At 50.6% G+C, this 57,671-nt stretch carries 56 protein-coding genes and 1 rRNA gene; 19 read left to right on the forward strand and 38 right to left on the reverse strand.

Annotated features, from left to right (window positions below):
- The 19 genes from CLV36_RS10365 to CLV36_RS17875 form a co-directional block, all read right to left on the reverse strand.
- Window positions 1–73: ribosomal RNA gene (locus tag CLV36_RS10365) — 23S ribosomal RNA — on the reverse strand; the annotation flags it as partial.
- A gap of 1,038 nt (window positions 74–1,111) precedes the next feature.
- Complete coding sequence (locus CLV36_RS10370; protein WP_106342637.1) at window positions 1,112–2,824, reverse strand: proline--tRNA ligase; 1,713 nt, start codon at window positions 2,822–2,824, stop codon at window positions 1,112–1,114.
- A gap of 238 nt (window positions 2,825–3,062) precedes the next feature.
- Window positions 3,063–4,322, reverse strand: a complete 1,260-nt coding sequence (gene rseP, locus CLV36_RS10375) for an RIP metalloprotease RseP (protein ID WP_102992706.1) — start codon at window positions 4,320–4,322, stop codon at window positions 3,063–3,065.
- Between the two features lie 41 nt (window positions 4,323–4,363).
- Window positions 4,364–5,521 carry a 1-deoxy-D-xylulose-5-phosphate reductoisomerase gene (locus CLV36_RS10380; protein ID WP_106342638.1) on the reverse strand — a complete coding sequence of 386 codons (1,158 nt, stop codon included), beginning with the start codon at window positions 5,519–5,521 and terminating at the stop codon, window positions 4,364–4,366.
- 15 nt (window positions 5,522–5,536) lie between these two features.
- Window positions 5,537–6,334, reverse strand: a complete 798-nt coding sequence (locus CLV36_RS10385) for a phosphatidate cytidylyltransferase (protein ID WP_102992708.1) — start codon at window positions 6,332–6,334, stop codon at window positions 5,537–5,539.
- An 18-nt stretch (window positions 6,335–6,352) separates the two neighbouring features.
- Window positions 6,353–7,144, reverse strand: coding sequence for an undecaprenyl pyrophosphate synthase (locus CLV36_RS10390; protein ID WP_022736260.1), 792 nt, complete (start codon window positions 7,142–7,144; stop codon window positions 6,353–6,355).
- A 168-nt stretch (window positions 7,145–7,312) separates the two neighbouring features.
- Window positions 7,313–7,867, reverse strand: a complete 555-nt coding sequence (gene frr, locus CLV36_RS10395; RefSeq protein WP_022736261.1) for a ribosome recycling factor — start codon at window positions 7,865–7,867, stop codon at window positions 7,313–7,315.
- 2 nt (window positions 7,868–7,869) lie between these two features.
- Window positions 7,870–8,595 (reverse strand): UMP kinase, encoded by a 726-nt coding sequence (gene pyrH, locus CLV36_RS10400; protein WP_102992709.1) that lies wholly within the window; start codon window positions 8,593–8,595, stop codon window positions 7,870–7,872.
- Window positions 8,596–8,676: 81 nt separating this feature from the next.
- Window positions 8,677–9,330, reverse strand: coding sequence for a translation elongation factor Ts (gene tsf, locus CLV36_RS10405; RefSeq protein WP_022736263.1), 654 nt, complete (start codon window positions 9,328–9,330; stop codon window positions 8,677–8,679).
- An 81-nt stretch (window positions 9,331–9,411) separates the two neighbouring features.
- Window positions 9,412–10,119, reverse strand: a complete 708-nt coding sequence (gene rpsB / locus CLV36_RS10410) for a 30S ribosomal protein S2 (protein WP_022736264.1) — start codon at window positions 10,117–10,119, stop codon at window positions 9,412–9,414.
- Window positions 10,120–10,286: 167 nt separating this feature from the next.
- Entirely contained in the window at window positions 10,287–11,054 is a 768-nt protein-coding gene (gene codY, locus CLV36_RS10415; protein WP_106342639.1) for a GTP-sensing pleiotropic transcriptional regulator CodY, read from the reverse strand.
- A 17-nt stretch (window positions 11,055–11,071) separates the two neighbouring features.
- Window positions 11,072–12,478, reverse strand: a complete 1,407-nt coding sequence (hslU, locus tag CLV36_RS10420; protein WP_181352978.1) for an ATP-dependent protease ATPase subunit HslU — start codon at window positions 12,476–12,478, stop codon at window positions 11,072–11,074.
- Window position 12,479: 1 nt separating this feature from the next.
- On the reverse strand, window positions 12,480–13,019 hold the full coding sequence (gene hslV, locus CLV36_RS10425) for an ATP-dependent protease subunit HslV (RefSeq protein ID WP_102992712.1): 540 nt from the start codon (window positions 13,017–13,019) through the stop codon (window positions 12,480–12,482).
- 345 nt (window positions 13,020–13,364) lie between these two features.
- A complete protein-coding gene (gene trmFO, locus CLV36_RS10430; RefSeq protein WP_106342641.1) occupies window positions 13,365–14,681 on the reverse strand; it encodes an FADH(2)-oxidizing methylenetetrahydrofolate--tRNA-(uracil(54)-C(5))-methyltransferase TrmFO in 1,317 nt (438 codons plus the stop codon).
- 15 nt (window positions 14,682–14,696) lie between these two features.
- The gene (topA, locus tag CLV36_RS10435; RefSeq protein ID WP_106342642.1) at window positions 14,697–16,772 is read right to left on the reverse strand and encodes a type I DNA topoisomerase; all 2,076 of its coding nucleotides are present in this window, start codon (window positions 16,770–16,772) and stop codon (window positions 14,697–14,699) included.
- A 125-nt stretch (window positions 16,773–16,897) separates the two neighbouring features.
- Window positions 16,898–17,989, reverse strand: coding sequence for a DNA-processing protein DprA (gene dprA / locus CLV36_RS10440; protein WP_106342643.1), 1,092 nt, complete (start codon window positions 17,987–17,989; stop codon window positions 16,898–16,900).
- Between the two features lie 65 nt (window positions 17,990–18,054).
- Window positions 18,055–18,960, reverse strand: coding sequence for a succinate--CoA ligase subunit alpha (gene sucD, locus CLV36_RS10445; RefSeq protein WP_102992716.1), 906 nt, complete (start codon window positions 18,958–18,960; stop codon window positions 18,055–18,057).
- Between the two features lie 38 nt (window positions 18,961–18,998).
- Window positions 18,999–20,159: an ADP-forming succinate--CoA ligase subunit beta gene (gene sucC, locus CLV36_RS10450; RefSeq protein WP_106342714.1), complete on the reverse strand. Its 1,161-nt coding sequence runs from the start codon at window positions 20,157–20,159 to the stop codon at window positions 18,999–19,001.
- Between the two features lie 252 nt (window positions 20,160–20,411).
- Entirely contained in the window at window positions 20,412–20,543 is a 132-nt protein-coding gene (locus CLV36_RS17875; RefSeq protein ID WP_022736273.1) for a hypothetical protein, read from the reverse strand.
- 241 nt (window positions 20,544–20,784) lie between these two features.
- Between CLV36_RS17875 and CLV36_RS10455 the strand changes: the two genes are divergently transcribed.
- Complete coding sequence (locus CLV36_RS10455) at window positions 20,785–21,252, forward strand: cupredoxin domain-containing protein (RefSeq protein WP_181352979.1); 468 nt, start codon at window positions 20,785–20,787, stop codon at window positions 21,250–21,252.
- A 57-nt stretch (window positions 21,253–21,309) separates the two neighbouring features.
- On the opposite strand, the gene CLV36_RS10460 is transcribed toward CLV36_RS10455, so the two are convergent.
- Window positions 21,310–22,254, reverse strand: a complete 945-nt coding sequence (locus tag CLV36_RS10460; protein WP_106342645.1) for a tyrosinase family protein — start codon at window positions 22,252–22,254, stop codon at window positions 21,310–21,312.
- 306 nt (window positions 22,255–22,560) lie between these two features.
- Between CLV36_RS10460 and CLV36_RS10465 the strand changes: the two genes are divergently transcribed.
- Window positions 22,561–22,977 (forward strand): hypothetical protein, encoded by a 417-nt coding sequence (locus tag CLV36_RS10465; protein ID WP_102992719.1) that lies wholly within the window; start codon window positions 22,561–22,563, stop codon window positions 22,975–22,977.
- 209 nt (window positions 22,978–23,186) lie between these two features.
- Here the strand turns inward: CLV36_RS10465 and CLV36_RS10470 are convergent, their stop codons facing one another.
- The gene (locus CLV36_RS10470; protein WP_106342646.1) at window positions 23,187–24,734 is read right to left on the reverse strand and encodes a long-chain-fatty-acid--CoA ligase; all 1,548 of its coding nucleotides are present in this window, start codon (window positions 24,732–24,734) and stop codon (window positions 23,187–23,189) included.
- 222 nt (window positions 24,735–24,956) lie between these two features.
- On the opposite strand from CLV36_RS10470, the gene CLV36_RS10475 reads away from it, so the two are divergent.
- The 6 genes from CLV36_RS10475 to CLV36_RS10495 all read left to right on the forward strand — a co-directional run bounded on the left by CLV36_RS10475 (window position 24,957) and on the right by CLV36_RS10495 (window position 30,579).
- The gene (locus CLV36_RS10475) at window positions 24,957–25,181 is read left to right on the forward strand and encodes a hypothetical protein (RefSeq protein ID WP_102992721.1); all 225 of its coding nucleotides are present in this window, start codon (window positions 24,957–24,959) and stop codon (window positions 25,179–25,181) included.
- 7 nt (window positions 25,182–25,188) lie between these two features.
- The gene (locus CLV36_RS10480) at window positions 25,189–25,497 is read left to right on the forward strand and encodes a hypothetical protein (protein WP_106342647.1); all 309 of its coding nucleotides are present in this window, start codon (window positions 25,189–25,191) and stop codon (window positions 25,495–25,497) included.
- Window positions 25,498–25,543: 46 nt separating this feature from the next.
- Window positions 25,544–25,927, forward strand: a complete 384-nt coding sequence (locus CLV36_RS10485) for a hypothetical protein (RefSeq protein ID WP_146130628.1) — start codon at window positions 25,544–25,546, stop codon at window positions 25,925–25,927.
- A 104-nt stretch (window positions 25,928–26,031) separates the two neighbouring features.
- Window positions 26,032–26,163 (forward strand): hypothetical protein, encoded by a 132-nt coding sequence (locus CLV36_RS17880; RefSeq protein WP_022736281.1) that lies wholly within the window; start codon window positions 26,032–26,034, stop codon window positions 26,161–26,163.
- 78 nt (window positions 26,164–26,241) lie between these two features.
- Window positions 26,242–26,454, forward strand: coding sequence for a hypothetical protein (locus tag CLV36_RS10490; RefSeq protein ID WP_022736282.1), 213 nt, complete (start codon window positions 26,242–26,244; stop codon window positions 26,452–26,454).
- A 159-nt stretch (window positions 26,455–26,613) separates the two neighbouring features.
- Window positions 26,614–30,579, forward strand: coding sequence for a WIAG-tail domain (locus CLV36_RS10495; protein ID WP_106342648.1), 3,966 nt, complete (start codon window positions 26,614–26,616; stop codon window positions 30,577–30,579).
- Window positions 30,580–30,633: 54 nt separating this feature from the next.
- Here CLV36_RS10495 and CLV36_RS10500 read toward each other — a convergent pair whose 3' ends face one another.
- Window positions 30,634–32,145: a coproporphyrinogen III oxidase gene (locus tag CLV36_RS10500; RefSeq protein ID WP_102993851.1), complete on the reverse strand. Its 1,512-nt coding sequence runs from the start codon at window positions 32,143–32,145 to the stop codon at window positions 30,634–30,636.
- 259 nt (window positions 32,146–32,404) lie between these two features.
- Between CLV36_RS10500 and CLV36_RS10505 the strand changes: the two genes are divergently transcribed.
- Window positions 32,405–33,343: a TolB family protein gene (locus CLV36_RS10505; protein ID WP_106342649.1), complete on the forward strand. Its 939-nt coding sequence runs from the start codon at window positions 32,405–32,407 to the stop codon at window positions 33,341–33,343.
- A 133-nt stretch (window positions 33,344–33,476) separates the two neighbouring features.
- On the opposite strand, the gene CLV36_RS10510 is transcribed toward CLV36_RS10505, so the two are convergent.
- Both CLV36_RS10510 and CLV36_RS10515 read right to left on the reverse strand, forming a co-directional pair.
- Entirely contained in the window at window positions 33,477–34,487 is a 1,011-nt protein-coding gene (locus CLV36_RS10510; RefSeq protein ID WP_106342650.1) for a hypothetical protein, read from the reverse strand.
- A 348-nt stretch (window positions 34,488–34,835) separates the two neighbouring features.
- The gene (locus CLV36_RS10515) at window positions 34,836–35,444 is read right to left on the reverse strand and encodes a trimeric intracellular cation channel family protein (protein WP_102993852.1); all 609 of its coding nucleotides are present in this window, start codon (window positions 35,442–35,444) and stop codon (window positions 34,836–34,838) included.
- 324 nt (window positions 35,445–35,768) lie between these two features.
- On the opposite strand from CLV36_RS10515, the gene CLV36_RS10520 reads away from it, so the two are divergent.
- Both CLV36_RS10520 and CLV36_RS17330 read left to right on the forward strand, forming a co-directional pair.
- Window positions 35,769–36,332, forward strand: a complete 564-nt coding sequence (locus tag CLV36_RS10520) for a YkoP family protein (protein ID WP_123827451.1) — start codon at window positions 35,769–35,771, stop codon at window positions 36,330–36,332.
- 247 nt (window positions 36,333–36,579) lie between these two features.
- Window positions 36,580–36,729 (forward strand): hypothetical protein, encoded by a 150-nt coding sequence (locus CLV36_RS17330; RefSeq protein WP_181352980.1) that lies wholly within the window; start codon window positions 36,580–36,582, stop codon window positions 36,727–36,729.
- 841 nt (window positions 36,730–37,570) lie between these two features.
- On the opposite strand, the gene CLV36_RS17885 is transcribed toward CLV36_RS17330, so the two are convergent.
- Window positions 37,571–37,696 carry a hypothetical protein gene (locus CLV36_RS17885; RefSeq protein ID WP_259435595.1) on the reverse strand — a complete coding sequence of 42 codons (126 nt, stop codon included), beginning with the start codon at window positions 37,694–37,696 and terminating at the stop codon, window positions 37,571–37,573.
- A gap of 391 nt (window positions 37,697–38,087) precedes the next feature.
- On the opposite strand from CLV36_RS17885, the gene CLV36_RS10530 reads away from it, so the two are divergent.
- Window positions 38,088–38,555 (forward strand): MarR family winged helix-turn-helix transcriptional regulator, encoded by a 468-nt coding sequence (locus CLV36_RS10530; protein WP_106342652.1) that lies wholly within the window; start codon window positions 38,088–38,090, stop codon window positions 38,553–38,555.
- On the opposite strand, the gene CLV36_RS10535 is transcribed toward CLV36_RS10530, so the two are convergent.
- Window positions 38,552–38,740 (reverse strand): hypothetical protein, encoded by a 189-nt coding sequence (locus CLV36_RS10535; protein ID WP_146130629.1) that lies wholly within the window; start codon window positions 38,738–38,740, stop codon window positions 38,552–38,554. The genes CLV36_RS10530 and CLV36_RS10535 overlap by 4 nt on opposite strands.
- A 333-nt stretch (window positions 38,741–39,073) precedes the next feature.
- Here CLV36_RS10535 and CLV36_RS10540 point away from each other — a divergent pair, with 333 nt between their 5' ends.
- From CLV36_RS10540 to treR, 3 genes are read left to right on the forward strand one after another with little or no spacing between them, the layout of a single operon-like run.
- Complete coding sequence (locus CLV36_RS10540) at window positions 39,074–40,660, forward strand: PTS transporter subunit EIIC (protein WP_106342653.1); 1,587 nt, start codon at window positions 39,074–39,076, stop codon at window positions 40,658–40,660.
- A gap of 13 nt (window positions 40,661–40,673) precedes the next feature.
- Window positions 40,674–42,347, forward strand: a complete 1,674-nt coding sequence (treC, locus tag CLV36_RS10545; protein WP_106342654.1) for an alpha,alpha-phosphotrehalase — start codon at window positions 40,674–40,676, stop codon at window positions 42,345–42,347.
- Between the two features lie 12 nt (window positions 42,348–42,359).
- Window positions 42,360–43,070 carry a trehalose operon repressor gene (gene treR / locus CLV36_RS10550; RefSeq protein ID WP_219904904.1) on the forward strand — a complete coding sequence of 237 codons (711 nt, stop codon included), beginning with the start codon at window positions 42,360–42,362 and terminating at the stop codon, window positions 43,068–43,070.
- Window positions 43,071–43,257: 187 nt separating this feature from the next.
- On the opposite strand, the gene hemY is transcribed toward treR, so the two are convergent.
- Genes hemY through hemE form a run of 3 tightly spaced genes read right to left on the reverse strand, consistent with a single transcriptional unit; the run spans window position 43,258 to window position 46,700 of the window.
- A complete protein-coding gene (hemY, locus tag CLV36_RS10555) occupies window positions 43,258–44,703 on the reverse strand; it encodes a protoporphyrinogen oxidase (RefSeq protein ID WP_106342655.1) in 1,446 nt (481 codons plus the stop codon).
- Between the two features lie 6 nt (window positions 44,704–44,709).
- Window positions 44,710–45,651 carry a ferrochelatase gene (hemH, locus tag CLV36_RS10560; RefSeq protein ID WP_022736297.1) on the reverse strand — a complete coding sequence of 314 codons (942 nt, stop codon included), beginning with the start codon at window positions 45,649–45,651 and terminating at the stop codon, window positions 44,710–44,712.
- Window positions 45,648–46,700: a uroporphyrinogen decarboxylase gene (hemE, locus tag CLV36_RS10565; protein WP_022736298.1), complete on the reverse strand. Its 1,053-nt coding sequence runs from the start codon at window positions 46,698–46,700 to the stop codon at window positions 45,648–45,650. The genes hemH and hemE overlap by 4 nt, the downstream gene beginning before the upstream one ends.
- Before the next feature lie 509 nt (window positions 46,701–47,209).
- Between hemE and CLV36_RS10570 the strand changes: the two genes are divergently transcribed.
- Entirely contained in the window at window positions 47,210–47,878 is a 669-nt protein-coding gene (locus CLV36_RS10570; RefSeq protein ID WP_219904905.1) for a creatininase family protein, read from the forward strand.
- 13 nt (window positions 47,879–47,891) lie between these two features.
- Here CLV36_RS10570 and CLV36_RS10575 read toward each other — a convergent pair whose 3' ends face one another.
- From CLV36_RS10575 to CLV36_RS10605, 8 genes are all read right to left on the reverse strand, one after another.
- Complete coding sequence (locus CLV36_RS10575; protein WP_022736300.1) at window positions 47,892–48,077, reverse strand: hypothetical protein; 186 nt, start codon at window positions 48,075–48,077, stop codon at window positions 47,892–47,894.
- Between the two features lie 17 nt (window positions 48,078–48,094).
- Window positions 48,095–49,453 carry an amino acid permease gene (locus CLV36_RS10580; RefSeq protein ID WP_022736301.1) on the reverse strand — a complete coding sequence of 453 codons (1,359 nt, stop codon included), beginning with the start codon at window positions 49,451–49,453 and terminating at the stop codon, window positions 48,095–48,097.
- 116 nt (window positions 49,454–49,569) lie between these two features.
- Window positions 49,570–50,259 carry a protein kinase domain-containing protein gene (locus CLV36_RS10585; protein ID WP_022736302.1) on the reverse strand — a complete coding sequence of 230 codons (690 nt, stop codon included), beginning with the start codon at window positions 50,257–50,259 and terminating at the stop codon, window positions 49,570–49,572.
- 162 nt (window positions 50,260–50,421) lie between these two features.
- On the reverse strand, window positions 50,422–51,288 hold the full coding sequence (locus CLV36_RS10590; protein WP_022736303.1) for a patatin-like phospholipase family protein: 867 nt from the start codon (window positions 51,286–51,288) through the stop codon (window positions 50,422–50,424).
- A 136-nt stretch (window positions 51,289–51,424) separates the two neighbouring features.
- Entirely contained in the window at window positions 51,425–51,580 is a 156-nt protein-coding gene (locus CLV36_RS17335; protein WP_154986331.1) for a hypothetical protein, read from the reverse strand.
- Between the two features lie 170 nt (window positions 51,581–51,750).
- Window positions 51,751–52,179 (reverse strand): DUF2243 domain-containing protein, encoded by a 429-nt coding sequence (locus tag CLV36_RS10595; protein WP_106342656.1) that lies wholly within the window; start codon window positions 52,177–52,179, stop codon window positions 51,751–51,753.
- Between the two features lie 248 nt (window positions 52,180–52,427).
- The gene (locus CLV36_RS10600) at window positions 52,428–53,348 is read right to left on the reverse strand and encodes a pseudouridine-5'-phosphate glycosidase (RefSeq protein WP_245888344.1); all 921 of its coding nucleotides are present in this window, start codon (window positions 53,346–53,348) and stop codon (window positions 52,428–52,430) included.
- Window positions 53,345–54,292 carry a carbohydrate kinase family protein gene (locus CLV36_RS10605; RefSeq protein WP_146130630.1) on the reverse strand — a complete coding sequence of 316 codons (948 nt, stop codon included), beginning with the start codon at window positions 54,290–54,292 and terminating at the stop codon, window positions 53,345–53,347. The genes CLV36_RS10600 and CLV36_RS10605 overlap by 4 nt, the downstream gene beginning before the upstream one ends.
- Before the next feature lie 374 nt (window positions 54,293–54,666).
- Here CLV36_RS10605 and CLV36_RS17340 point away from each other — a divergent pair, with 374 nt between their 5' ends.
- A complete protein-coding gene (locus CLV36_RS17340; protein ID WP_154987791.1) occupies window positions 54,667–54,819 on the forward strand; it encodes a hypothetical protein in 153 nt (50 codons plus the stop codon).
- A 238-nt stretch (window positions 54,820–55,057) separates the two neighbouring features.
- Entirely contained in the window at window positions 55,058–56,563 is a 1,506-nt protein-coding gene (locus CLV36_RS10610) for a golvesin C-terminal-like domain-containing protein (RefSeq protein ID WP_219904906.1), read from the forward strand.
- A gap of 68 nt (window positions 56,564–56,631) precedes the next feature.
- Here the strand turns inward: CLV36_RS10610 and CLV36_RS10615 are convergent, their stop codons facing one another.
- Window positions 56,632–56,835 (reverse strand): hypothetical protein, encoded by a 204-nt coding sequence (locus CLV36_RS10615; RefSeq protein WP_106342658.1) that lies wholly within the window; start codon window positions 56,833–56,835, stop codon window positions 56,632–56,634.
- 144 nt (window positions 56,836–56,979) lie between these two features.
- Between CLV36_RS10615 and CLV36_RS10620 the strand changes: the two genes are divergently transcribed.
- Window positions 56,980–57,426 carry an EVE domain-containing protein gene (locus CLV36_RS10620; protein WP_181352981.1) on the forward strand — a complete coding sequence of 149 codons (447 nt, stop codon included), beginning with the start codon at window positions 56,980–56,982 and terminating at the stop codon, window positions 57,424–57,426.
- The last annotated feature ends 245 nt before the right edge of the window (window positions 57,427–57,671 follow it).

A 57,671-nucleotide genomic window follows, 5' to 3' on the forward strand; every position in this document is an offset into this window, starting at 1 on the left:
TATCGGAGTTCGTCCCGTCCTTCATCGGCTCCTAGCGCCAAGGCATCCACCGTGTGCCCTTAGTAGCTTAACCTACTAGGTTTATTCGGCATATCGCTATGCCGCTCGGTATCTCCTCGGTGATTGCAACATCGACGATCAAAGAAGGATTTTCCTTCTTAACCTCGTTGCTTTATTCCATATCTAATTTTCAAGGTGCGTTTCGTTGTGATCACCGCATCGCGGCGACAAGAAATAATATATCACGCCTATAAAATCATTGCAAGTAGTTTTTTAGAAAAAATATAGCTTTCTTTTCACAGCGACCTCACATCTCCTCAGAAGCCAGTGTTATCAAGTACTTTGCTGTTGTCAAGCCTATCACGCACATAAATAAAATCTCTTACTAATATAAAAAACTCATTAGACGAAGAAGCTAACGAATAACCAAAAGGCCGCTTTCACGGAACCAGATACAAGCTAATTAAATAGGCTACAACTTACGAGATCACAAGTATCCAACTTTTCGTATTGGCCTGCCACAATCCAATCTTCCCCAATAAATGCGTAGTGCTGATGCCCGCTCCTCAGGCTAAATCTTTGTGATAAATGAACATGTCACATTCATACAGAGGGGAACGATTTTGATAGGAATCCCTCGGTAGAAACTTGGAGCAATGAATGCACACTCCTATTTGCTCCGCATGATCCATCATTTCTTGGCCAACACCATACGTCAGACATCAAAGCAGGTAATTACCTCATTGGACATCATCAACGCCTATGAAATGCGTGCAAAATTTTCGCAAAAAAACACAACATCCGCCCAAGCTATTGATATGGCACCCAAAGGAATGCAATGGAACGGAATAAAAAATGTATGTAATCATTTGAGTTAGTTATGAACAACACTTGGAAGTATTATTTGATGGACAAGTCTTACTTTGTAGCGATAATTGGTTTTAAAACGGCTCTTGATCTAAAGCATCAAGCAAAATAGTCAGCAACATGTCTTTGAACATGGTTTTTCCGTTTATCTTTGAACCCTATTTAATGTTTAACACACGATCACACACACAACAAAACCCCCTTTCTCCAAATTGATTTGGGAAAGGGGGTTCGTTCATATAACTTATTGGTCAGCCCGCTTAATCCAAGCTGGCAATTCATTCAGCAGATCGGCAACCGCCACTTCCTTACTCTCGCCCGAGCGGCGCAGTTTGATCTCAGCGAGACCCTCACCCGCTTTGGCGCCCACAGTGATCCGGACGGGAATGCCGAGCAAGTCAGCATCTTTAAATTTCACGCCCGCCCGCTCCAAACGGTCGTCAAACAGAACTTCGATGCCCGCTTGCTTCAATTCCGCATACAAGCTCTCGGCCACCTTGCTCTGCTCTTCATTCTTCATATTGACGGCAATCAGGTGTACAGTGAACGGCGCCACCGCAACCGGCCAGACAATGCCGTTTTCATCATGGTGCTGTTCAATGACTGACGCCACCACACGGGAAATACCAATTCCATAACAACCCATGATGAAAGGTTGTTCCTTTCCATTTGCATCCAAGAAACGGGCGTTCATCGCTTCACTGTAGCGCGTGCCTAGTTTAAAGACATGGCCCACTTCAATTCCGCGCTTAAAGTGGATCGCGCCGCCACAACGCGGGCAAACGTCTCCTTCTTGGATGTTGCGCAGATCGCCCACCAAATCGACGGTGAAGTCACGATCAACCTGAACGTGCATCAGATGAGCGTCTACTTCATTGGCACCCACAATCAGGCTGCCCAACTGCATGACGGCTTGGTCAGCCAGCACCTTCACCTGTTCCTTCAAGCCGACCGGCCCCACAAACCCGCTCGGAACGCCAGCCACTCGGCGAACAGTTTCCTCGTCTGCCAATTCGCACACGGCGCCTTCCAACAGGTTTTTCACTTTCACATCATTCACTTCATGGTCACCGCGAACCAGAACCAGCACAGGCTCACCATCAACAACGAACAACAGACTTTTCACCAACCGTTCCGGGCCCACTTGCAAGAATGACGCAACTTCTTCAATCGAGCGTTTTCCTGGGGTGGCTACCTTTTCAATGGCCGAGCCTGCCACTCGCTCCTCTGCTTGCGTTTCGCTGACGACGGTCGCCATCTCAATGTTAGCCGCATAGTCGCACGAAGCACACATCGCGATCGTATCTTCGCCAGCTTCAGACAAGACCATGAATTCATGGGTGCCTTTCCCACCAATCGCCCCCGCATCCGCTTCTACCGCACGGAAGTCAAGGCCCAATCGGGTGAAGATGTTTTGGTAAGCTTGGTACATGTCTTCATACGTTTTGTCGAGCGACTCCCGATCGGCATGGAAAGAATAGGCGTCTTTCATCAAAAACTCGCGCCCGCGCAACAGGCCGGATCGAGGCCGTTTCTCATCACGGAATTTGGTTTGGATCTGGTACAGGGACATAGGCAGTTTTTTGTAGGAATTGATCTCTCCCCGCAACAGATTGGTAATAACCTCCTCATGGGTCGGCCCAGCCGCGAATTCCCGGTCATGGCGGTCTTTCACTTTGAACAGTTCCGGACCGTACGCGTCCCAACGACCCGTCTCTTGCCACAGTTCAGATGGATGGAGTGCTGGGAGCAACAACTCTTGGGCTCCAATGCGATCCATCTCTTCCCGCACGATGTTCGACACTTTGTTTAAGACGCGATATCCCAATGGCAGATATGTATAAATTCCCGCCGCCAATTGGCGGATATATCCCGCCCGCAACATCAATTGATGGCTGATCATTTCCGCTTCACTTACCGTACGCAAAGTCGGCATAAGCGCATTTTTTTGCCGCATACAACAATCCCTCTCTTTTTCCATTACGCTACATCACTCATAATCATACAAAAAATCGCGAAGAGATAAAAGCCGATGTTTCATTTCCCCTTCGCTTCACACATGACAAATGGCATCAGGTACATCGTTTCCCAACGCTTTATCAGCCAACTTAATTGGCTCGGCACGCATCGGATGCAAACTCGCGACATGAGAAAAACCGAAGCCCATCTTAGATGAACTTCGGTTTAATTGAAACCTACGAAAAAAAGATCTTTCTGATGTCGTTGTATGTAACGAAAATCATCAGCATCATCAACAGTGCAAAGCCGACAAAATGCACCATGCTTTCTTTCGTGGGGTCAATCGGCCGGCGACGGATCGCCTCCAAACCGATAAAAACAAGTCGGCTACCATCTAGGGCCGGAATAGGAAGTAGGTTGAAGATTCCCAAGTTCAAGCTCAACAGTGCGGTAATCTGAATCAGCGGTTCAATCCCGCTCTCAGCAGCCTTCCCAGTGATGTTGCCCATCTGGACTGGACCACCGAGGCTTTCAACGGACATTTGGCCTGTCACTAATTTGCCAAGGCTGTCCACGATCATGACCGTCCAGTCATACGTCTTGGTAAATCCAGCACCTATCGCTTCCCCGAACGAAGCTTCCCGTCTCATCTCATCGTGGATAAACTGCACGCCAATTTGATACAGCTCCCCATTTTTTTGAGGAGTGACCCCGAATTCCTTCACCTGCTCACCGCGCTTGACGGTCACCTTCACTTCCCGGCCTTTGGACTCGATCAGCGCATACCGCAATTGATCCATATTCCGAACTTCTTTGCCATCAACCGCTGTGATCAAATCCCCCGCCTGGATACCGGCTTTGGCTGCAGGCGAATTGGCCACCACTTCATCCACCGGCAACCGATCTTCGATTCCGGACATCAACGTAAGCACGGTAAAGAGGATCACCGTCAATACAATGTTGAACAAGGGGCCAGCAAAAATGGCCATCGCCTTTTGTCCAGTCGTTTTAGAACCGAACTGACGATCCAAGGGCGCGATCTGCACCACATTTTTCTGATCGTAATGAATCATCGCCTGGGGATGCAGTGTATAGTGGTGCTCGCGGCCGTCTTGATCTTCAAGCAAAATGTAAAGCTCCTTCTCCAAGTCAGCCTCCACCACGCGACCCATCACGACCGCTTGATCTTGTTGCGGAGGCTCGTAAAGGTAGACATGATCCAGCTTGTCTGCCGTCTGCGTAGCATAAACAAGCGTGCCCGTTTTCAGCTCCACCAACTCGGCATCTTCGCCAGCCATGCGCACAAAGCCGCCTAACGGCAAGGCCCGAATCGAGTACATCGTTTCCCCGTGGATCTTACCGAAAATCTTCGGTCCAAAACCGATCGCAAACTCCCTGACCAATATCCCTGCACGCTTGGCGAAGAGAAAATGGCCCAACTCATGGATAAACACCAAAAAACTCAGCACCAATATAAACACAATTACTTGTTGCATGGGTTTTCACCACCATCCGGTAATCAACAGCCTCAAACCATCTACACTGAGTGCAGCATGATGTCGGAAGCGAATTGCCGTGCCCACATGTCGGCTTCATCAATTTCTTCCAGCGATGGACAGGAAACCGGATTGTGCGCATTTAGCGCCCTCTCCACCACTTCTTCGATCATCAAGAAGGAACAGTTTCCTTTGAGGAAGGCGGCGACAGCGACTTCATTGGCCGCATTCAAAACAGTCGTCATGGTCCCGCCAGCTTTACCCGCTTCATAAGCCATCCGCAAACACGGATACCGGTTGAAATCGGCTGGGCGGAAATCGAGCCGAGCCAGCTTCAGCAAGTCCAACCGCTCTGTCATCAGCGGCAACCGGCGCGGATAGGACAGCGCGTATTGGATAGGCACTTTCATATCCGGTGTGCCGAGCTGAGCCATGACCGCCCCATCGCGAAATTCGACCAAGGAATGAATAATGCTTTGAGGATGAAGAATTACATCTATTTTCTCATATGGCAGATCAAATAACCAGTGCGCTTCAATCACTTCGAAGCCTTTGTTCATCATCGTTGCCGAATCGATGGTGACCTTGGCGCCCATGGCCCAGTTCGGATGTTTCAACGCCATTTCCACAGTAACGTCTTTCAACTCTTCCCTTGTGCGATCCCGGAAGGACCCACCGGAGGCGGTCACCAACAACCGCACAACATCTTCAAAATGTTCCCCGTTCAAACATTGAAAGATCGCGGAATGCTCGCTGTCGACGGGAAGAATGGGAACACTGTTCCGTTTGGCTTCGGCTGTGACGATATGACCTGCCGTCACCAGTGTTTCTTTATTGGCCAAGGCCAGTTTCTTCTTCGCCCGGATGGCGGCCAAGGTAGGCCTTAACCCCGCACTGCCCACCAACGCCGACAAAACAACCGTCGCATCCTGATGTGCGGCCACTTCTATCAAGCCTTCCTCGCCCCACAACACGTTGATGTGGGATGGGATTTCCCGCGCCACTCGCTCGGCCGCCTCTTTCGATTGCATGGCGACAAGCAATGGTTGAAATTGTTTTACTTGCTCAATCATTTTATCGACATTGGTTCCGGCAGCTAGGGCAACCACTTGATATTCCTCCGGATGCTTTGCAACCACATCCAACGTACTCGTCCCAATTGAGCCCGTCGAGCCGAGAATCGCTATCTTCTCCGGCATCTTTATTCCTCCCCTTTACACCACCTGAAACAGATACAAGATGATAAACGTGAAAATGAGACTATCGAAACGATCCAACACACCGCCATGTCCAGGCAATATGGTACCGGAATCCTTCACACCTACACTTCGTTTCCAAGCGGACTCCACCAAATCGCCCACTTGCCCCACGATCGTGATCAGCAAACCAATCCCAATTGCAAACACAAAGTTGCCCAACCCCGACACGATGCAAATGATTAGACTCATCACCAGTCCAAACAGCACTCCGCCAAGCGACCCTTCAATCGTCTTATTGGGGCTAATGTCCGGCCACAATTTGCGTTGACCCCATCGTTTGCCGATGAAATATGCTCCCGAATCATTGGCCCACGTTACCAAGATCGCCAACAGCGACCATGTCAAACCGTCCGGTTTCCAAATCGTCTGCATCATGTAGGAAAACCCATACCCTATATATATGGCACCGACAAACAGATAAGCCATCTGAAAGAGATCAAACCGATTTCGGCTCAGAACGATCAGAACCATGTAAAGGGCAAGGCCACACATCATGGGGGCGGGGTCCTGCAAGAAAGCCGCTGTGGGCACCATATGCTCTTTCATCAAGCCGCTTAAAAACAGCAGCGCAACAATCCCGACACCGATGAGCGTTTGCAAGCTGGTGAGGGGAGTCCGATTCATTTTGGCATATTCCAAAAACGAGAGAACGGCCAACAAAAACATCATACCCGTATACAGCCAGCCGCCTGCATAGGCGATGAGCAAGAATCCCACAGCCCCTAATACACCTGTAATGATACGTTCCTTCATATACTATTCCCCTGTCTATTACACCGCTCCAAACCGACGCGAACGACGTTGAAAGTCTTCGATCGCTTCATAGAATATTTCATCGGTAAAGTCAGGCCAAAGTACATCCGTAAACAACAGTTCGCTATATGCCAATTGCCACAACAAGAAATTGCTGACGCGGATTTCTCCGCTGGTGCGAATCACCAAGTCGGGATCAGGCAATCCCTTAGTCAACAAATATTGACTCATCAATTGTTCATTCACTTGTTCTTTATCAATATGACCATTTTGCACGTCATCTATAATCCGGTGAACAGCTTGAAGGATTTCATCCCGAGAACCGTAATTGATCGCAAAATTTAGGATAAGACCCGTATTATCTTTGGTTTTCTCTTCAAACGCCAACAGGGCTTGCTGAGTGGCCGAGGGAGTTTTGCTTTTCTCGCCCAGCATCTGCACTTTCACGTTGCGCTCGATCAATTCATTCAAGTCGGTCTTCAAAAATTCAATGGGCAATTTCATCAAGTATTCCACTTCGTCTTGCGGACGTTTCCAATTCTCTGTGGAAAAGGAATAGAACGTTAGCACTTTGATTCCCAGCGCGTCAGCGGCGCGGATGGTTTCGCGCACGCGCTTCATTCCTTGGGCATGGCCCGCTGTCCGCGGAAGGCCGCGCTTTTTGGCCCATCGGCCGTTTCCATCTGTGATGATGGCGACATGCTCCGGCAAGGGCGCAGACTTGATGGATTCCAGCAGTTCTTCTTTCGTTCTTTTCGCGCCTTTATCTGGATTTTCTGCACTTACAAAGCGCTTCAGCGATTTGATCATAGAACATTCCCCCGAACCAAGAACTCATCTCGCCAGGGCGTGTCAAGAAAACGGCGCCCGGCCGTCTGACTTTATCAGACACGCCCCAGACAAGCAAGGCTAAAGTAGATAGAAAACCCCCTCGAAAGCGAAGGGGTTCCCACCCAGACCATGCTCTATTGAACCACGTTAAATCTCCATGATTTCTTTCTCTTTGTCTCCCACCACTTGGTCCACTTCTTTGATGAAACGGTCTGTCAGTTTTTGAATTTCTTCTTGGCCGCGACGGGAAGTGTCTTCTGGAATGTCTCCGTTTTTCTCCATTTTTTTCAGCTCATCATTGGCATCCCGGCGAACGTTACGGATGGCGATTTTCGCTTCTTCACCCATTTTGCGCGCCACTTTTACCAACTCGGTTCGGCGTTCTTCCGTCAGTGCCGGAATGGTGATGCGAATGACACTCCCGTCATTGGTTGGGGTCAACCCCAACTCCGATTTCAAGATCGCACGCTCAATCTCGTTCAGAACGGATTTGTCCCAAGGCTGGATCAACAGCGTGCGCGGGTCCGGCGCCGAGATGTTGGCGGTTTGGTTGATTGGCATCTCAGAACCATAATATTCAACCATCACCTTATCCAGAATCGCAGGATTAGCCCGTCCCGCGCGCAGTGTCAACAAATCTTTCTTCAACACTTGGATGGCCTTGTCCATTTTGTCTTGCGCCTGGTTTTTCACCTGGTTCATGCTTATACGCTCCCCTTTACCAATGTTCCAATATGTTCTCCTAATAGAACGCGGCGAATATTGCCTTCTTCAGAGATGTTGAAGACAATCAGCGGAATATTGTTGTCCATGCACAGTGAGGAAGCAGTGGAGTCCATCACCTTCAGCCCTTTGCTGAGGATCTCGAGGTATGTGAGCGATTCATATTTTTCCGCATTGGGATCTTTGGAGGGATCGGCTGTGTAGACGCCGTCCACACCGTTTTTCGCCATCAAGATCACTTCAGCCTCAATTTCGGCAGCCCGAAGAGCGGCGGTGGTGTCCGTAGAGAAGAATGGGTTGCCGTTTCCAGCTGCAAAAATCACGACACGCCCTTTCTCCAAATGGCGAATTGCGCGCCGGCGGATGTAAGGCTCGGCCACTTGCCGCATTTCAATGGAAGATTGCACACGGGTGGGGACGTCCATGCTCTCCAGCGCATCTTGCAATGCAAGGGAGTTCATCACTGTAGCCAGCATCCCCATATAATCGGCCGTGGCCCGGTCAATGCCCCGCTCGGACCCTTTAATCCCACGCCAGATGTTGCCGCCGCCAACCACGACAGCCACTTCCACGCCAAGTTCCACAACCTCTTTGATCTGTTTGGCCAAAGAGTGAATCACATTAGATTCGATGCCGTAGCCCATTCCTCCTGCCAAGGCTTCACCGCTCAACTTCAAGATAACCCGTTTGTACTTGGGAGTACTCATGACGTTCCTCCGTTCCAACCAATATGCAACTTGTCTTAAAAAAAGGGGAACACATTGGCCGTGTTCCCCTATATAACTGCCTTAGTCTTTCTTCACTTGAGCCATTACTTCTTCTACGAAGTTGTCTTGGCGTTTTTCAAGACCTTCACCCATCTCGAAGCGGACGAAACGGCGAATGTTGATGTTTTCTCCAATTCTGGCGATCAATTCTTTGGTTACTTGGTCGATCGTTTTGTCGGAGTCTTTCACGAATGCTTGGTCAACCAAGCAGATTTCTTTGAAGTGTTTGGTCAGGCGGCCTTCCACCATTTTGTCGACGATGTTAGCCGGTTTGCCTTCTTGCAGGGCTTGTTGTCTGAGGATTTCACGCTCTTTTTCGATCTCTTCTTGTGGGATTTCTTCACGACGAACATATTTTGGGTTCATCGCGGCGATTTGCATCGCAACATCTTTAACAAATTGACGGAAATCTTCGTTTTTGGCAACGAAATCGGTCTCACAGTTTACTTCAACGAGCACGCCGATCCGTCCGCCAGCATGTATGTAGGATTCAACAATCCCCTCAGCCGCAATGCGATCCGATTTTTTCTCGGCTTTGGCGATCCCTTTCTCACGCAGGTACTCGATCGCTTTGTTCATGTCCCCACCTGTTTCGGTGAGTGCTTTTTTACAATCCATCATGCCTGCGCCGGTTTTTTCGCGCAGTTCCTTTACCATAGCCGCAGTAATTGCCATGTGAGGTCCTCCTTAAGTTTTTTGCGTATAAAAAGGGGTGGGCAAGAAACGCATTTGTTTCATGCCACCCTCTTTCACTCATTAAGAAGCAGTTGTGCTTTGTTGCTCGCCTTGACGACCTTCCAAAATCGCATCAGCAATTTTGCCGGTGAACAGACGAACGGCACGGATGGCATCATCGTTACCCGGGATGACATAATCGACTTCGTCCGGATCGCAGTTGGTGTCAACAATCGCCACGATTGGGATGTTGAGCTTGCGAGCTTCGGCCACCGCGATGCGCTCTTTGCGCGGGTCGATCACGAAGAGAGCGTCAGGCAGTTTTTTCATGTGCTTGATGCCGCCCAGGAATTTCTCCAGTTTGGCTTGCTCTTTCTTCAGAAGAATTACTTCTTTTTTCGGAAGCACATCAAACGTGCCGTCTTCTTCCATACGCTCCAAATCATGCAGGCGCTCAATGCGTTTGCGGATGGTTTGGAAGTTGGTGAGCGTACCACCCAACCAACGGTGGTTCACATAGAACATATCGCAACGCGCAGCTTCTTCTTTCACTGCCTCTTGCGCTTGTTTTTTGGTACCAACGAACAGGACGTTTCCACCGTTCGCAGACAGTTCGCGTACGAAGTTGTACGCTTGTTCCATCATTTTGACGGTTTTTTGCAGGTCGATGATGTAGATTCCGTTACGTTCGGTGAAGATGTACTTGCTCATTTTGGGGTTCCAACGACGGGTTTGGTGTCCGAAGTGTACCCCAGCTTCCAACAATTGTTTCATGGATACAACTGCCATATGGGTAAGTCCTCCTTAAGTTTGGTTTTTATCCTCCGCCGAAGTCATCGAGGACAGTAACCGGGATCATACCGGCACCACCTGCCCGCTACCTCGACGTGTGTGTTCGCACCATTCAAGAATATACCATATCCCTATTCGGCTACGCAAGTTGTAATCGCGATTTGTTAATAACTGCGTAGTTTTTCCAATGCCGGCGACAGATGGTCATTTAAAATCTTGATGTGCGTCCCTTTCATGCCTAGCGAACGGGATTCGATAACACCCGCGCTTTCCAGCTTGCGCAAAGCGTTAACGATAACCGAGCGGGTGATTCCAGCCCGATCCGCAATGCGGCTGGCAACCAGCAATCCTTCTTTGCCGTCCATCTCTTCAAAAATCTCCTCGACCGCCTCAAGTTCGCTGAAGGACAAGGAGTCGATTGCCAATTGCACCATAGCCCGACACCGGGCGTCTCCCGCCGCTTTCTCCGCTTTTTGGCGGAAAATCTCCATGCCGACGACGGTCGCCGCCACTTCCGCCAACACCAGATCATCATGGACAAACGGATTACCCAGGCGCGCAAGCAACAATGTACCCAGCCGCTCTCCCCCTCCCTGGATGGGAACGATGGTGAAATAAGGGGAAAGCGGCGCCGGGTTGGCAAAATGTAACTCGCCCAGCGACTCAATATTGGCGTTCGTTTCTGAAAATCCGAGCAAACGGGCGTTGATTTCGGCAGAAATCTTTTCACCCGCATTCATATTTTCAAGCTCCACTCCGGTTCCCGACACAGGACTTCCACATCCCAATATTTTCCCTTTGCGGCTGATCACATAGATGTTGCATGCGATCACCTCGCTCATGATGCGGGACATCTCCATAAAGCTGACCGCCCGTCCCTCTGCCTGTTGCAACAAGCGATTGATTCGCCTCGACTTAGACAGGAGATGCATCGCCCTCATTCTCCTCTCTATAAAATGTATTGACTCAAATCGCGATCCTCGGCAATATCTTGTAGGCGCTGTTTGACATATTGCGGCGTAATCGTAATTTCGCCCATTCTGATCTCAGGAGCCTCAAACGACAATTCTTCCAGGAGGCATTCCAGAATGGTGTGCAACCGCCGCGCTCCGATGTTTTCCGTGGAACGGTTCACTTCAGCGGCCAAGCGGGCCAATTCCTGAATGGCTTCAGGAGTGAATGTCACCTGAATCCCTTCGGTTTCTAACAAAGCCGTGTATTGCTTGATCAAAGCGCTTTTCGGCTCAGTCAGAATGCGAACAAAGTCGTCGGCGGTCAAGTCATCCAGTTCAACCCGAATAGGGAACCGTCCTTGCAATTCGGGAATGAGATCGGAAGGTTTGGACACGTGGAACGCCCCGGCAGCAATGAACAAGATGTGGTCGGTTTTGACCGGTCCGTATTTGGTCATCACTGTAGATCCTTCTACGATAGGCAGAATGTCCCGCTGAACCCCTTCTCGGGAAACATCCGGACCGTGCCGGTCTTTGCCAGCGATTTTGTCAATCTCATCAAGGAAGATGATGCCGGATTGTTCTACGCGCTCGATCGCGTCTTGGGTCACCATGTCCATGTCGATTAATTTCTGGCCTTCCTGTTGAATCAACACTTCGCGCGCATCTTTCACTTTCAAGCGGCGACGCTTCTTTTTCTTAGGCATAAATTGCCCCAACATCTCTTGCATGTTCATGCCCATCTGGTCGATGCCCATGCCTTGGAACATATCCATCATGGAGGCTTGCTCTTCGACCTCGATTTCGATAGTCTGCTCTTCCAGTTCACCCCTTGCCAGTTTCTCTCTCATCTGTTGCCGCTCACTGCGGATGCGCGCTTGCTCACTGGGATCTTGCGCCTGGCTAGACGATCCGCTATTTTGCTGAAAAAGCAGCTCCAATGGATTTTTAAAGGAAGACGCCGTTTTTTTCTCTGGTACTAATATTTCGACAATTCGTTCATCCGCCAATTGTCGCGCCTGCTCTTTGACGCTTTCCAATTTCTCCTGTTTTACCATGCGAATGCCGGTTTCAACCAGATCGCGCACCATAGATTCTACATCGCGCCCTACATAGCCCACTTCGGTGAACTTGGTCGCCTCCAATTTGACAAACGGCGCTCCAACAAGCTTGGCCAAGCGGCGGGCAATCTCCGTTTTCCCGACACCTGTTGGGCCGATCATCAAAATGTTTTTGGGCACCACTTCCTCTTTCAGGTCATCAGGCAAGAGCGAACGACGGTAACGGTTGCGAAGCGCGATGGCCACCGCTCGTTTCGCTTTATCCTGACCCACGATGTATTTATCCAATTCCGCCACAATTTGCCGTGGAGTCCATTTTTGTTGGGGATTCAATTGCGTCATGTCAAATCTCCTCCACAATGATTTGGTCATTGGTAAAGACACACACTTCACTAGCGATGCTGAGTGCGGCATATGCGATTTCCCGTGCTGTCAGATCAGGAGCGTACCGTTTTAACGCCCTCCCGGCGGACAAAGCATAGCTCCCGCCCGAACCGATGGCCAACACTTCGTCATCGGGTTCGATCACTTCCCCCGTCCCCGAGATGAGAAGCAAGTGCTCTCGGTTTAGCACGATCATCATCGCCTCCAATTGGCGCAACATTTTATCGGTCCGCCACTCTTTAGCTAGCTCGACAGCGGCCCGGGCCAAATTGCCGTGAAACTCCTCCAGCTTGGCTTCAAATTTCTCAAACAAGGTGATGGCGTCGGCAACAGAACCAGCGAACCCGGCCAACACTTGCCCTTTATACAAACGGCGCACTTTTTTAGCACCGTGCTTCATAATCATTTGATTGCCGAAAGTCACTTGCCCATCTCCAGCGATGGCGGCTTCTCCTTTATGCCTCACCGCAAAAATCGTGGTGGCGTGGAATTGACCCATATCGTGATTTCCTCCTCTTCGGTACGTCAGATTCAACATAATCCGTGCGCCAATCCAGCTTGAAGGAACAGCCTTTCGAAAGGGGGGGCTTAAGATGGCTGGCAAATATACCCGAAGCTGATGTCTGTGCCTTTCAGTCGATGACACGAAAGGCGGCGGGCCTCTCCCTGAGAGCTTAAGGTGTCACACCCCCTGCTAAGCTTCAGGTTGCCCGCTCTCCTCCTTTCGTTTGGCAATCAGCTAGCTTACAGGCTTCCAGCCACTTTATCTTTCACCCACAGGACATTGGCAACATCCAATCCTGTCGAATCTTGCGCTCCTCCCGCTACCCCCCAGTGGCCGTGATCAGCAATCGGCCACCTGGCGAGCAAACGCTGCAATTTCTTCCAGCGCCCGCTCCGCATATTTTTCCGCACGTTCTTTTTTACCCCGAATCCGCACAGGTAACTCCTCAAATAATCCAAAATTGGCATTCATCGGTTGGAAATGTTTGGGATCGGCTGTGGTGATATAATGAGCCAAGCTACCGATAGCCGTCGTTTTAGGCGGCACAGCCAATTCCCGCCCTTGCACCAGCCGGGCGGCATTGATCCCCGCAATCAAACCAGCGGCGGCCGATTCCACATATCCTTCTACTCCCGTCATCTGTCCCGCAAAAAACAAGTCTTCACGGTCGCGGAATTGGTACGTCGGCTTCAACAGTTTGGGGGAATTGATGAATGTATTGCGGTGCATGACGCCATACCGGACGATCTCGGCATTTTCCAACCCGGGGATCAATTGAATCACTTCTTTCTGCGGTCCCCACTTCAAATGGGTTTGGAAACCGACGATGTTGAACAAGGTACCCGCACTGTTGTCCTGGCGCAATTGGACGACGGCGTAAGGCCGTTTCCCCGTTCGCGGATCGATCAATCCGACTGGTTTCATCGTGCCGAAAAGCAGCGTTTTCTTACCCCGCTTGGCCAACACCTCAATCGGCATGCACCCCTCGAAGTAAATCTCTTTTTCAAATTCCTTCAACGGGGCCGTCTCAGCCGAGATAAGCGCTTCATAAAAGCGGTCAAATTCCTCTTCGGTCATCGGACAATTCAAATAGGCTGCTTCCCCTTTGTCATAGCGGGACGCCACAAACACCTTCTCCATATCGATGCTCTCTTTTTCTACAATCGGAGCAGCGGCATCATAAAAATACAGATACTCTTCCCCCGTCAGCTCCTTTAACCGCGCGGACAGCGACGCCGACGTCAGTGGCCCAGTCGCGATTACCACCGGCCCATCTGGAATGGTTTCCAGCTCTTCATTTACTACTTCCACAAGCGGATGATTGTGAAGAGTGTCGGTGATCTCTTGCGAAAAGCCTTCCCGGTCGACCGCCAGCGCCCCTCCTGCCGGAACGGCGTGTTTATCCGCAGCGCGCATGATCAAAGAATCCAAGCGGCGCATCTCTTCCTTCAGAATACCGACTGCGTTGGTCAAGGTAGCGGCGCGCAGAGAATTGCTGCACACCAACTCAGCAAACTGCCCTCCGCGGTGGGCCGGCGTCATCTTGACAGGCCGCATTTCGTACAGCTTGACGCGCACGCCCCGTTCTGCCAACTGCCATGCGGCTTCACTGCCGGCAAGGCCAGCACCAACGACGGTCACAACTGGTTGTGTCATGGTTATCTTCTCTCCTTAGTCCTTCGTTTCTTCGTTGTAGTCACATGAGGTGCAACGAATCACCGTTCCCTTTTTCCCTTTTTTCTCTACCATCATCCCTTTGCACTTGGGGCAAGGGCGCGCGACTGGAGCATCCCATGAAACAAATTCACAGTCGGGGTATCGGTTGCAACCATAAAAGGTTCGTTGCTTTTTGCTTTTGCGTTCGACCACTTCACCTTGCTTGCATTCCGGGCACGTCACTCCGGTCGACTTGACGATGGCTTTGGTATTGCGGCATTCCGGAAACGCGGAGCAAGCCAGAAACTTGCCGAAGCGGCCAAATTTGTACACCATCGGACTGCCGCATTTCTCACAAACTTCATCGGAAACTTCATCTTCTAGTTCTACTTCCGCCATCTCTTTTTCAGCCGTCTGCAACCGTTTTTGAAACGGCTGGTAAAAGTGGTCAAGGACTTGAATCCAGTCCGCTTTGCCTTCTTCCACTTGGTCCAAGTCATCTTCCATGTTCGCCGTAAATTTCACATCCAAAATCTCTGGGAAGAATTCTCCTATCAATTGGATCACAATCTCCCCCAGCTCAGAGGGGACAAACCGTTTCTCTTTCAAAAACACATATCCACGCTTCTGGATCGTGTCCAACGTGGGCGCATAGGTGCTAGGGCGCCCGATGCCCTTCTCTTCCAGCTCTTTCACCAAGCTCGCCTCGGAATAGCGCGGAGGCGGCTGGGTAAAGTGCTGTTTGGGGTCGATGCTTTTCCGTTTGAGGGTTTGCCCCTCAGTAAGCGGCGGCAACAACTTATCTTCTTCCTTTTTATTCTCGTCATTGCCCTCCACATAAACTTTCATAAATCCGGCAAACTTCAGCTTCGACCCCGTGGCCCGGAACAAAGCGTCCCCCGCACGGATATCGGCCGTAACCGAATCGAAAACCGCCGTTGCCATCTGTGAAGCGACAAACCGCTCCCAGATCAGTTTGTACAGGCGAAACTGATCCCGCGACAAATACTCTTTGATATCCGCTGGCTTTCGCAGGACGGATGTCGGGCGGATCGCTTCATGAGCGTCTTGCGCTCCTGCTTTTTTCTTGTGCGTGCGGGGGGACGCGGGTAAGTATTCTTTGCCGTAAGTCTGTTCGATGTAGGCTTTCGCTTCAGCTTGGGCCGTCTCTGAGATGCGGGTAGAGTCGGTACGCATATAAGTGATCAACCCGACCGTTCCCTCTTTGCCGAGATCGATCCCTTCATACAACTGCTGTGCGACGGCCATCGTTTTTTGGGCGCGGAAGTTCAATTTGCGCGCCGCTTCCTGTTGCAACGTGCTGGTGATAAACGAGGGAGCGGGATTGCGTTTGCGTTCGCTCGTCTTGATTTCCTCGACGATAAAGCGCTTCCCTTTGATGTCAGCAAGCAGTTTATCTACATCTTCCGCACTCTTCAATTCTGTTTTCTTATTGTGGTAACCGTGGAATTTCGCTTCCACCTCATCTTCGCCACTAGCCAAGACGGCGGTAACCGTCCAATATTCTTCAGGGACGAATTGCCGAATCTCCAACTCGCGGTCCATGATTAACTTGACCGCAACGGATTGCACGCGCCCCGCGCTCAACCCTTTTTTTACCTTTTTCCACAAAATCGGGCTGATCCCGTAGCCAACGAGCCGATCCAAGATGCGACGCGCCTGTTGCGCATTCACTAAATCCATGTTGATCTTTCGCGGCTGTTTGAAAGCGTCCTTCACCGCTTGTTTAGTAATTTCGTTAAACACCACGCGGCATTCCTGATCGAGTGGCACGTCGAGAATATGCGCCAAATGCCAGGCAATCGCTTCCCCTTCGCGGTCGGGGTCGGCGGCCAGATACACGCGCTTCACTTTCTTTTTGGCCTGGCGCAACTCTTTCAAGACATCCCCTTTTCCCCGAACGGTAATGTACTTGGGTGTGAATTTATCTTCCACATTGACTCCCATTTGGCTCTTTGGCAAGTCGCGCACATGCCCCATCGAAGCCTTGACAATGTATTTGCTCCCTAAGTATTTTTTAATGGTTTTGGCTTTCGCGGGCGATTCGACAATAACCAGCGAATCGGCCATAAGATGGCCCTCCCCTCAACAGTATCGCCATGTATTCTACGGATGTTTTTTACACTCGTATTTGTAACAATACCAAATTTGATGTTCATTATTCAACTGAGAAAAGAATCACGCATCGGTCACAGCTACTTGCGAATGTACTGTCCTCCCGGCATGGAGGCAATCATGCCCTTCAGTTCCAAACTGAGCAGGGACTGATGAATCTGACCAAATTCCCACTTCGTCCCCGACAAGCCCATGATCTGGTCAATCGACACGGGCCGATCAGGCGCCACTCGCTCCAGCAACCACTGTTCCGCTTCCGTCAAATCCGAAGCGGTGACCGTATCTTGTTGAACGGCTTGATTATACGCCACAAACGGAATTTCTTCCAATATATCTTCAACCGAACGCACGCATTTGGCACCCTGTTGGATCAATTTTAGCGTCCCCTGGCTTTGCGTTGTTGTGATGGGGCCGGGCACGGCGAATACTTCCCGCCCTTGTTCCATGCTAAAATCGGCAGTGATCAACGATCCTGACCGCTCCGCAGCTTCCACTACCAGCGTGCCCAGGGACAATCCGCTAATGATGCGATTGCGCCGCGGAAATAAACCCGGGTGCGGCGGAGTGCCTGGAGGCATTTCGGAAACAACAAGCCCCCGGCTGGTCAATTCCTGATACAACGTCCGATGATTCTTGGGATAGATCACATCAATGCCCGCCCCCAGCACAGCAATCGTCCGCCCTGTTGATTTTAACACGGCGCGGTGTGCTTCCCCGTCGATGCCATTAGCCATCCCGCTGGTGACGACGAGTCCCTGTTCGGCCAGCGCTTGCGCCAACATGCGCGTAACCCGCAATCCGTAAGGCGTGGGCTTGCGAGTTCCCACCACGGCCACGCTCGGCTCCCCCAGCAAAGAACGGTCACCCTTACAGAATAATACCCACGGCGGTTGCGCTATTTCCGTCAGGTACAAAGGATATGCCTCATCAAAGCGAGTGATGACTTCGATCCCATCCGCTGCCCACGCTTCTACCTGCTGGGACAGCAAATAGGCACAGGCTTTGGCCCGGTCGACCACCCGCTCGGCGACGCCCAACACCCGCAATATATCTAACATCTCGCCGACGCTGACGTGCGTTGGTTTCCCTACAAGCCGCATAAACCGATCGACCGTCTGCCAACCGATCCCTTCCACTTGACTCAGTATGATACAACATTCACGTTTCTCCATACAAGTCACTTCCCCTCCAGGAAAAAAATAAGGGAACCCGGCGAGAGGTTCCCTTGGATCGTTGTTTATTTACCTGTGGTGCAAGCGTCTAACAACCCTCGTTCTTTCAATACGTTCACCAATGTTTCACCAATAACGGACGGAGTCGGCGCTACTGTCACACCGCAACGTTTCAGGGTGGCAATTTTCTCGGCTGCGGTACCTTTGCCGCCAGAGATGATTGCGCCGGCATGGCCCATCCGTTTTCCTGGAGGTGCTGTTTGACCGCCGATGAAACCAACAACCGGTTTGGTCATGTTCGCTTTAATCCATTCAGCTGCTTCCTCTTCAGCTGTGCCACCGATTTCCCCGATCATCACAACCGCTTTGGTCTCTGGATCAGCTTCAAATGCCCGCAAGCAATCGATGAAATCGGTGCCGTTGACAGGGTCGCCCCCGATGCCCACAGCGGTGGACTGGCCGATACCGCGGGTGGATAATTGGTGAACCGCTTCGTAGGTCAGCGTTCCACTGCGCGAAACGATGCCCACGTGACCTGGTTGGTGGATGTATCCTGGCATAATCCCGATTTTGCACTCGCCGGGAGTGATAACACCTGGACAGTTCGGCCCGATGAGGCGTGTCTTCTTGCCTTCCATATACCGTTTCACTTTCACCATGTCCAGTACCGGAATCCCTTCTGTGATGCACACAACCAGATCCAACTCAGCGTCAACGGCCTCCATGATCGAATCCGCAGCAAACGCTGGCGGAACGTAAATGACAGAAGCGTTTGCTCCGGTCGCCGCAACCGCTTCTCTCACCGTGTTGAATACAGGTACACCTTCAACCTCGGTGCCACCTTTGCCCGGGGTGACCCCGCCCACCACTTTGGTGCCGTACTCTAGCGCCTGTTTGGTATGGAACAAGCCGGTTGCTCCTGTAATCCCTTGCGTAATCACTTTCGTATCTTTGTTCACAAAAATGCTCACTTTATAAACCCACCTTTCTCGGGCGTCCCTATATTTCCTTATTTCACCAGTTCCACAATTTTCTTCGCGCCGTCTTCCATGGAGTCAGCCGCCACAATGTCCAGTCCGGACTCATTCAAGATCTTCTTGCCCAATTCAACGTTGGTTCCTTCCAAACGGACAACCAATGGACGATCCAAGCCGATTTGTTTCGCCGCGCCAACTACACCGTTAGCGATGACGTCGCACTTCATAATTCCACCGAAAATATTGACGAAAATGCCTTTTACATTGGGGTCGGACAAAATGATCTTAAACGCTTCGCGCACTTTATCTTCCGTAGCGCCGCCGCCCACATCCAAGAAGTTGGCCGGTTCGCCGCCGACATGTTTGATGATATCCATGGTGGCCATGGCCAAGCCCGCACCATTGACCATGCAACCGATGTTGCCATCGAGCGCGATATAACTGAGATCGTATTTCGACGCTTCAATCTCTTTTGGATCTTCCTCATCCAAGTCGCGCATTTCCAAAATATCTTTGTGGCGGAAGAGCGCATTGGAGTCAAAATTCAATTTGGCGTCAAGTGCCATCACACGGCCGTCCGTGGTGGTGATGAGCGGGTTGATTTCCGCTAGGGAGCAATCGTTCTCCACGAATGCTTGGTACAGAGCGAGCATAAACTTAACGGCTTGCTTGATTTTGTCTTTGGGGATATTGATGCTATAAGCCAAGCGGGTTGCTTGGAACGGCATCATACCTACAGCCGGATCAATCACTTCTTTGAAGATTTTTTCCGGGTTTTTTTCAGCCACTTCCTCAATTTCGGTGCCGCCTTCTTCCGACGCCATCATCACGACGCGGTGGGTGGAGCGGTCAATCACCACGCCCACATAGTATTCCTTCTCAATTGGCAAACCTTCTTCAATCAACAGACGCTTAACTTCTTTCCCTTCTGGGCCGGTTTGGTGCGTCACCAGTTTCTTTCCGATCAATTCCGTGGCGTGCGCTTTCACTTCATCCAAGCTGCGCGCCAATTTGACACCGCCCGCTTTGCCGCGGCCACCTGCATGGATTTGAGCTTTAACCACCCACAGGTCTCCACCCAGGCGCTCAGCCGCTTCTACTGCCTCTTCCGGAGAGAAAGCAACATGGCCGTTCGGAACCACAACACCATATTTTTTCAGGATTTGCTTTCCTTGATACTCATGAACGTTCATTCCCGGATCCTCCAATCCATGGTCAATCATGGGCAAACGCGTCTCCATTCTATGTATCAGCACCCCGATTTCCTTGAATCCCCTTACAAAAAGGTGATCCCCGAAATCGGGCTGAAAAAACTTCACCCGTTTAACCCATCTTGAAGTATAGCTCACACGTGTTTTTTTGCCAACCGCCGCTCTTTTGCGACAGCTCCGACCCCATCATAAAAAGAGAGGATTTCCAGCCAGAAACCCCCTCTTTCAACAAAATTACATCATCAATTGCACCGCGGTCGCTACAACAAAAATTCCCATAAACAGAGCCGTAACGACACCGGCGGAAACCATAAAATCAATAAATTCATTGTCTTGATGGCTGGTATCTACGAACTTCTTTTCCATGACGTAACCTCCTTCACCATTCCACTATGTAGAGAATGGGCGCATCTCGAACAATGGGAAGGAAGATTGAGCGTAGTCCCTCCCGCTTATCCCACCTGTCATTATAGCAAAAAACACAACATTTGCGAGTGGCAGAAACGTTCCTCTGTGTTATTTCCCCGAACAAAAAGGGATTACCATCCATCAGAAGAAATAATTAGAAAACCCTGGGCGCCGGCTCAGGGATAGTGAGGTGAAAATGATGGGCACATCAACCCGTTGGCTCGTTCTTTCTATTACGGGCGGACTAATCCTCCTTGGCATCGCCTTGTTTCGCCCTGATTTTCTTTTTTATCAGGATACCCCGGCTTCGGGCAAATCAACCGCCCGCGCCAATGCAAAGCAAGTTACGCGTGACATCCACTTGTTCACGGTGGAGCACGAAGCGAACCACGGTGGCAAAGAAGTGGAAGTGTATCGGTTTGACCCCGGGTTCATCACAGTGGTCAAAGGGGAAAAAATCCGCTTACACATCCATGGCTTCCATGGGAAAAAGCATCATTTCTCTATCCCCTCCTTCCAGGTGAACAGCGAGGTGGCCAAAGGGGAAGTGACCACGGTTGAGTTCATCCCCGACAAGGTGGGCACGTTTGAAATCATTTGCCACGACCATTTGAGTCCGCAACATGAAGGGCCGATGATCGGCTACATCACTGTCGTGCCATCTTAACCACAAAAAAGCCAAAATGTCCACGCTCAACCGGGCGCGGCATTTTGGCTTTTTCCTCTATTGATAGCGATACCCCAATTTCTCCATATCCAACACCATCGCTGGCGTCACTTTCCGCCCCATGGACTTCCAAGGCTCCATCGCATCATGCAGGTTGTGCCCGCGCGGCCCGCGCTCCCCATCAGTCCCCGCCGGTTGATATCTTTCTTTAGGATGGCTAGCTTGCCATATAGCCCACAAACGGTCAATCGTGGCGTGATGCAACCAAAAAATCGGATCATTGGGCGCACTCATCCATGCCATGGACCCTCGTGCAGCCCCGCCTATCCAACGGTGGACGATGTTGTGAATGTTCCCTTTCCCGTACCACCCCTCCAAGCGATTGCAAAAGCTGGGTCGGACGGCTGGACTATCAGGTCTTAGCAAATTCAGCTTCGCTCGCCACGGGGGAACGTAATATGGCGTTTCACGCAAGCAACGCTTCACCTCTGCGGCAGTGGGGAGGGAAATCGACCGCCCGCCCGAACCCACTCCCAATTGCCGACGCAAATAAGGCAACCGCGGTTCACCATGGTCAAACAAGATCAACTTCCACCGCGGATAGGCAAATGGCCCCGTGGTCACACGATAGTTCAACCGCGGGTCTCCAGTTCCTCCCATAAAATCGTCCGTCCACGGCCCCCGCGGATCATCTGGGCGTCGTTGTGCGGTCCAATCCCAATACGGAATGCTCACAGACGGGTCGATCTCTTGTAAATCCTTTTCTAACTGGTACAGCAAATAGCGGTGCCATGGGAGAAACGCCGGCCCGCTGTGTGCCCATCCTGGATAAACAGCCGTCATGTTTTCCATCGACTTTAAATGGATATACACATAATCATCATACCGACCCCATCTGGGGGAAATGCGACCCGGTTTTTGTTTTAAAATCAACAAAGCCCGGACAAACCTGCGCTTTTCCTGTTTGCTCAAATCCGCTACATTTTTGCGAATGGTGGTCATCGCTCATCCCATCCTTCAGTTTCGTTATCACATGGTATGAGCAGTTGGGCAAAACAGTGCATTCCCACTACTGGGACAGTTTGTTTGTTTTACAAACTTGTCTATATAAATGAAAATCCAACTGCGACTCGCTCCCTTTTGCTATAATGTCATTGATTGAAACCCATCGCGATGAAGGAGGAAGATCATGTCTTGTCATTTCTGGACGGATCTCCACATAATGACTCAACCGGTACAGGTTCGGTTCCAAACCCTAACCCACCAAACCGAGCTTCCCAAAAAGAATTTCTCCATGGAGGAACGCGCATGAATATCCGCTTTCAAACACCGCACCAATATGTGTTCATCCATCGCCATGTGAAGCACCTCTTACTTTTGTGGAAAAAGGAACACAAACGGGATTTGTACATTGTCGATGACGAAACCGAATCCTCTCTGGTTTTGCGATATCCAGGCGACACCTATGCCGAAATGGTTCTACAAGAAGTGGAGCCGATTTTTTTTCAACGCTTGGAAACCGACGAGGAAGCCTTTCTCGCCATCCTTGCGGCGACCCTTGATTATGGCGGACGCTTGATGGCCATGTATGTCCACCCAGAACGACCACAAACCGATGTTTACTTTTTCGAGGTGCGGGATGAACAGATCGAGGAAATCGCTGACGATGAATACCCCCGCATCATCCAAGCTTTCATGGAGGAATATCCCGACTCGTTCGCCTAAGCGTAACCTTTGCCAAGAAAAAGCGAGAGACCTAGGGCATGTCTGGTGAATGGGCCAGATCATTGGCTTCACGCGTGGCGAGGCTCAACCGGATTTTTTTCCGCCGCTCTCTCCACGAACTGAACTTGATACATATACACCCTAGACAACGAATTTATCAATAAAAATGGACCGCATGGCCGAGTGGGCCGTGCGATCCGCCGTCAGGTTCAGTCAGCCGGTTGGCTATATTGCTCCCGCAAAGTGCGTTTTAATATTTTCCCCGCTGCATTCTTGGGCAACTCTTCGACGAACTTCAAGCTTTTGGGCACTTTGAAACCAGCCAACCGCTCGCGGCAGAAATCCAACAATGTCTGCGTATCCACTTCCTGATCCGCGCGTTTAACCACCAACGCCTTCACCGCTTCCACCCAAACGGGGTCGGGTACCCCGATCACCGCCGCTTCCAACACGGCCGGATGCTGGTAAAGCACCTGCTCCACTTCAATTGAGTAAACATTCTCTCCACCGGTCACAATCATATCCTTTTTACGGTCGACGACATAAAGGTAATGCTGTTCATCCCGATAAACCATATCCCCCGTATGATACCAACCACCCTTCAGCACAAGGTCCGTTTCTTCAGGGCTGTTCCAATACCCTTTCATCACATTGGGCCCGCGCACGATTAACTCCCCGACCTCTCTCACTCCTACCTCGCCGCCGTGGTCATCGATGATTTTCGCCTCTACCCCCGTTACAACTTGCCCACATGAAGCGAGGCGTTCCTCCACCTGATGATCTTCCGGCGGCAACACCGTCACCACTGGTGCGGCTTCCGACATTCCGTACGCCTGCATGAAAGAAAGATGTGGCCACACTTCCCGCGCTTTCTTCAACACTTCCACCGGCATTGCCGAACCGCCATAGAGTAATTGTCGCAACGAAGAGCAATTGCGCTTCTCCACATCTGGGTGATTGATCAGGCGGTTGACCATGGTAGGCACCAGTAACGTCGTAGTCGGCTGAGCCTGCTCCACCCAATCTAAGAACATATCCGGCTGAAAAGTACGAAGGATTTGGTGTGTTCCTCCGACCAAAGTTAAAGCAAACGTGCAAGCTCCGTCAGCGAGATGGAACATAGGCGCCGCGTGGACATAACGGGTGTAACGGTCAAAGCAAAACGCGAGCGCCGCATGGTAAGCATTGCTCACCAAATTACGGTGCGTCAGCATCACCCCTTTGGATCGCCCGGTCGTGCCCCCTGTGTAAAATATCCCCGCCACATCATCTTCGATCACCTCACCATAAGCGAGCGGCTGAGGGGAATGCGGTCGTAGAAACTCTTCATAATCGATCATGAACCCGGTCTCCTCTTCATTGCGCTCCCCTTCAACTCTCACAAACAAACGCACCGACAGGACACGCATCACCATCCCGGCGACGATGGGGGCGAATTCCTGATGAAAAAAGAGAGCTTTCGGACTGGAATCTCGCAACTGCTCAACTATTTCCGCTGCCGTCAACCGATAATTGAGCGGAACGGCTATCGCTCCGATCGCAGTGACCGCATAAAATAATTCTAGATAACGAAAATCATTGAACATGAGAATCGCCACCCGATCCCCTTTCTCAATCCCTTCCTGCTTCAATGCTTGCTGCAACTGGCTGACTCTATCGGAAAACGCACGATAGGTGTAGGCAACTTTTCCGTCCACAACCGCCAATCGATCAGAAAAGTTTTGTGCAGAACGAATCAATCCTTTGGTTAAAATCATCTGCACACCTCCATCTCGCTTAAACGTATGTTCTGATTAAATTATATCACAATATTCTAATAATTTTACTTTTTACCTTCTGTCTCTAAGTTTATTTCGCGAAACATCACGCTATCAAGATAGCAAACTATTTTTCAAAACTCAATCACCATTACGTAAACAAAGAATATATTGTATTAACACCAGAAATTAATAGCACAGCCATCAGGGAGGTGCCAGCATTTGACATCAGATAAGAAAACCTTGGATCAAGTCACCGTCGGGCTGGAGAAAATGATCAAATTAAAAGTTTACGATCTGCTGATCAACAGCTTGGAAAATGACAAAGTTCCCGCTAAGTTACAACAATTGATGGCTTTGGCGGAAATCATAAAACCCGGTACAAAAGATGCGGTGAAGCAAGCATTGCGTAAAGAGAAGTTGAAATCAACAAAGAGAAAGGAGTGAAAGAGCGATGGAAGTCTACAAGCTGGTCTACATTTCAAGCAACCGCCGCAAAAAACGCAAAAGACCATTGCTTTGCAGGCGATGCCGATGGTTTCTCCTGCATTACGGCGCACTCCCCTTCGAAACCCGCCGGCGTCGCCGACGACGGCGTAGACTGTCCCGGCCAGCGGCTTCTACCTCCAGCAATGTGAACAACTCAGCCAACATCGGGGCGGTGAGCGGACTAATCAACATCATCGTTCAGGTGCCTGTCAACACCGGCGATGCAACCACCTTAAACAACAGCAATCAAAACTCAACCACCAATGCCCTCTAACTCATCCCCAATCACGTTTCTCAGCCTTGAAAGGAGGTGAAACATGATGAGCAACCATTCCTACACCCCGGAACAATTGGAGGCGATCCGCTCCTTAATCGAAGAAGCAAACAACAAACTCCCAGCAGCGCAACAATTGAAAGCACAACAAGTTTCTGAGTTAATCACGTTCATTCTCGGGCTTCCCGTTCAAGCTATCACCGCGGTGGCAGGTGTCGTCACAGGCGCGACTGGCATCCTGACTGGCGTCGTCGGCAGCTTGCTGGGTATCCTCGAACAGCTGATTGGCTTGATCACCGGCGGAGGGGCAGCTAATGGTGCAGCCGCTTCCATTCTGCAACAAGTGGCCCCCAACCTGGTGAATATCATTGAAAAGCAAATTCCGACCCCGCCGCAAGGGCAAAATGATTCAAATCCTGAACAAAAATAATTAAAAAGGAGTGAAAGACAATGGGTTGCTGCAGAAAAAAGAACTGTCTTATCGTCATTAAAAAACACAGACGTCGTCGCGCTGTGGGTGGCGCAAGAGCAAGGGTGAACAACGTGGCGCGCACAGGTGCACAAAGCGCCGGATTGATCAACCTGAACGTTCAAGTGCCGATCAACCTGGGAGATGCTCAAGCATTCAACAGAAGCTCCGGAAACTCCGTCTCCAACTTGCTGTAACGCCAACCAGCATAGGGGGGAGCTCCTCCCCCCGTACATATCCAATTCCCCCATTCAACTGAAAGGAGGTGAATCCGAATGGGTTGCCCTAAAAAACACTGTGTGGTGTTCATCCACCAGAAAAGACGCCGTCGCGCAGTCAGCAGCACCAGAGCACGGGTGAGCAACGTGGCACGTACAGGCGCGCAAAGCGCGGGCCTCGCCAACGTCAACATCCAAGTGCCGATCAACTTGGGTGATGCGCAAGCATTCAACAGAAGCTCCGGAAACTCCGTCTCCAACTTGCTGTAACAGGGGCAAACGCGCCCCTTTTTTTGTTTGACGCCAACTAGGCGGGATAACTCCCCTTTTCTCACCTTTTCCAAAATACAGGATGACATGCTCCATTCGCAAGGTTAGTGAATATACCTATCAAAGAGTTGCAATGGCCTAGGGAAAGGGGTTAGAAAATTGAAGAAGAAAAAGATTATTCCGTCATCTAAAAAGAAAACGAAAAAAGATCCGTTAGCGGATGAAAGGGTTCTGGATGAGCTGTGGCTACTTGACAATGAAACACCTAATTTCAAGAAAAAATGGACCTATACCGCTTCACATAACCAACCCGCGGCATCGGAGGCACCCCCGTCAAAAGAACCGGCGGTAAGCCACACCGAAACCGAAACGCCCCCTGCCAAAACGGTATCTGAAGTGAGAAAAGCCCGGAACCCCCACGGAATCAACGAAGCGTTCATCTATACCGCCGACTTGACCGACGGGGCGGTCACCGCTGAGAAAATCGCCAATCAATCGCTGGACGGGAAAAAAATCAAAAACAGCGCCATCCGGGCAGAACATCTGGACCAAGAAGCGGTAACAGAGCCCAAACTGGCCGCCGAAGCGGTGACATCGGCCAAAATCGCCAAAAAAACGATTAAAGAATACCACCTGGATGATGACATCATCGGCAGTGACAAAATCAAAAGGGAAACGATTCTTGCCAAACACATCAGGGAAAATGAGATTCCCGGAAGCAAATTGTCTGATCGCAGCATCGGTGAAACCAAATTGAAAGACCATTCCGTCCTTGGCAAACATTTGGCGATCGGCCACATCCAAAACGAGCACTTAGCTGATCAAGCGATTTGCGGCAATAAAATAAAAAACGGTTCGATCCACACCAACCATTTGGCAAATGGCATCATCAACAGTGCCAAGCTGGCTGATGACTCAGTCTCCGCCGACAAGATCCAAAAAGGGGCCATCACCAAGGACAAATTGGCCAATGAATCCATTACCAGCGAAAAAATCATCTCCTCCGCCATCCACGGTCGCCATCTGGTCGATCGGGCAATTGAGTCCCGGCATCTGCAAGACCACATGATCACGGAAGAAAAACTGGCCGCTGCATCTATTCACAGCCATCATTTGCAACATCATATCATCGAAGGCATTCATTTGTCCCCCCATGTGATCAAAGAAGAACACATTGCTGAGCACGCCGTCACCGGGAACAAAATCGCGCCCGGCAGCATCCGCTCCGCTTCTATTCAAGAGCAAACCATCCAGTCCAAGCACTTGGCTCCAAACATCATCGGAGAAGGGCACATTCAAGAGCACTGCATCGGCAAAACGCACATCAAAGATGCGAGCATCAGCGAACAACACATTGCCAACAATTCCATCTCTGGCTCCAAGTTGGTCGACCATTCTATTACGACGGCCAAATTGGCGCCCGAATCGATCTCCGCAGAAAAAATCATCGATTATTGCATTTCATCAAACAAACTGGCTGACCATGCCATCACAGCTAACAAAATCGCCTCGCGCAACATTAACAGCTCACATCTGGATGATAAAGTGATTCTCAGCCAACACATCGATCATGATCAAATCAAAACCGAACACCTGATGAACGAATCCGTCACCGCCCGCAAATTGGCAGATGCAGCAGTGGAAAGCCAGCATATCGCACCACAAGCTGTCACTGGCGACCATCTTGCCCCTGATTCGGTGAGCAACGAACATCTATCCGAATTTTCCGTGACTGCAACCAACATTGCGCCGCAAGCGATTCGGTCAGAACATCTGTCAGAACAAATCGTGCGCAGCTCCCATATCCTAAACGGTCAGATCGGGGAACAACACATTAAGGCCAACGCCGTCACTGCGGAGAAAGTCGCACCGCAATCCATCTATGGGGAACATCTGACTCCTCAAGCAATCAACGGTTCCCATCTCCAAGCGGACCAGATCGAAACCGGGCACTTGCGCGAGCAAGCTGTTACTGCAAATAAAATCGCACCGCAGTCCATCCATGAAGAACATTTGGCTCCTCGAGCGATCAGTGGCTCCCATCTCCAAGCGGACCAGATCGATACTGAGCATTTGCGCGAGCAAGCAGTTACTGCGAAAAAAATTGCGCCACAGTCCATCCACGGAGAACACCTGACCTCCCAAGCGATCAGCGGTACACATCTCCAAGCGAATCAGATCGAGACCGGACATTTGCGCGATGAAGCAGTCACTGCAAGAAAAATCGCGCCGCAATCCATCTACGGGGAACATGTTGCTCCTCGAGCGATCAGAGGTTCCCATCTCCAAACGAAGCAGATCGAAACCGAGCATTTGCACGATCAGGCCGTCACTGGAGAAAAAATCGCACCGCAATCCATCTACGAGGAACACTTGACTCCTGAAGCGATTAATGGGTCTCATCTGCAAAAGGAGCAAATCGAAACCGAGCATTTGCACGATCAAGCCGTCACTGCTGGGAAAATTGCACCGCACGCTGTGCAAAGCGAACACATCAAGCCGGCATCGGTGTTGTCTCCCCATATCGAAGAACAACAAATTCACGCCGCGCATCTCGCGCAAGCGGCCGTGTTGACGGATCACCTTGGCCAGGGCGCAGTAACCGGCGACAAAATCTCTCCCAACGCCATCAACGCCGATCACTTATCAGAACAATGCATCCACTCCTCTCATCTGGCTGATGAGCAAATTCACGGCCATCATCTGCAGAAAGAATGTATCGCATCCGAACATCTGTCCCAGCAAGCAATTCAATCCGAGCATCTGGGTGAAGCGGTCGTGTTGGCCGACCATATTGCACCATCGCAAATCCAATCCGCCCATCTGGCTGAACAGGCTATCCAAACGGAGCATCTGACAGCTGCGAGCGTTAGCGCGGAGCACATCCAAGAACAAAGCATCTGTCACACCCATCTGGTCCCCGGGCTGATCTTCGCCGAACATTTGGCAGAAAAGGCCGTGACCGAAGAAAAAATTGGGGACCAGGCCGTATCCAAAGACAAAATCAAAGATCAAACCATCACCAAGGACAAAATCAGAGACCAAGCCATAACCAAAGAAAAAATCAGAGATTTGGCAGTGACAGAAGACAAAATCAGAGACTTCGCGGTGACGGAAGACAAAATTCGCCATCAAGCGGTTGCTACCGATAAAATCAAAGATGCAGCAGTCACGACGGAAAAGTTGCAGGATCAAGCGGTATCCGCTGAAAAAATCAAAGATGGCGCCATCACTACGATAAAGTTGCAAGATCAAGTCGTCACCACCGACAAAATCGTTGACCTAGCGGTCACGGAAGATAAAATCGGCTCGCAAGCGGTCACAACCGACAAGATCAAGGATTTTACCATCACGGAAGACAAAATCAAGGACTTTGCCGTGACGGAAGACAAAATCAAGGACTTCTCCATCACCGAAGACAAAATTGTCGATCGCGCCATCACTGGGGAAAAACTGGCCGATGGTTCCATCGGATTGGAGAAGTTGAATTTCCAACCGCTCCTAGCTGAGCAACACCCTGTACAAACATCCGGACTTGCCGCCTTCCAGCTTCCAGCGCATGCTGATCATACGTTCGTCACCGTTTCAGTGGCTGAACCTATGGGCGCCTACATTGTGGTGGCGATGACGAATCATCCCGGCTGTTTCGCCTCTCTGCACCACTGTGATGAGCAGGAGTTTACCATCCGCATCCAACGGATGAGGGAAGAACCACAAGCGATCAGCGGAACGTTCTTCTGGATCGCTTCGCAATTGGATCAAGCCATATCACCATTGCAATTCCCAATCAAAAGCGCCGAGCAATTGAAACAAAAGGCCGATGTTAACATCGTGCTTCCCATAGAGAAAGAGACGGCAACAGATGCGGATATCGAGCAGGAAAGAGAGCACCCACCTGCACCGACACCCTTGGCCGAAGTGGAAAACTTGACCGTAGCAGAAACCTTATCCGAAGAGGAAAACTTAGTCAAAGAGGAAAGCTTGACCGACACGGATGCATCGGCAGAGCCGCTCGCCTGCTCAGCCGCCCATGCTAATTACGAATCCAACGACTATGTTGAAGTGAAAAGCTCGGAAGAGTTCGTTCATGGCGATGAAGCACAGGAGCCGGCAGATGTCGATTGAGAGTGAATGCAAAACACCCCGTGCACAATACCGCACACGGGGTGTTTTGTCGTTTCATCCTTTATTCAGCGCAAACCCATACGTCTCATCCAACAGCTTCAATTTTTCTTCGATATGACGTTGATAAGTGTCAATATACGCTTTGGGTTCCTTGGGGTTGGGCAAACGCTTGATTTTACCATCACCTGGCGACACCAACTTGCTCACCGCCCCGCAACCAAGCCCGATAATGGTTTGGCGCTCTTCCATGATAATGATGTTGTACAAACTTTCCAAACCAGGGAAGGCGTAACCCACATTCTCCTGATTGCCGAGAATGTTTTTTTGCCGGTACAGATAATAAGGGACATAGCCCATTCCTGCGGCCCAATCTCGAGCCATCCGTACCATTTCCCCTGTTTCACCTCGGTCGGCGACACGGTATTTCTCTTTGTTTTGGGTCATGACCGAACCACGCTTGAACGAGAGGGTATGCACTGTCAACGATTCAGGGCGCAACTCGGCCATCATATCTAGCGTCTCCTGAAAGTTGTCCAGCCCCTCATTCGGCAAACCGATGATCAAATCCATGTTGATGTTGGTCAAGCCCATGTCACGCGCCAACTGGTACTTTTCCAGTGTTTCTTTCACTGTATGGTGGCGGCCGATCAGCTTCAAAGTTTCTTCTTTGAAACTTTGCGGATTAATGCTGATCCGATCCACATTCCACCGTTTCATCAAGTCCAACTTCTCCGGATCAAGTGTGTCAGGCCGCCCGGCTTCGACAGTTAGTTCCCGAACCTGGTCAAAGGAGGGAACCGACCGCTTTAGCGCCATGAACAATTCATCCATCTGCTCCGCAGTGATCGAAGTCGGCGTTCCACCGCCGAAGTAAATGGTCGTCACTGGCAAGCCCCGTTTTTCCAGCCAGGCGCCTACTTGCGCAATTTCTTCATGCAAACCCTGCAAAAATCCTTCTACCGAACCGTTACGCCCTTGAATGGCGTAAGCTGGGAACGTACAATACGCACATTTGGTCGGGCAAAAAGGAATGCCGATATACAAACTCACTTCTTTGTCCAATTCATACAGGTCAGGCAACACGGTCAGCTGCCGGGCGACGATCTCCGTCAAGATGTCCGTTTTCTCCTGATGGATCAAATAATCGGTCTGCAACACTCTCACCGCTTGCTCCACGCTCATACCGTCAAGTAGCATCGAATGCAACAGTTTGGTGGGCCGAACGCCTGTTAGGATTCCCCACGGTTGCCGCACTCCTGTGGCCTCTTCCAACACTTGCAACAAGACATAGTTGACCGCTTGTTTCACCTTTTTGCAGTACGCCTTCCCCTCCAAGGCCCCTTTCACATCGCGCCGGTGTTCTGCCTGCCATGTCTCTCCGCTCGCCACGTCCCGCATAAGGACACGGGCATGCACCGGATTACTTTCATGCACGGTGAAATGCAGTTGCATTTGTGCGTCCGCTTCATTCTCTAGCAACGACACTTCTTCAAAAAATAACTGAGCAATCAACTCTATATCACGATAAAAGGCTTTGTCGAGCCCTTGAATCCAAAACGTTTTCATCATCATGCCGTGCGAAACACACGTTCCCCCTTTTATGTGTGCGATTCCTTTGTCCAGTCTAGCCGATTCGCTTTCTTAAATCAATCAATCGTTGGCTTGTCAAAGACAAAAAGATACCCGATTGTAAGGTTTAAAACGGTATGTGACATTGTAAGTCCCTCTATGAAAAATATATGGCTATTTCAAAAGAAAATAGTTGATTTCAGTCAAATCAGATATAATAAAATCTATAACCAACTCACTGAAAGGAGGAATCCTAGTGAAAAAAACGCTCGGCTTGATTAGCGCGGCGCTTGTCACCGCGTCCTTGCTTGTTCCCGCCCATGCTGCCCAAAACACCAAATCCATCTATTTCAACGGCGGCCCGCTCAATAGCCAAACTATATACCGGTATGACCTTGATACACTGTCCATGCGGAAAGTGGCGTCGGGAACTAACGCCGACTTGTCCCCAGACGGAACCAAATTGGCATTTGTCAAAAACGACAGCTTGCACATCGCTGATGCCGACGGCAAAAACCAAGTGCGCCTAACTAACAGCTATTTTCCCAATTATGACACATCTCCGCGCTGGTCTCCGGACGGCAAGAAAATCGTGTTTGCCAAAAGCGACGGCAACCTTTATCTCGTTGACGTGGCTAGCAAAAAAGTCAAAGCCCTCACCCACGTCGCTGAAGGAGTGCGCCATGCTGAACCCGATTGGTCCCCGGACGGTGCCAAGATCGTCTTCCATTCTTCTGACCAGTCCGGTTTCACCCATATCTATTCCATGCATGCCGATGGTAGCAATCTGAAGCAACTGACCGGATTGGGAGGCGGCGAAACTTCGGAATACAGTCCTCATTTCTCTCCAGACGGTCGCAAAATTTTGTATGGTTCAACCAAAGCGGGGCAATCGGACGCATATGTGATGAATGCGGACGGCAGCCAGCCCAAAAACATTACCGCAGGCAACAACAAGGCGGTTACCAGTGCGATTTGGTCTGAAGACGGCCGCAAAATCCTCTATACGGTCAATGAGAAAGAAAAGCGGCAAGACAGTTATTTTTACATGACCACACTTAGCGGCGACAGCAACAAGGTAATGCGGATTTCCATCCCCTTTGCTACACCGTCCGCATGGCAAAGTGTGTCAGTATCAACCAAAACAGATGCCCCATCGACATTACAAAAAATCACCAATTTCTTTTTGAACTAATCCCTCTAAGCCCTTGTTCACAAGGGCTTTTTCTTTGGTTTTTCTCTCAAATGAAATAGCCTTGGGTTCCCCCAAGGCATACCGAAAACACATATTATTCTGTTAATTTAACTTGGATCCGCCATTTTACACATCAACTATCTGCTTTTACACCATCACCAAAAACCGTACCTATATTGAACACGAGGTCAAACAACCCGTCAAATACATCAAACAGTCCTCCGTCATCCCGATCCACTTTGGGAGGCTTTTTTTGTTCCTTTTGCTTCGGCACTTTTGGTTCCGCTTCTTTGCCGCTCTGATTGTTCTGATTGTCCGGTTGTAGCACAGGCGGCAAATCGATTACCTTCTGATTATCATCATGAGGTTGGGTACGGGGAGGCGCTTGCGGTTCCGTCCCTCGGGCAGGGGGCCGTTGTTGAGGACGCTGAATCCGACCTTCATCTTTCACCCTTCGATCATGCGGATTAACAACAGGGCTGCCGGATTGCGCGCCGCGATTGGCCACGGCCAAACTGGACACTTGTTTATCCGCAGGTAGCGCAGGCAATTCATTTGCCGGATAAGCGTATGCGGGATCTTGTTTCCATTTCCAGCCGATCCATTTCCCTTTGGACAAGGAATCGTCTCCCGTAACAAAGAAATGCCGCGCGTCTTGCTCATCCTTTTGCTTCACTGGCGCGGAGTCAGCTCCGACCGTATGAACGGCGTACACGCCAACACCAATCAGCAACAAACATCCAGCAACGAGCCCGACCACTTTCCATGGCAATAAAGGCCTTGCATTCCTTCGGGGAGAAACTCGCCGATACGTTTCAGGCGGGAGGGTTATCACAGAGCCTGTTACGCGGCTTTCTCTCTGCCCTTTTTTTGATACGGCAGAAATCTTTTCTTTTGCGGGGACCGGTTTCGACAAGCGTTGGCTCTCAGCCGTTTCCACAACCCCCGTTTTCCCCGACGCCAATTTCACCGGCGTGTCATCATGATGTAGCGGCCCCGCTTGCGCTTCTTTGGCCATCGTTTTCGCGATACGCCTCACCACGGTGCGAATCTGAATGGTGGAACCGCCTGGAGGGTTGTTCGAAGCTTTGACGTCAGTCGATGGTTGGTTGCCCTCCGACTCCATGGCTGATTTCTTGATCACTTTCACCACTCTCCTTATTAACTGGGTTCTTCGATTAAGAAGGAAAACTTCACATTATGTATAGCCAGGACTCTATCAACACGGAAGCATTCCTCATTTCACATTTGCTCCACCTTCGTATCTCGTCGCCTCCAATTGACGATTTCCGCCACCTCCTTTCATCAACTTACAATTTTTTACATAAATTCTTCCAATCACATACTCAGAATAATTACACATAACCATTTGAAATTCCTACCAAATCAACCGATCTTTTTCTTCGGCTTGGGCAAGACCTGTAAAAAGAGACGGGATAGCGGACAGAACCCCAATAAAACAAAAAATGAGTCAGTTGGCACATCCGACCAACTAACCCATTTTTCTTTGGACAATCCGTGGCAAGTGCCACCCGTAAATGGTTGAAACCATGCGCAAGGCAACTACTAACACGCACAGCGCCAACAATTGCCAACCATCTTCCAACCAATGAAGACCGATGACGACCCCGGTGATGACAGACCATAACGCGTATATCTCTTTTTGCAAAACGAGCGGTTTTCTACCAGCCAGCAAATCGCGGATCATGCCTCCGCCAATCCCAGTCATCACCGCAGCGAAAATCACCGCGACCAACGGCAATCCTTTACCCGAAGCATACAAAGCTCCCTGGACCGAAAAAGCGGCCAACCCGATCGCGTCAAAGAAATTAAGCCATTTTTTGCAGTATTGAAACCACTTTGCGGGACAAAACAACACCAGCGTGATGGCAACCAACGCCACATAGATCATCAATTCTTGCTTCCACAGCACATCCGTCGGCAAACCAATCAACGCGTTGCGGATGACGCCACCCCCAAACGCAGTAACCAGACCTAAGACATAAGCACCAAATAGGTCATACTTTTCTTCCATTGCGATGATGGCACCACTGATCGCAAAAGCGGAAATACCCACCACGTTTAAAATCTCCCATGACACTGACAATATGGTTCCTCCTTCCCATTCCAACAAACCTCACTCATTATAGCTTGGCTGTGGAAAAGTGGGAATAGGAAATCATTATATTTCTGCAAAAAAACGCTCAATACTGATTAAGACTGGAAAAGGTTGTCCCGTTGAAAAATATTTGCACCCGCCGCGGGTTAAAATAGGTGAAGATTGTGTTTCAACCAATACATTATTTTAAAAGCTGCATGCCAACGGAAAAACGTTTTTACAATTAGAGCCTGTTTTACGGGCCTTCGTTATTTCTCATCCAGAAGATGGTTAAAATCTTTCTCACTTTCGAAAACAGGTGATCCCATGCTCCATCGACTCCTCCTTTCTTTATGGATGATCTGGGACCGTGTGTATTATTTGGTTACCCGACTCCGTTATGTAGACAAAAGGAAACGTAATATCTTTCGTGTTGTTATCAAACGTTACCGGGGCGAGGAAATCACCACATCAGACGGATACACACTCAAAGCCGGAGATTGGTACGTCCAACTGCACTTCCACAATGCCTACCTCGCCCAACTGCTCAGGCAATCGCCACGCCACCCGATGAGCTGGGCCGCTATTCTGACCAAAAACGTCCGCTCATCCCTCCCTCAATTGACCCGATACATCAACCAGCACCCCAAAGCCGCCCAGATCCAGGTGGTGTTGGGAACCACCTTCCTCTATCGCGGAGCACATCGGTTGGGGTTTGAAGTGGCCGACATTCAGCATCTGATTCATCGCCTCTTCAAAGCGGTGAGCGCACGCGTTGTTTTTTTGATGAGCCACCCCTACGGTTGCTCGGAGCTGTTCAAAAGAAACGCCCAACTCGTCCCCAAACGCGTATACATCTCCAAAGAAAAACTTAATCGCTTTCACTTGTGACAAGCCCCCTCGCCGCGCGGGGGGCTTTTTTCACTGATCATCCCGTTGCTCCACGATGATTTTCTTAGCCTGTTTGCGAACAGCATTTGAAACGGCTTCTGTGATTTTGCTCTCATACGCTATAGGTGCGGTTGATTTCCCGGATTCATCTTAAAGTAAAAGTCGTCTTGATGAGCCAGTCGGCTTTCGTAAACTCTCTTTTTATTTGCAGCAGTGAGGTGTGGCAACTTCTGTGGGGACGGAATCCATGGGAAGAAAGCGAAAAATGCGGCTCATAGATCGCTTCCAACAGCATCCGAAACAATTCCAATACCAATGCATCCTCATTGACCGGGACTACTACGGGAACTCCGTCACCATAGCGGCAAACGGGCATCCGACGCGCGAGCCGCCTTAAGCGTCGGGGGGATGATGACCCCGCTCGGGCTGTCATTCAAGCAGTCTAGCCTTCATCCTCGTTCACAGCATTTCGCCTCGCCATTCAGTTGTGGTTTGGCGGCAAACCAACTTATGGCTTCTACAGCATGCTATTGTCCCCTCCCGGTTTCCCGTTTAGGTGAGCTGTCGGCGATCGGTCTGTCGCGCCTTTGACCGACTGCGTGCCAAAGCAGATTCCTTAAAAGCCCTTACGAGCGCACATGCCCGTCATCCAGTGCGATCAACTTCCCCATCTCTTCCCTCCTGTTCGTGATTTCAAGATGAGGCCGGTCAGGCCTTTTCAAGCACTTCGTCTTATCTTATGCGACATCTGGCGGCCCAGTCTGCGCGAATGCCGATCATTCTTCGCGTAAATGCACGCTAATTCAATTCATAAAATTCAGACTAATATCACCGGATGTGCCAACGCCGCAAGAGCCCACCTCATTCGGTAGGCTCCTGCGGTTGTGGTCGATATAGCCCACAAGCATCCCAAGTCGGGTAATGACGTCCCGGCTGGAAGTTGCATCGGTAGCTTTTTTCAGTTGGCGCAAGGAACTTACATGTCTCACACTTATACAAAGTCCAAGTAATCCCATATTTTTTTACCATGGGGTTCTTACTTTTTTCTTCGATTCGATCTAAATCGACTTGACCTTGTTGTTTCTTGATAGCGACCACACTTTCTAATAAAAGAAAATAAGTAAACTACACTCCACTATACCACACTCTTGTTCCCCACATGCATAAAATTTATGCAAATTCAATGCACAAAAAAAGCTTCTCCCGACGCAATCCTAAGGAGAAGCTTGGTTCACTTATCAATCCTCTACCCAGCGGTATCCGCAATCATCGCACAAATATTCGTCATTTTCCGTTTGTGACACCATCTTTGAACCGCAACGCGGGCATTTCTCGTTGTCTCTGCCCCAAAAATTTCTCTCCATCCCCCTGCCTCCCTTCTTATCCGGCATGATGCAATGTCATTTTATAATATAGAATGAGTTCTTTTCCCTTTTTGCTTGTGATTTTAACCGCTGACTTTCTCAAACAGGATCGACCAGCGGCAAACTAGCTCTGTTTGTAATTAATTTTATTTTATCAAAAGACTAAAAAATCTGTAAATAAGAAACGAAAATTCTCTCCTTGTTTCCTGCGCGTTGTAACAAAAACTCCCCCCTTGTCCGACCTTCTTTCCACCGGCGCCTCCACGTGATTGCCGGCCGTCCCTTCTCCCCCTGAATCGGTTAAAATAAAGAGGCGAACGACCAGCAGCCCTTTTTGCCCTTTTCGCCATTTATCCCGCTTGCCAAAATCAGACGAAGGAAGTGTTAAAGTTTGGATAAAGAAAAACTAGTCGCCATGACAGAATCGTTTCGCACAAATCTTTCCACCCTTATCCGCCTGAGCAAAGATCTTTTGGAACGGCAGTTGATGCGCCACGATGTTCCCATCACGGCACGCCAATTTGCCGTATTGGTGCAGCTCAGCAAGCAACCGCTCACCATCAAACGCTTAGGGGAAGTCTTTTCCATCGAGCCTCCCACTCTCATCCCCATCATTGACACATTGGAACGCCACCAATTGGTAAGACGGCTGACTGACAAACAAGATCGGCGTAAAAAGCATGTCGAAACCACCGACAAAGGCCAGCGGTTGATTCAGCACATGCATCAGCATATCGAACAAAACCCCATCGCCATCGCCCTCTCCACCATGGGCGAGGAAAACAGCCAGCAACTCATCGACTTGTTAGCTGAACTGGTCGTTCATCTGCAAGCGGCGCACCGGAAAGAGACGGATTAACCCTGTGCCGGAGTTTGGTGCTGGTGCACCTCCTCCCTGCGACCACTGGACAGGCGTCGCAGGGGGCTTTCACCAATGTATAGAAGGAACAGATCAGCACCGAGTCCGCCGCCTGTTCCTTTTACCTTTTTATACCCGTTCACAGGAACCATCATGCCACTTAAACCGACCCATCGTGCTGTCATCCTTTTCATTTCATATTGACATTCTTGTATATACAGGTCTAAAATGAAATCAACCTGTATATACAGGTTACAGCTTGGAGGCAACCTCTGGAGGAGCCAAAGCTCCAGGACATGTTGTCACCTAACCAAGCCCATCTATACACCGCCGGCAAACGAGCGATTGTCTAATTATTCAAAACCTTCTCCAGATTCTCGTTGCCGTACCATGGTGCAAAACCCTTTTTCATGTCCCATGCGCCTAAAAGGGCCATCTCCATTACTCGCCTCCTTTGCCAATGCGAAAGGATGCGACAAGCACGTAAAAAATCTTAAACAACAGGAGGCGAATCCTGCATGCAGCGCACACTTACTTTTGATTTCTTCCAACGGATCGGCCGCGCAATGATGGCTGTCGTGCTTATCCTCCCCCTTGTCTCGATCTTGATGGGACTGGGCGGCGTCATCCTCAATCCCAATGTGCAACAACTTCTCCCCTTCTTGGCAGGCGATGCTTGGCAAGTTGTCGGAGAACTGATGCAACGCGCCGGACAAGCGGTCTTTAACAATTTGCCCGTTCTGTTTGCCATCGCCATCGCTATCACTTGGACCAATCGCGGCATGGCTGGCTTTTCCGCACTTATCGCCTTTTTCATCATGCACACCACCATCGGGGCCTTGATCGATATCACAGGCGTCAAGCTGAATGAACGGATGCTGGGCACCGAATTGGGCATTCCCACCTTGCAAACCGGGGTGTTTGGTGGCATCTTGATCGGGTTTTTGACTGCTTATTTATACAACCGCTTTCATAAGGTGCAACTGCCTGACGCCATCTCTCTTTTCAGCGGTGAACGGCTGGTACCCATCGTCGCTTCTTTCGGCGGAATTGTAACCGCTGTCATTTTGTTCTTCGCTTGGCCGCAAATCAGTCTTGGGGTGTTGGCAACAGGTGACTTCATCGCCAACCACACCAATCCGTTAGTCGTCGGTCTGTACGGGGGGCTAGAAAAACTGTTGATTCCATTTGGGCTCCACCACATTTACAACACTCCCCTGCTGTTCACGGACATCGGCGGCGCTTACACCACTTTGGACGGCGCCCGCGTCGTTGGGGACCAAAACGTGTATATCGCTCAAGTGATCGACAAATTGAAAGACGCCAGCATTTCCATCACTGGTGGTACTTATATTGCTGGTAAATTCATTCCCGTCATGTTTGGTTTGCCCGCAGCTGCCCTGGCCATGTACCAAGTTTCCAAGACAGAGAAAAAAGGCAAAGCCAAGTCACTTTTGGCTGCGGCAGCCATCACCGCTCTGTTGACCGGCATCACCGAACCGCTGGAATTTACATTCCTGTTTGTTGCACCCGTCCTGTATGCCGCGCACACCGTATTGACAGCGCTGGCATTCGGCCTCATGAATGCGCTTGGCATGCACGCTGGCTTTGCGGGCGGTTCTGGTTTGATCGACTTTATCCTGTTCAACAGCCTGCCAAATCACTCTAACGCTTGGCTGGTCACCATCGGGCTGGGGCTCGTGTTTGCAGTCATTTATTACTTTGTGTTCAAATGGCTCATTCTGAAGTGGGACTTGAAAACGCCCGGTCGGGAAGATGACGGGGAAGAAACCAAGCTGTACACTAAAGAGGACTATCGTGCCAAACAACAGACGACATCTTGTATTGAACAACCCAACGCCGAGGCGGAAAGCTCACGCGCTTCCCAGATTCTCGCCGCATTGGGTGGACAAGAGAATATCCGTCAATTAGATGCTTGCATCACCCGGTTGCGCGTCGGTGTCCACGATCTCTCCAAAGTCGACGAGGAAGCGTTGAAACGGTTGGGCGCATCGGGTGTGCTGAAGGTGAACGATGGCATTCAAGCCGTCTTCGGTACTAAATCTTCTATCATCAAAGCAGAAATCGAAGAAATCATGCAATGAAACAGGTGATATCATGAACGAATGGTGGCGTAAAGCCGTTGTCTACCAAATTTACCCCCGCAGTTTCAAAGACTCCACTGGCGATGGTGTGGGCGACCTGCGTGGCGTCATGGAAAAGCTAGATTATCTGAAAAACCTTGGCGTCGATGTGATATGGTTGACTCCCATTTACCGCTCGCCTTTGCGGGACAACGGCTACGACATCAGCGATTATTATCAGATCCATGAGGATCTAGGAACCATGGATGATTTTGAAGCGTTGTTGGCAGAGGCTCACGCCCGCGATATGAAAATCATCTTGGACATGGTGGTTAACCACACTTCCACTGCACACCCATGGTTCCAAGAGGCTCGCGCTTCATTGGACAACCCTTACCGGGACTTCTACATCTGGCGCGACCAACCCAACAATTGGCAATCCAAATTTGGCGGCTCTGCTTGGCAGCGTGACCATGCGACTGGGCAATATTATTTGCACCTGTTTGATGTGACACAGGCCGACCTCAATTGGGAAAACCCGGAGTTGCGCCGCCGCATCCACAAAATGATGAAATGGTGGTTGGACAAAGGCGTAGACGGCTTTCGGCTTGACGTCATCAACCTGTTGTCCAAAGATCAGCGTTTCCCGGATGACGACGGCTCTGTCCCCCCGGGTGACGGGCGCCGTTTTTACACCGATGGGCCCCGGATTCACGAGTATCTCGCGGAGATGAACCGGGAAGTGTTTGTCCACTACGACATGATGACTGTAGGGGAAATGTCTTCCACATCCATCCCCCATTGCATCCGTTATACCCATCCGGACAACGGCGAACTAAATATGACGTTCAACTTCCATCATTTGAAAGTAGATTATCCGGGTGGTGAGAAATGGGCCGTTGGTGAGATGGACTTTCTGGCTTTGAAGCGGATTTTAGCGGATTGGCAAACGAGCATGGCCAAAGGCGGCGGCTGGAACGCCCTGTTCTGGTGCAACCATGATCAACCGCGCATCGTCTCTCGTTATGGCGATGATCAAACCCACCGTGTGGCCTCAGCCAAAATGCTGGCCACCGCACTCCATCTGATGCAAGGCACCCCCTTCATCTACCAGGGTGAAGAATTGGGCATGACGAATCCCGACTTCACTTCTTTCGCAGATTATCGCGATGTGGAAACGCACAACATGGTGTCCATCCTGCGGGATCGGGGCTATTCCGAAGCGGAAGTGCTGAAAATCATTCGCCAGAAATCACGGGACAATTCCCGCACGCCCATGCAATGGGACGCAACGGAACATGCCGGTTTCACGACAGGGACGCCATGGATCAAGGTCGCGCCCAACTACCAAGAAATCAATGCCGAACAGGCGCTTGCAGACCCCGACTCGATCTTTTATCATTACAAGAAATTGATTCGTTTGCGCAAAGAGCTGGACATTGTTACCACCGGCACATATGAATGCGTCGACATCGACCATCCTGAAGTCTATGCGTACTTGCGCCATGGTGACAATGAAAAGCTATTCGTGGTCAATCTGTTCGGCGGGCGGGCGCTTTCTTACACCGTGCCGGAGGAGGTGCTCACTTCTGTCCAAGGATGGACGAGGGAAATTCTGCTCTCCAACTATCCAGATTCCGCCGCCTTTGGGGAACAGTTGCCTTTGCGGCCATATGAATCAATCGTCTATCGACTCACTGCCAATTGAGAGGAAGAGCCTGTGTTGGATAATATTTATCTTTCAATCTATCATGATTTGGTCAATCAAATCGAACAGGGTACCTTGCCGCCCGACAGCAAACTCCCGTCAGAAAACGAGTTGGCCGTGCAGTACGGCACCTCGCGGGAAACGGTGCGCAAGGCCCTACACCTCCTCTCGCAGCATGGATATATCCATAAAATCAAAGGCAAAGGCTCTTTTGTCCTACATGTCAACAAATTCAATTTCCCCGTCTCGGGATTGGTCAGCTTCAAAGAACTGACCAAACGGATGCGGAAAAAAGCAACAACGAAAGTGATTTCGCTCAGACGGGGCAGGCCGTCCCCTTATATCGCCACGCAATTAAACATTTCTCGCACCGAAGAGGTCTGGGAAGTAATTCGGGTGCGCGAGATCGATGGGGAGAAAATCATCCTCGACAAAGACTATTTTCGAAGCTTTATCCCACCGCTTACCGTGGAGATTTGCGAAGACTCCATCTATGAATACTTGGATCAAACGCTGACGGTGGGCATCAGCTTCGCCAAAAAATTTATCACCATTGAGAGCATCACCGAAGAAGACCAAACCTGGCTTGATCACAAGCAATACCCCATGATCGCCGTCGTGCGTAACTATGTGCACTTGGAGGATAACACCTTGTTCCAGTATTCCGAATCCCGCCACCGCCCCGACAAATTTCGCTTTGTCGACTTCGCGCGGCGGGCATAAAAAACCCCCGTGTCCCAAAACCATTGGGATGCGGGGGTTTCTTTTATCCGCTTAAATCGGATGACATCATCTTCCCACTTAAAACAACCCAAGCTAAAAATTGGACAAGAAAAACACCCCCTCCTGCCAAACGACTTGGCACAGAAGGGGGCGTTCTTTCGGCAAGGCCAGTACTTTCCCTGTCGATCTAATATAGCGAAATAAATGTTTGACAGTCAGTCGCTTCCGATGTGACGATGCCATCGACGAGCTCAGCGACAACCTCTTTGCCTTGCTGAATGCAATCCGGCAAGCCGACGCCTCTGTAGAAGGAACCGGACAGCAAGACATTGGGCAACGCCTCTCGCACTTGGCCCATGGTGCGCTCCACCCAATAAGGGTGTCCCACTTCGTATGGTGGCCGGGATGCTGTAAAGCGGTGGACAAAAGTGAACTCCGGTTCACCGCTGATATCCATCGCCCGAATCCGGCGCAAATCAGCAAGCACCGTTTGGATGATTTCCTCATCGGAGCGGTGGACGATTTCGTCGGTTTGGGGCCGGCCGACAAAACAGCGGAGCAAGGCTTTCCCTTCCGGCGTGGTATGGGGCCATTTTTGGTGAAGCCAAGTGCAGGCCGTAATAGACAAGTCCGCCTGACGGGGCACGATAAAGCCAGTGCCTTGAACAGAGACGCGCACTTGTTCTTTGGGAAACGCGAGCGCAACTGTGGCCACCGAGGTGGGTTCAGACATGTCAATCGGTGGCAAGTCAAGATAAGGGCGCAACAGGCGCCGCGTCACCGGATGTGGTGTGGTGAACACCACGTGGCTGGCCTCGATGGTACCCCCATCGCTCAATGCCAACCGATATCCCTCATCCAGCTTAGTAAAGTGGATGATTTCCGTGTTCTTTCGCACACAAGCAGCCGGCAGGGAGGCCTCGATTCGTTCGACTAGCGTACCAAGCCCGCTCCGGAGCGTTTGAAACATGCCCTTTTTTCTTTTGGAGGTGCGGGGCGTGCGGGTGTTGCGCATCGCTTTGATCAGGCTCCCGTGCTCCATCAAGAGCCGGTGATACTGCGGAAAAGTGGCCAACAAACTGAGATGGTCGATCGGATTTCCGTACACGCCGGAGATCAGAGGTTCAATTACCCGGTCCACCATCTCATCACCAAAACGCCGGCGGAAAAAGTCGCCGACAGACAGGTCGCCGGGCATCTCTTCCGGGGGCAGAAGCAAATCTTCCAAGGCCCGCGCCTTGCCTGACACGGACAATAAGCCCGATTGCAGAAATGGCTCGATCTTCGTTGGCATCCCCATGACAGACCCTTCAGGAATGGGGTGCAAATCGCGTTCATGATAGATAAAAGCCTGTCCCGTTTCATTGTTGACCAATTCGCCTTCCAATCCTAGATCCATGGCCAGCTGGGTGGCGTGGCGTTTCCGCTCCAAAAAGGAGTCCGGCCCTTTTTCGATGACATAGCCGTCACGCCTTATGGTGTCAATTTTCCCACCTAATCGGGAACTAGACTCAATCAGCGTAAATTTCATTGGCAGCCGCTTCGCTTCTATTTCCCGATGCAAGTAATAAGCAACGGTTAAGCCGGTGATGCCGCCCCCCACGATGGCGACATGATGCTTTGGTCGACTCATGGCTTCTCAGATGGCTCCTTTGCGAATGAGTTCCTTGCTCAAAATTCCGCTCAAACAAGCGATGAATTCCGGTCGGGCGTTCGGCATCGGCGGCCGGTAATAGTTCGCTCCCAACTCGTCAGTCACCGCTTTGCACTCAATGTCATTGTCATACAATACTTCGAGGTGCTCGGCCACAAATCCGATAGGACAATAGATAAAGGAAGTAAAGCCTTCCTTGTCGTGCAACTCGCGTGTCAAATCCTGCACATCGGGGCCAAGCCAAGGCTCTGGTGTACGTCCCGCGCTTTGCCACCCCATCCGGTAGTGAGGGATGTCCACCCGCTCAGCGATCAATTTCGCCGTTTCCTGCAATTGGCGGGGATATGGATCACCCAGGGCCAAGATTTTCTCCGGCAAACTATGTGCCGAAAAAATCACCACAGAACGTTCTTTTTCTTCTGCCGGCATCGAAGCGAACAGCTCCCGCAACTGATCTGACCAGTACTCCACGTATGCGGGTTCATCATGCCAACTGTCGATGCTATGAAGCTTGATTCCAAGCGCTTCCGCCTTGTCTGCGGCCCGACTGTTGTAGCTTTTCACACTGTAGGTGGAATAATGCGGCGCCAACACCAGGCTGATGGCTTCTTCAATCCCGTCGTGGGCCATCTGCTCCACCGCCTCTTCAATAAACGGAGAAATGTGTTTCAGGCCCAGATAGCCGTGAAACTCCACTTCCGGAAAATGCTGGTTCAGATCAGCGACAACTTTCTCCACTTGCGCTTCAGTGATTTTGGCGAATTGATTGATCTCGCCAACCGCTTCATACCGCTCAGTCAGTTCATCCAACAAGGCTTGAGGCGGCTTTTTTCCCCTGCGGATATGCGTATAGTACGGTTCAATCTCCGACTTGCTCCGCGGTGTGCCATAAGCCATCAGGAGCACTCCGATTTTTTTCCGTTTCACACGATCATCTCCCCGTTTTTGCGTGAATAGCTATGCACCAATGCCGTCAATTTCTGCATCGTTTCCACACTGCATTGCGGGAAGATGCCATGCCCCAGGTTAAAGATGTAACCCGGCTGTTCCGTTCCTTCATCCAACACTTGTTTGGCCTTTTTCTCCAATGTCTCCCATGGAGCCAAAAGCAAGGCAGGCTCCAGATTCCCTTGCAGCGCCTTGTCCACTCCGTATTCGGTTCGCGCCTGAGTGATGGTGACGCGCCAATCCAAGCCAAGCACATCTACTGGCAACTCATTGAACGCTCGCAACAAATGACCCGTGCCCACGCCAAAGTAGATAAGCGGTACGCCAGTATCTTTGAGGCTGGAGAAAATCCGGTGCATCGTCGGGAAAATGAATTCACGGTAGTCGGCTTCGCTCACAGCCCCGACCCAGGAGTCAAATACCTGAACCGCTTTGGCTCCAGCTGCGATCTGCGCGCGCAGGTATGTGATGGTCATATCCGCCAACTTCTCCATCAGCAACGCCCAGGTCTCTGGCGCGGTGAACATCATCGCTTTCGTTTTGTAATAATTCTTTGATGGGCCGCCTTCAATCATGTAACTGGCCAGGGTAAACGGCGCTCCCGCAAATCCAATCAGGGGGACGCGAAGCTCATTGGCCAAGATTTTCACAGCATCCGTAATAAAAGGAATGTCTGAAACCGGATCCAATTCTCCCAAGCGGCGAACGTCGGCTGTGGTGCGAATCGGATTGGCAATGACCGGACCGATACCGGAACGGATCTCAACATCAACACCAATCGGCTTCAACGGGGTAACAATGTCAGCAAACAAAATGGCTGCATCTACACCCAATTGATCAACGGGCAACTTCGTTACTTCCGCACACACTTCCGGTATGTAATTCATTTCAAAAAAGCTGTATTTCTCCCTGATTTTCCGATACTCTGGCTGATAGCGCCCCGCCTGCCTCATATACCAGACCGGAACATACGGGGTCGGTTCCTTGCGGCAAGCCCGCAAAAACGTATCATTGAATGAAGATTTCATTGGATAAACCTCTTTTCTCTTCTCATCCTTCGTTGGTAAACAGTTTGCCACAGCAGTTCCAATGGTAAAACCAGATCTTGTCATAAAAGGGGTTCATTTTACAGTTGTACCCCATCGCATGTGAGAAATTTCACATACACATACTCCAAACGCTCTGTTTGTGCAAACGAGACCCGAATGCACAACAAGTGCTCTGCACAGACAAGAGCCCGGCCAGCCCTCCTGTGAAGCTGAGGAATGTGATTGGAATGCCGTTTCAATTGCGGCTTATGACACCCTATTTCTAAACATGCGTTTAAATCAAATGTATAGTTCCTGATAGGAGATGTCAATATCTCAATTCCGTGACAAATTCTCTTCCATTACGGCAACAGGCAACGATGGCAGGCGAAATGAAAAGGCTTACCCACCGCCACCTAGTTTCCCGAGTGTGATACAATGCAAGTACAAATCTTGAGAGCGCAGGTGATCATATGAATCCGTTCCCTTCCTGGGATGAATGTGCCAATATGAAGTTGGCTTTTTTTCCTATCGGTTCCACTGAACAGCACGGTACCCATCTGCCGATTCACACCGATACGATTATCGCTGCCATCGTTGCACAACGGTTGGCGGAACGGTTCGCCCCCGCTTATGTGGTGCCAGCCCTCCCTTATTCAGCCTCATTTGAACACAGCGGATTTCCCGGCTCGGTTTCCCTACGGGTGACCACCATCACCGCTGTCATGCAGGATGTCATTCACTCACTGGAACAGTCGGGCATCTCGCGCTGCGTGATAGTCAATGGACACGGCGGCAATGCCCTCCTCCACAATATTGCGCAGGAATTAAACGCACACGGACATCGGGTCATGCTGGCCCCCAAGCGCTTGCATTGGGAGCGCGCTTACCAGCAGGCAGGCATCTCTGTCAGCCTGAGCCAAGACATGCACGCCGGCGAGGCAGAAACATCTATACTTATGCACTTGTTTGCCGATGGTGTAGTCAAAACGGACAAGTTGATCGACGTGGATACGCCGCGGCGACCTCTGTTAGAAGTAGTAGGAATGAAGGCGTTTACCCCAACCGGAACGATCGGATTCCCTTCCCGGGCCACCTCGGCAAAGGGCAAAGCACTTCTGGACGCCTTGGTGCGCGAAATCTCCCATTCCGTGGAAGAATTCATGTCCTTGGGCTGACGACGGCTAGCATCTACATAAGCGGTAGAGCGAAGGTGTAACAGGCACCCAAGGGCGTGTCTGATGAATAGGCCAGCGGCTCCAAAACCATTTTCTCATTCGCTTCACTTGTGCATCGGCGCTCCTCGAGAAAAGGTTTTTCCGCCGCTTCTTCCCCACCAACTTGATTTGCCAGACACACCCTAGTCAGCCAAGACATACAAACAAGCGCCTCTTTTAAGAAGGCGCTTGTTCTTGTTTCCTTTTTCTGATGTTCATCCATCCGTAGGCTACACTCAACAAAGTCACCCACACCAAACCGGTGATAATCGCGTACATCCACTTCTCATCTAACAACATGGTCAGCAAGATGGACACCAGCGCGCCCGCCCCAAACAAAGCGATCAACGACAGCTTGTCTTCCGCCTGCCGCCGGTAGCAAAAATAAGTTATAAATATGATGAGCCAGGTGAAAATGCCGCCAAAAATCGAAATACCAAACATCGTGCTGTACGCAGTTGGCGTCAGCATGTTGAGCAACACCGCAATTCCCAAACCAAACGAAGAGACGAGCAACGCTTGCAGGGGAACCCCTCGCTTAGTAACCTTCCCCCATGCGCGTGGCGCAAAGCCGCTTTGCGCTAAGGAAAACATCATACGCGTGCAAGCGTAAAGATTGGCGTTCATGGTGGACAGCGCCGCCGTCAGGATGATGAAGTTCATTATCCCCGCCGCATACGGAATCTCCAAAAGGGAGAGCACCTTGACAAACGGACTCTGATGGACCGCATCCCCTCCCACTTGATTCCATGGCACCACTGCCAACATCACCGCCATTGCCAAAACATAGAAGAGAATGAGGCGAATGACCATCCATTTCATCGATTGCTTCAACACTTGTTTGGGGTGTTTAGCCTCACCCGCGGTTACCGCCACAATCTCCGTTCCCATGAAACTGAATGTAGCCATCACGATCCCCATCCAGACTCCGGACCATCCATGAGGCATAAAGCCTCCCTGTGCCCGCAAATGGCTCAAGCTCTGTGCCGGGTCTCCCAAAATGAGACTGCCCCCGAGAATGATAAAGCCAATGATCGCCAACACCTTGACAGTGGAAAACCAATATTCGAACAAGCCGAAGCTTTTCACCGACATGGCGTTGACCATGAATATGATAAGTGCAAAGACTACAACCCAAATCCATGTCGGCACGCCAGGAAACCACATCTTCATATAAAGGCCTACGGCAGTAGCTTCCCCGCCGATGGTAATGGCGTTGGCTGCCCAATACGTATATCGAACAAGATAGCCAAACCATGGCCCCAACACCAGCTCAGCATGAACTCCGAATGAGCCTGCGGTAGGGTGAACCATGGACATGTTCGCCAGACAATAAACCATCATCACCACGATCAACGCGGTGCCCAGATAGCTGAGAATCACTGCCGGCCCCGCATAATGAATCGACAAACTCGATCCCATGAACAAACCGGTGCCGATAGCGCTTCCCAGCCCGATCATCATCAATTGCCGGCCTGTCAATTCCCGTCTGAGAATATCCTCGTTCCGGCCAGCCTGAACTCTGCTCCCACTCAACTAAACCACCCTATTCTCTCTTTTTCGGCACCTTGGACAACGTACCGTTGAACATACATTTTAACTTACAATAATTCCTCACTCAATAAAAAATGCCCCCTTGTGGGAGCACAAACTTAGGACGAATACCGTTTGCGACGGCGAATATGCCAATCGGAGGAAGAGTAATGGCGACGGTGTGAGGAAGAGTAGCTGTGATGATGTCGGTGACGGCGATAGTCGGAAGAAGAGTAGTATCGGCGCTTCCGTTTCCAATTTGATGAGGAGAAAAAGCCAAACAATCCACAGTGATATTTTAGGGCTTCCAAGTCTTCAGCCAATTCCCCTTTGTGAGCGGCGGGGTGATCGGTGTGGAAGAAACGGCCCACATCCACGATTTTGACCTGCCCATCCTGATCGATCATGATGTTATTCAAGTGCAAGTCATCTGGTATGATCCCTTGGCCGTAACACCGTTCAATCGCTTCTTCAATCTGGCTAAACTGCCGTTCGGTCAATTTTTCGCCCGCTTTCAGGGCTTGTCCCAATGTATATCCACTCACCTTGTCCACAATCATAAACTTGTCCTCTTTATAGTGGAGCGTGGGAAAAGCGGGATGCTCTTGCAGCTCGGCCAATAACACCGCATCCCCCTTCTCGCTGGGATCGGCCTTGAACACTTTGACCGCATACTGTTCAAATTCATACACCTTGCCGCTCAATCCTTCTCCCAACAAGCGGTGGTGCTGGTCCATGTTCCCTACCACAATCATTGCGCCGAGATGTTCAACAACGGCCGGATCAATCGATAACGCGTGTCGGTCCATCATGGGTCCCCTTTCAAGCTTGCGCATTTTATCTCCATGGTACGCTTTCCCTACCTACTTACGAGAGAAACGCATTGCGATGAGATGTAACAAATCGTTCACGTAATTGCACCAGAAATCAAGGCGCTTCCTCTGCCACTTGGCATCCGTTAGACCCTTTCTTCACACTGGATCGTCCACTAGGCGCGGTTGCAATATCTGCTTGATCTGGCCCATTTGCCGCAAAGCATGCTCATATCCCAATTGCAGGCAGTGAAACGCCTTGTCAAAATCAAACATGCCCACAGCGTTAGCTTCCGGTTGCAACACCAGATCCGCTTGCCCGGTCACATGCTTGATTTGATGGGCCAACCCGATGCTCACCGCCCGTTTCAACACCGATATGCAGGACGGGAAAGGGGTATCAACCGCTGCGGCCGACACCATATTAATCGCGATGACCCGCTCTGCTCCCATCGCATGCAAGGCAGAGACCGGACAGTTGTCAATCACGCCTCCATCGATAAACACTCGGTTGCCGTATTCGACCGGCTTAAACAGCAAAGGGATGGAGCAACTGGCTTGGACAGCTACAGCAATGGGAATGTCCGTCACCACTTCTGAATCGGGGCAAGGTGGCCGCATGGTGTGAGAAGTGAAGATCACCTTTTTGCCTGATTTTAAATCGGCCGCCACCAGGGCGACTGGCAATCGCATCTCCCGCATATGCGCGTGATTCGTTTTGTGGGCGATCAATTGGTGAAGCCGTTCGCCTTTAAACAGACCCGGGAGGGAAAAGTCGCCACGCAACAGTTTGAATATCAGCGCTTTGTAATCTACGTCGAGCACATCGCGCGTAAAGGCGGGCACGAAGGCTGTCAGTTCATCCACCGACAATCCGTAACCATACAAAGCTGCAACCATCGCCCCCGAACTCGTCCCGGCCAAGGCATGAATTTGGATGCCGTGCTCCTCCAACGCTTTCAACACCCCGACATGGGCACAACTGGTGATGCCTCCGCCACTCAACGCTACTCCGACTTTTTCCATTTCACCCGACCTCTCGCATTGCAAATGATAATTTCAGTATCCGCATGCCGCATGAGTGATATTCCTCCGTTTTTCGCCGCTTATCAGTGAAAACCTTTCCATCAAAAAAGCCCCTTTGGGGGCCGATGGTACGCGTTTATTCACCTTGTCGCTTCACTTTCGATTCGCCGATTTGACTGTGCGCTTCATAAATGGCGGCAGAGACGTTTTGTTGTTTGTCGTCAAATCCAACCTCTTCTGCAAACTCCGTGTCTTCTTGTGCCAGGTCATTCTGTTTCTTCTTATTCTCCACGGTGATTTCCTCCTATCATAATGGCTGATGGGGTTAGCTTACCCAGTCCTAGGCGGATGTTATCCATCTATTGGATAAGGCAAAGTCGTATGATCCATCTGTGCATAAATGAACCTTGGCCGCACCACTGATACTTAGCTTGGATCGGCATGAATTGGCTTGATGACGTTCTATCTCTCTGCGCCCTTGCGCACAAGCAACCAACCCCAGCCAATCATCACCAACGCCCCTGCGTCAAACAACAAATCGTAGCCAAGCGGGTTGGGCACATACTCATGAACGTGGTGTACACCCAATAAATGATGGTTGATGACCCCTTCTAGCAAATTGAACAACCCCCCGCCCAGCAAAAAATATCCCCAAAAGCGTCGCCGTTCTCTTAGCGTTATGAGCGGATCGCTCCGTGAAATCAATACCGTGGCCGCAAACCACACAAATGTGATGGCCAAATGGAACCAGCCGTCACTCACCACTTGGTCGGGTTTGGCATGGTACATGACCATACTGTGCCACTGCAACAATTGATGAAAAATGATGCCGTCCAACATCCCCGTCACACCGACGCCAAAAAGAAATGCGCCCCAATACTGCTTGCGCATGCCATCACCTCCTTACCCCACATTGTGGTCAATCCGCGTCTCCATTAATCGGACCCCGCAATAAAACAAGCCCCTTCCGGCACGATGGGCCTGAAGCGGGCTCTCCTTGCACTAGGGTGTGTCTGGCAAATCAAGTTGGTGGGTAAGAAGCGGCGGAAAAACCTTTTCTCGAGAAGCGCCTCGCCACGCGTGAAGCGAATGAGAAAATGGTTTTGGAGCCGTTGGCCTATTCATCAGACACGCCCTAATTAACTGATCAACGCATGATAAGCCACCGCGATCTGTGCAGCGACTCGGGCATTGTGTTTCACCAGCGCGACATTGGCCGCCAAGCTTTCGCCTCCCGACAACGCTTTGATCCGATCCAACAAAAAAGGGGTGATTCGCTTTCCAGTGATCCCCTCCTGCTTCGCTTCCTTGAGTGCACTGCAAATGATCGCTTCCATCTTATCAAAATCTAAAGCAGCTTCCGACGGTACCGGATTGGCGACCACTAATCCCCCATCCAACCCCATATCCCATTTGGCGCGCATGATCTGGGCGACATCCTCGGGCGCGTCGACGCGGCAATCCACGCCGTATCCGCTATCGCGAGCATAAAAGGAAGGAAAGGCGTCTGTTTGATAACCGATGACCGGAACACCGTTTGTTTCCAATACCTCCAACGTCCGCCCAATATCCAAAATCGACTTGACGCCGGCGCTGACCACAGCTACCCGAGTGCGCGCCAGTTCGGTCAAATCAGCGGAAATGTCCATCGTCTGTTCCCCTTCCCGATGCACTCCGCCGATCCCGCCGGTGGCAAAGACGCGAATGCCGACCGCCGCCGCGCAGATCATGGTCGCCGCTACCGTGGTCGCGCCAACCTTTCCCATCGCCAGCACATAGGGAAGATCACGGCGGCTCACTTTTTCCACCTGTTTGTGCGTGGCCAAAAACGCCAGTTCTTCGGCGTCCAATCCTATTCTCACCTTATGGTTAAAAATTGCGATCGTCGCCGGAACAGCACCTTGCTCGCGTATGATCTGTTCCACTTCCTGGGCCGTGGACAAGTTGTGCGGATAAGGCATGCCATGGGAAATGATGGTACTTTCCAAAGCGACGACGGGCTTGCCTCCATCCAATGCCCGTTTTACTTTCGCAGACAGGTGCCACATCTCTTCTCTCATGCGCTCTCCCCTCTTAACTGCTGCTGAATCCGTTCAAAACTCAAATCGCAAGCCACATTATCGACGGTTTGCACCGTGAGTTGCGCCATAGCCAATCCAAATCGAACCGCTTCTGCACCTACTGTCCCCCGCATCCATTGAACCAGTACGCCAGCCACAAAGGCATCCCCGGCCCCAGTCGCATCCACCACAGCGGCAGCCGTCGCAGGCCACCGCAACCATTCCGTCGCCGACGCGCAGATGACCCCCTGTCCGCCCAATGTGAGAAATACCTGCTTTACGCCTTTTTCCAGCAAAGAGTTGGCCACCGTTTCCGCTTCTGCTGGAGAGCCGATGGGCTTGCCAGTCAATGCTTCCGCTTCTTCAATGTTGCAAAAGAGCATCTCTAACCCTTCCAAATGCGCTTTGACTTTGGGAGCTTTGACGGCGGAAACCAAATTGACGCACACCGGAATCTGTTCTCGCCGACAACGCCCGATCACATACTGAAGCGTCTGTTCAGGAAGATTCGTGTCGAGAAACACCAAAGCGGCCGAAGCGATCAACGGCCAACGCGGCTCAATCCAAGCAACGGTCATTTCTTCATATATCATCGTGTCGGCGAACGAGACAACCAGTTCCCCATTGGCATCGATCAGCGCCGTATAAGTACCCGTCCGGGCAGTAGGACTAATGTCCACATACTGGACATCTACCCCCGCCCGTTTTGTACCCATGATCACCCTTTCGCCGATGCGATCTCGGCCCACACGGGAAACCAAAGAAACGCGCTCCCCCAACCTCGCCACCGCTTCTGCCACATTGCGGGCCACGCCGCCACATGTTTCAATCGTTACCGCCGGATTGGAAGAGCCCAATCTGACGGTGGTTTGACTCATCGCCTTGCGGTCCAAGTGGGCTCCGCCGATACACAAAAGCCCGGACCAGACGCTCTTCTGATTCACCAAACCATCTCTCCCTCATCTATTTAGTCAGGAGCTTGAAGCGGGAAACCCAAACACGAACGGAATTATTCTTTATTTTCAGAACCATCCAATTACAGTTTAACAAAACCATGTGCACTGAACCAGCTTTTTAATCCCTCTCGCATGAGGAAGAAATTATCCATCCATATTAAAAAAAATGACCAAAGTAAGACCGACGATGATCATTCAGCAAGTGGATCTTTTTCCTCTGTTCCATCCTCTGTCTGAACCATACGGTGACGCCAATGGCTATAAACGTTATCGTACCTGTTTGGAGCGAATCAACTCCTTACAGCGGGATGGAACTCCTTACTGATAACCGTCGGCATCCATCGAGAAAGAAGGTGAGAATCATGAACCGAGAACCGCGACCAGCATGGGACGCCTCAGATGAAGAGATCCTGTCGATGGGCCACGAAAAGAAACAGGAATCGGCCAACTCGCTTATCTACAATCAATCTTCTTCCGATGACGAACCAAATTGGGATCTTCTTGTTGAAAGATAATGTCACCCAAATCCCTTTGGCCGGGAGGACAAATCACCTGTCCCCTCCCGGCCAATTTTTATGTATCCCGCACGACCAGACACAAAACATAATATTATTTACTATCAGAATATTATTATTTATAATAACATTAGTTATCCTGTCATATTTACAAAAATGATCTCTTCTTTTTCATGCAACCGTTCGTACTAAACTCCTACACACCCAATCTATCTATTTGTAAAGGAGGCGTCTTCATTTGAGAAAGCGTTTGCTCTCTTGGTTAGCCATTTGCTGTCTGCTCACTCTGCCTTTCTCAGCTCCACCGCCCGTTGCAGCCGAGGAACAGCCGTCTTTGTCCCACGTCTTCGAGATGGCCGCCGCAGAGTTTGAGGTGCCCGTTGAAGTGTTGTTGGCGATTGGCTATGCCGAGACAAGATGGATGGATCATCAGGGCCAACCCAGCCAGCTCAACGGATACGGCATTATGCATTTGGCCGAAAACCCCACCAATGACTCATTGGTACAAGCCAGCCGATTGCTAGGCATAGATAAACAAGTGCTGACCCGGGACATCCAGGCTAACATCCGTGGCGCGGCAGCCGTGTTGCGGCAAATCGCCAAAGAACAAAACCAGGGACACGTACCGAAGAAGCTGGCCGATTGGTACACAGTCGTAGCGGAATACAGCGGACTATCCAGCCACCAAACCAAAGCATGGTATGCCGATGATGTATATGCTCTGATCAACCGCGGCGTCTCCCGCGTTATCAACGGCCAAGAGGTGCGATTAAAACCCACGCCGGTCACACCCAACCGCGGGGAATACGGTGAACCTCGCGATCCGTCCGGCCAAGCCACACCCGATTATCCCGAAGCGCGCTGGGTAGCGGCATCCAGTGCCAACTATACTGCCGCCAACAGGGAATCCGACGGCAATGCCATCAACTACGTGATCATCCACACCACGCAAGGCTCTTATAATGGTACGATCAGTTGGTTTCAAAATCCCTCTGCCCAAGTAAGCGCGCATTATGTCATCCGCTCCAGTGATGGACAAGTGACCCAAATGGTGCAGAACAAAGACATCGCTTGGCATGCTGGCAACTGGGATTACAATGTCCACTCCGTAGGGATAGAGCATGAAGGGTATGTAAATGATCCAGCCTGGTACACTGATGCCATGTACCGCGCCTCTGCCAAGCTGACCCGCTGGTTGTGCGACAGGTACGGGATTCCCAAAGACCGCAGTCACATTATTGGCCATAACCAAGTTCCAGGCGCCACCCACACCGACCCCGGCCCCAATTGGGATTGGAACTATTACATGAGCTTAGTCAATCAGTCGGGCGGCGGTGCCGATTTGGTCACTGATAACGCCACTTCGAACCGCTTCACTGCCAGCGCCAATTGGGCGATAGGCACGACCAATGCCCAAAAATACGGAGCCGATTATCGCTATGCCAAGCCTGAAACGATCAGTGACGCAGCATGGTACAAAGTAAACCTCCCCACCTCTGGAAGTTATGATGTATATGCTTGGTGGCCGTCAGGCTCCATCTACAATGACCGGACACCTTATGTGATCAACACCACCAACGGTAGCCAGACCGTCCACGTTTCCCAACGCTCCAGCGGAGGTGTCTGGAACCATCTAGGAACCTTCAACTTTGCAGCGGGTGACGCCAACCGTATTGCCGTGTCGCGCTGGACGACAGGCACCGGTTATGTCATCGCTGATGCCGTCAAATTCGTGAAAAGGTAAAGGAACCACCGCTTGCCAACAACTAAGCGTAAAGCGGCCCGCCATACAGGCGGGCCGCTTGTTTTCACCTATGATTGTTGCTCTGATGTTGCCACCGGCGCACTTGGCTCTTCAACCGCTTTGGTCTCTTTTTTGAACAAAGGGGCAACATACTTTTTCATAAAAAAGCCCGCCAACAGCAAAACAACCACCCCTTTGAGGATGAACAGCAACAAGTCCGCTCCCAAGGGGATCAACAGTTGGTTAACATAATCAGGTTGGCCTATCGGCATAATAAAACACACTCCTATTGGTATGTATTCAAAGAACTGCCCCCATTCTACCACACTTTATGGGTCGTGTTGTCCATTCCCCGGGAAATGTTTCCCCACTGGTTTATCATAGAAGAAACGCAGTTCTTGGAGGGACCATTCAAAATGGTGGAACAGAACATTACGGCATGGATCTTTCAATACAACCCCAAGCTTGGCTTTGATTTGATGCAACATCTCAAGCAGCGGGACTCCCGCCCCGGCGAACCCGACACTTGGAGCGTCAATCAGCATCGTCAACGAATCAAGCAAGGAGATGAAATCTATTTCTGGAAAACGCAACCCAACGCGGGATGCTACGTGATTGGAAGGGTGATGAGCGATCCCTTCACCATTCATGAGTATGATCGATTCGGCGGAGTGAAGTGTCATGTCCGGTTTGACTATGTGCTGAACCAACCCGTTTTGCGCAAGCATTTGTCGCAAGATCCTGAATTCGCCAATCTGTCCATCCTGCGCAACCCCAAAGGAACCAACTTTCCAGTCAGCGCCGCGGAACGGAAAGCGTTTTGGGAATGGTTTCAATTCGTGGGCCTTACTCCTTGCCGATAAAAAGAATGTTATCAACCCTGCCATGACCATGATGGCAAAGCGGGGGATACGATTCTCTGTGTTTCGCGACGTTTCGCAACTTAAAAAGCCGTATACCAATAGGAATACGGCTACGTACTACTTATTTTTAAGAGTAAATGATATCCGATCCTTCAAGACTAGCATTCAGGAGATGGGGCTGTTATCACAATATAATCATACCCTACGCCTGTTTTATTAACATATGTAGTTACGCTATACATATA

Origin of the sequence: Laceyella sediminis, from assembly GCF_003003125.1 — a bacterium.
Taxonomy (GTDB): domain Bacteria; phylum Bacillota; class Bacilli; order Thermoactinomycetales; family Thermoactinomycetaceae; genus Laceyella; species Laceyella tengchongensis.

Bases quoted from the DNA above. Each gene is read 5' to 3' on its own strand.
- hemY (WP_106342655.1), bottom strand. From the start codon at position 44,703: ATGAGTCGACCAAAGCATCATGTCGCCATCGTGGGGGGCGGCATCACC.
- hslU (WP_181352978.1), bottom strand. From the start codon at position 12,478: ATGACGCAATTGAATCCCCAACAAAAATGGACTCCACGGCAAATTGTG.
- CLV36_RS10570 (WP_219904905.1), top strand. From the start codon at position 47,210: ATGAAGTTGGCTTTTTTTCCTATCGGTTCCACTGAACAGCACGGTACC.
- hslV (WP_102992712.1), bottom strand. From the start codon at position 13,019: ATGGGTCAATTCCACGCCACCACGATTTTTGCGGTGAGGCATAAAGGA.
- CLV36_RS10540 (WP_106342653.1), top strand. From the start codon at position 39,074: ATGCAGCGCACACTTACTTTTGATTTCTTCCAACGGATCGGCCGCGCA.
- CLV36_RS10460 (WP_106342645.1), bottom strand. From the start codon at position 22,254: ATGACCACCATTCGCAAAAATGTAGCGGATTTGAGCAAACAGGAAAAG.
- treC (WP_106342654.1), top strand. From the start codon at position 40,674: ATGAACGAATGGTGGCGTAAAGCCGTTGTCTACCAAATTTACCCCCGC.
- rseP (WP_102992706.1), bottom strand. From the start codon at position 4,322: ATGCAACAAGTAATTGTGTTTATATTGGTGCTGAGTTTTTTGGTGTTT.
- CLV36_RS17885 (WP_259435595.1), bottom strand. From the start codon at position 37,696: ATGGAGAGAAATTTTTGGGGCAGAGACAACGAGAAATGCCCGCGTTGC.
- CLV36_RS10500 (WP_102993851.1), bottom strand. From the start codon at position 32,145: ATGAAAACGTTTTGGATTCAAGGGCTCGACAAAGCCTTTTATCGTGAT.
- pyrH (WP_102992709.1), bottom strand. From the start codon at position 8,595: ATGAGTACTCCCAAGTACAAACGGGTTATCTTGAAGTTGAGCGGTGAA.
- dprA (WP_106342643.1), bottom strand. From the start codon at position 17,989: ATGGAGAAACGTGAATGTTGTATCATACTGAGTCAAGTGGAAGGGATC.
- CLV36_RS10535 (WP_146130629.1), bottom strand. From the start codon at position 38,740: ATGACAGCACGATGGGTCGGTTTAAGTGGCATGATGGTTCCTGTGAAC.
- CLV36_RS17330 (WP_181352980.1), top strand. From the start codon at position 36,580: ATGGGAAGAAAGCGAAAAATGCGGCTCATAGATCGCTTCCAACAGCAT.
- CLV36_RS10620 (WP_181352981.1), top strand. From the start codon at position 56,980: ATGGTGGAACAGAACATTACGGCATGGATCTTTCAATACAACCCCAAG.
- CLV36_RS10380 (WP_106342638.1), bottom strand. From the start codon at position 5,521: ATGCCGGAGAAGATAGCGATTCTCGGCTCGACGGGCTCAATTGGGACG.
- codY (WP_106342639.1), bottom strand. From the start codon at position 11,054: ATGCATCTCCTGTCTAAGTCGAGGCGAATCAATCGCTTGTTGCAACAG.
- CLV36_RS10520 (WP_123827451.1), top strand. From the start codon at position 35,769: ATGCTCCATCGACTCCTCCTTTCTTTATGGATGATCTGGGACCGTGTG.
- rpsB (WP_022736264.1), bottom strand. From the start codon at position 10,119: ATGGCAGTTGTATCCATGAAACAATTGTTGGAAGCTGGGGTACACTTC.
- CLV36_RS10485 (WP_146130628.1), top strand. From the start codon at position 25,544: ATGAGCAACCATTCCTACACCCCGGAACAATTGGAGGCGATCCGCTCC.
- CLV36_RS10590 (WP_022736303.1), bottom strand. From the start codon at position 51,288: ATGGAAAAAGTCGGAGTAGCGTTGAGTGGCGGAGGCATCACCAGTTGT.
- CLV36_RS10370 (WP_106342637.1), bottom strand. From the start codon at position 2,824: ATGCGGCAAAAAAATGCGCTTATGCCGACTTTGCGTACGGTAAGTGAA.
- topA (WP_106342642.1), bottom strand. From the start codon at position 16,772: ATGGCCGATTCGCTGGTTATTGTCGAATCGCCCGCGAAAGCCAAAACC.
- CLV36_RS10490 (WP_022736282.1), top strand. From the start codon at position 26,242: ATGGGTTGCCCTAAAAAACACTGTGTGGTGTTCATCCACCAGAAAAGA.
- CLV36_RS10385 (WP_102992708.1), bottom strand. From the start codon at position 6,334: ATGAAGGAACGTATCATTACAGGTGTATTAGGGGCTGTGGGATTCTTG.
- CLV36_RS10480 (WP_106342647.1), top strand. From the start codon at position 25,189: ATGGAAGTCTACAAGCTGGTCTACATTTCAAGCAACCGCCGCAAAAAA.
- CLV36_RS10470 (WP_106342646.1), bottom strand. From the start codon at position 24,734: ATGATTTTAACCAAAGGATTGATTCGTTCTGCACAAAACTTTTCTGAT.
- tsf (WP_022736263.1), bottom strand. From the start codon at position 9,330: ATGGCAATTACTGCGGCTATGGTAAAGGAACTGCGCGAAAAAACCGGC.
- CLV36_RS17875 (WP_022736273.1), bottom strand. From the start codon at position 20,543: ATGGAAAAGAAGTTCGTAGATACCAGCCATCAAGACAATGAATTTATT.
- CLV36_RS10585 (WP_022736302.1), bottom strand. From the start codon at position 50,259: ATGGACCGACACGCGTTATCGATTGATCCGGCCGTTGTTGAACATCTC.
- sucC (WP_106342714.1), bottom strand. From the start codon at position 20,159: ATGAACGTTCATGAGTATCAAGGAAAGCAAATCCTGAAAAAATATGGT.
- CLV36_RS17340 (WP_154987791.1), top strand. From the start codon at position 54,667: ATGAACCGAGAACCGCGACCAGCATGGGACGCCTCAGATGAAGAGATC.
- CLV36_RS10615 (WP_106342658.1), bottom strand. From the start codon at position 56,835: ATGCCGATAGGCCAACCTGATTATGTTAACCAACTGTTGATCCCCTTG.
- CLV36_RS10600 (WP_245888344.1), bottom strand. From the start codon at position 53,348: ATGAGAGAAGAGATGTGGCACCTGTCTGCGAAAGTAAAACGGGCATTG.
- hemE (WP_022736298.1), bottom strand. From the start codon at position 46,700: ATGAAATCTTCATTCAATGATACGTTTTTGCGGGCTTGCCGCAAGGAA.
- CLV36_RS10455 (WP_181352979.1), top strand. From the start codon at position 20,785: ATGGGCACATCAACCCGTTGGCTCGTTCTTTCTATTACGGGCGGACTA.
- CLV36_RS10465 (WP_102992719.1), top strand. From the start codon at position 22,561: ATGAATATCCGCTTTCAAACACCGCACCAATATGTGTTCATCCATCGC.
- trmFO (WP_106342641.1), bottom strand. From the start codon at position 14,681: ATGACACAACCAGTTGTGACCGTCGTTGGTGCTGGCCTTGCCGGCAGT.
- frr (WP_022736261.1), bottom strand. From the start codon at position 7,867: ATGAACCAGGTGAAAAACCAGGCGCAAGACAAAATGGACAAGGCCATC.
- CLV36_RS10390 (WP_022736260.1), bottom strand. From the start codon at position 7,144: ATGATCAAATCGCTGAAGCGCTTTGTAAGTGCAGAAAATCCAGATAAA.
- CLV36_RS10595 (WP_106342656.1), bottom strand. From the start codon at position 52,179: ATGCGCAAGCAGTATTGGGGCGCATTTCTTTTTGGCGTCGGTGTGACG.
- CLV36_RS10575 (WP_022736300.1), bottom strand. From the start codon at position 48,077: ATGTCTTGGCTGACTAGGGTGTGTCTGGCAAATCAAGTTGGTGGGGAA.